The sequence below is a fragment of the Stenotrophomonas sp. YJH_SMC_6 genome (assembly GCF_059371335.1).
The window spans coordinates 111577-169247 of sequence record NZ_JCAFUM010000013.1 but is presented as its reverse complement, the minus strand read 5'-3'; the positions used below and the strand labels follow the sequence as shown (position 1 = coordinate 169247).

Annotated in this window: 49 protein-coding genes and 1 tRNA gene (2 of these 50 only partly in view); 23 read left to right on the top strand and 27 right to left on the bottom strand. The window is 67.3% G+C overall.

Translation table 11 applies throughout. The features are described 5' to 3' along the window. The 7 genes from metG to AC5P9N_RS16080 all read right to left on the bottom strand — a co-directional run. Window positions 1-1070, bottom strand: partial view of a methionine--tRNA ligase gene (gene metG / locus AC5P9N_RS16110; RefSeq protein WP_043035451.1) — the 5' portion only. Its footprint begins 997 nt before the window's first position; the window shows 1070 of its 2067 coding nt (coding positions 1-1070); its start codon is at window positions 1068-1070; its stop codon lies off the left edge, out of view. A 102-nt stretch (window positions 1071-1172) separates the two neighbouring features. Continuing rightward, window positions 1173-1616 (bottom strand): DUF2147 domain-containing protein, encoded by a 444-nt coding sequence (locus AC5P9N_RS16105; protein ID WP_043035452.1) that lies wholly within the window; start codon window positions 1614-1616, stop codon window positions 1173-1175. A gap of 541 nt (window positions 1617-2157) precedes the next feature. Beyond that, entirely contained in the window at window positions 2158-2562 is a 405-nt protein-coding gene (gene gloA2, locus AC5P9N_RS16100) for an SMU1112c/YaeR family gloxylase I-like metalloprotein (RefSeq protein ID WP_005410551.1), read from the bottom strand. After that, window positions 2559-3626, bottom strand: coding sequence for a serine hydrolase domain-containing protein (locus AC5P9N_RS16095; protein WP_043035453.1), 1068 nt, complete (start codon window positions 3624-3626; stop codon window positions 2559-2561). Before AC5P9N_RS16095 ends, gloA2 begins: the two co-directional genes overlap by 4 nt. 16 nt (window positions 3627-3642) lie before the next feature. After that, window positions 3643-5583: a DUF885 domain-containing protein gene (locus AC5P9N_RS16090; RefSeq protein ID WP_099484055.1), complete on the bottom strand. Its 1941-nt coding sequence runs from the start codon at window positions 5581-5583 to the stop codon at window positions 3643-3645. Window positions 5584-5678: 95 nt separating this feature from the next. After that, a complete protein-coding gene (locus tag AC5P9N_RS16085) occupies window positions 5679-6464 on the bottom strand; it encodes a queuosine precursor transporter (RefSeq protein ID WP_005414136.1) in 786 nt (261 codons plus the stop codon). Next, window positions 6461-7156 carry a DUF502 domain-containing protein gene (locus AC5P9N_RS16080; RefSeq protein ID WP_005414135.1) on the bottom strand — a complete coding sequence of 232 codons (696 nt, stop codon included), beginning with the start codon at window positions 7154-7156 and terminating at the stop codon, window positions 6461-6463. The genes AC5P9N_RS16085 and AC5P9N_RS16080 overlap by 4 nt, the downstream gene beginning before the upstream one ends. 76 nt (window positions 7157-7232) lie before the next feature. Between AC5P9N_RS16080 and AC5P9N_RS16075 the strand changes: the two genes are divergently transcribed. Beyond that, window positions 7233-8549 (top strand): hypothetical protein, encoded by a 1317-nt coding sequence (locus AC5P9N_RS16075; RefSeq protein WP_099484056.1) that lies wholly within the window; start codon window positions 7233-7235, stop codon window positions 8547-8549. A gap of 7 nt (window positions 8550-8556) precedes the next feature. On the opposite strand, the gene AC5P9N_RS16070 is transcribed toward AC5P9N_RS16075, so the two are convergent. The 4 genes from AC5P9N_RS16070 to trxA form a co-directional block, all read right to left on the bottom strand. After that, window positions 8557-9009, bottom strand: coding sequence for a DUF4442 domain-containing protein (locus AC5P9N_RS16070; RefSeq protein WP_010482929.1), 453 nt, complete (start codon window positions 9007-9009; stop codon window positions 8557-8559). Between the two features lie 74 nt (window positions 9010-9083). Continuing rightward, window positions 9084-10709 carry a CHASE2 domain-containing protein gene (locus tag AC5P9N_RS16065; RefSeq protein ID WP_065183442.1) on the bottom strand — a complete coding sequence of 542 codons (1626 nt, stop codon included), beginning with the start codon at window positions 10707-10709 and terminating at the stop codon, window positions 9084-9086. After that, entirely contained in the window at window positions 10706-12361 is a 1656-nt protein-coding gene (locus AC5P9N_RS16060; RefSeq protein WP_043034738.1) for a FecR family protein, read from the bottom strand. Before AC5P9N_RS16060 ends, AC5P9N_RS16065 begins: the two co-directional genes overlap by 4 nt. 153 nt (window positions 12362-12514) lie before the next feature. Then, window positions 12515-13372 carry a thioredoxin gene (gene trxA / locus AC5P9N_RS16055; RefSeq protein ID WP_005410542.1) on the bottom strand — a complete coding sequence of 286 codons (858 nt, stop codon included), beginning with the start codon at window positions 13370-13372 and terminating at the stop codon, window positions 12515-12517. A gap of 124 nt (window positions 13373-13496) precedes the next feature. Between trxA and AC5P9N_RS16050 the strand changes: the two genes are divergently transcribed. The 8 genes from AC5P9N_RS16050 (at window position 13497) to AC5P9N_RS16015 (ending at window position 20387) form a co-directional block, all read left to right on the top strand. Then, the gene (locus tag AC5P9N_RS16050; protein ID WP_043034739.1) at window positions 13497-14099 is read left to right on the top strand and encodes a DUF998 domain-containing protein; all 603 of its coding nucleotides are present in this window, start codon (window positions 13497-13499) and stop codon (window positions 14097-14099) included. Window positions 14100-14204: 105 nt separating this feature from the next. Next, entirely contained in the window at window positions 14205-16847 is a 2643-nt protein-coding gene (gene leuS / locus AC5P9N_RS16045; RefSeq protein ID WP_012480931.1) for a leucine--tRNA ligase, read from the top strand. A gap of 136 nt (window positions 16848-16983) precedes the next feature. Further along, entirely contained in the window at window positions 16984-17568 is a 585-nt protein-coding gene (locus tag AC5P9N_RS16040; RefSeq protein ID WP_005410539.1) for an LPS-assembly lipoprotein LptE, read from the top strand. Between the two features lie 9 nt (window positions 17569-17577). Further along, window positions 17578-18615, top strand: a complete 1038-nt coding sequence (gene holA / locus AC5P9N_RS16035; protein WP_012480930.1) for a DNA polymerase III subunit delta — start codon at window positions 17578-17580, stop codon at window positions 18613-18615. Then, complete coding sequence (gene nadD, locus AC5P9N_RS16030; protein ID WP_005410537.1) at window positions 18616-19284, top strand: nicotinate-nucleotide adenylyltransferase; 669 nt, start codon at window positions 18616-18618, stop codon at window positions 19282-19284. 58 nt (window positions 19285-19342) lie between these two features. Continuing rightward, on the top strand, window positions 19343-19753 hold the full coding sequence (gene rsfS, locus AC5P9N_RS16025) for a ribosome silencing factor (RefSeq protein WP_005410536.1): 411 nt from the start codon (window positions 19343-19345) through the stop codon (window positions 19751-19753). A gap of 64 nt (window positions 19754-19817) precedes the next feature. Further along, on the top strand, window positions 19818-20288 hold the full coding sequence (gene rlmH, locus AC5P9N_RS16020) for a 23S rRNA (pseudouridine(1915)-N(3))-methyltransferase RlmH (RefSeq protein WP_005410535.1): 471 nt from the start codon (window positions 19818-19820) through the stop codon (window positions 20286-20288). Between the two features lie 22 nt (window positions 20289-20310). After that, window positions 20311-20387: transfer RNA gene (locus AC5P9N_RS16015), tRNA-Asn, on the top strand. Between the two features lie 73 nt (window positions 20388-20460). Here AC5P9N_RS16015 and AC5P9N_RS16010 read toward each other — a convergent pair. The 4 genes from AC5P9N_RS16010 to AC5P9N_RS15995 all read right to left on the bottom strand — a co-directional run bounded on the left by AC5P9N_RS16010 (window position 20461) and on the right by AC5P9N_RS15995 (window position 26645). After that, on the bottom strand, window positions 20461-21882 hold the full coding sequence (locus tag AC5P9N_RS16010; RefSeq protein WP_012480928.1) for a basic amino acid/polyamine antiporter: 1422 nt from the start codon (window positions 21880-21882) through the stop codon (window positions 20461-20463). Window positions 21883-22012: 130 nt separating this feature from the next. Next, window positions 22013-24847 carry a TonB-dependent receptor gene (locus AC5P9N_RS16005; RefSeq protein WP_164212698.1) on the bottom strand — a complete coding sequence of 945 codons (2835 nt, stop codon included), beginning with the start codon at window positions 24845-24847 and terminating at the stop codon, window positions 22013-22015. Between the two features lie 196 nt (window positions 24848-25043). Further along, window positions 25044-25694: an energy transducer TonB gene (locus tag AC5P9N_RS16000; RefSeq protein ID WP_060380487.1), complete on the bottom strand. Its 651-nt coding sequence runs from the start codon at window positions 25692-25694 to the stop codon at window positions 25044-25046. Between the two features lie 213 nt (window positions 25695-25907). Then, the gene (locus AC5P9N_RS15995; RefSeq protein WP_005410531.1) at window positions 25908-26645 is read right to left on the bottom strand and encodes an SIMPL domain-containing protein; all 738 of its coding nucleotides are present in this window, start codon (window positions 26643-26645) and stop codon (window positions 25908-25910) included. Between the two features lie 131 nt (window positions 26646-26776). Between AC5P9N_RS15995 and AC5P9N_RS15990 the strand changes: the two genes are divergently transcribed. From AC5P9N_RS15990 to tldD, 4 genes are read left to right on the top strand one after another with little or no spacing between them, the layout of a single operon-like run. After that, window positions 26777-27385 carry a Maf family nucleotide pyrophosphatase gene (locus tag AC5P9N_RS15990; RefSeq protein ID WP_065183444.1) on the top strand — a complete coding sequence of 203 codons (609 nt, stop codon included), beginning with the start codon at window positions 26777-26779 and terminating at the stop codon, window positions 27383-27385. Continuing rightward, window positions 27378-28865, top strand: a complete 1488-nt coding sequence (gene rng / locus AC5P9N_RS15985; protein ID WP_005410529.1) for a ribonuclease G — start codon at window positions 27378-27380, stop codon at window positions 28863-28865. Before AC5P9N_RS15990 ends, rng begins: the two co-directional genes overlap by 8 nt. Before the next feature lie 30 nt (window positions 28866-28895). Continuing rightward, a complete protein-coding gene (locus AC5P9N_RS15980; protein WP_099484058.1) occupies window positions 28896-32750 on the top strand; it encodes a YhdP family protein in 3855 nt (1284 codons plus the stop codon). 60 nt (window positions 32751-32810) lie between these two features. Further along, a complete protein-coding gene (gene tldD, locus AC5P9N_RS15975; RefSeq protein WP_012480923.1) occupies window positions 32811-34256 on the top strand; it encodes a metalloprotease TldD in 1446 nt (481 codons plus the stop codon). A gap of 41 nt (window positions 34257-34297) precedes the next feature. Here the strand turns inward: tldD and yjgA are convergent, their stop codons facing one another. Beyond that, window positions 34298-34885: a ribosome biogenesis factor YjgA gene (yjgA, locus tag AC5P9N_RS15970; RefSeq protein WP_012480922.1), complete on the bottom strand. Its 588-nt coding sequence runs from the start codon at window positions 34883-34885 to the stop codon at window positions 34298-34300. 68 nt (window positions 34886-34953) lie between these two features. Between yjgA and pmbA the strand changes: the two genes are divergently transcribed. Both pmbA and AC5P9N_RS15960 read left to right on the top strand, forming a co-directional pair. Next, complete coding sequence (gene pmbA, locus AC5P9N_RS15965) at window positions 34954-36321, top strand: metalloprotease PmbA (RefSeq protein ID WP_164212700.1); 1368 nt, start codon at window positions 34954-34956, stop codon at window positions 36319-36321. An 87-nt stretch (window positions 36322-36408) separates the two neighbouring features. Then, window positions 36409-36783, top strand: coding sequence for a DUF4870 domain-containing protein (locus AC5P9N_RS15960; RefSeq protein ID WP_005410524.1), 375 nt, complete (start codon window positions 36409-36411; stop codon window positions 36781-36783). A gap of 81 nt (window positions 36784-36864) precedes the next feature. Here the strand turns inward: AC5P9N_RS15960 and AC5P9N_RS15955 are convergent, their stop codons facing one another. The 5 genes from AC5P9N_RS15955 to AC5P9N_RS15935 form a co-directional block, all read right to left on the bottom strand. Next, window positions 36865-37743 (bottom strand): polyprenyl synthetase family protein, encoded by an 879-nt coding sequence (locus AC5P9N_RS15955; RefSeq protein WP_099484060.1) that lies wholly within the window; start codon window positions 37741-37743, stop codon window positions 36865-36867. After that, window positions 37733-37993, bottom strand: a complete 261-nt coding sequence (locus tag AC5P9N_RS15950) for an exodeoxyribonuclease VII small subunit (protein WP_495223841.1) — start codon at window positions 37991-37993, stop codon at window positions 37733-37735. Before AC5P9N_RS15950 ends, AC5P9N_RS15955 begins: the two co-directional genes overlap by 11 nt. A 36-nt stretch (window positions 37994-38029) precedes the next feature. Next, entirely contained in the window at window positions 38030-39316 is a 1287-nt protein-coding gene (gene tilS / locus AC5P9N_RS15945) for a tRNA lysidine(34) synthetase TilS (RefSeq protein WP_180863549.1), read from the bottom strand. Between the two features lie 581 nt (window positions 39317-39897). Then, the gene (locus AC5P9N_RS15940) at window positions 39898-40443 is read right to left on the bottom strand and encodes a WG repeat-containing protein (protein ID WP_049433610.1); all 546 of its coding nucleotides are present in this window, start codon (window positions 40441-40443) and stop codon (window positions 39898-39900) included. Further along, window positions 40440-42146, bottom strand: coding sequence for an alkaline phosphatase (locus tag AC5P9N_RS15935; RefSeq protein WP_033835316.1), 1707 nt, complete (start codon window positions 42144-42146; stop codon window positions 40440-40442). The genes AC5P9N_RS15940 and AC5P9N_RS15935 overlap by 4 nt, the downstream gene beginning before the upstream one ends. Before the next feature lie 153 nt (window positions 42147-42299). On the opposite strand from AC5P9N_RS15935, the gene AC5P9N_RS15930 reads away from it, so the two are divergent. After that, window positions 42300-43634, top strand: coding sequence for a dicarboxylate/amino acid:cation symporter (locus AC5P9N_RS15930; RefSeq protein ID WP_076739792.1), 1335 nt, complete (start codon window positions 42300-42302; stop codon window positions 43632-43634). Between the two features lie 381 nt (window positions 43635-44015). Here the strand turns inward: AC5P9N_RS15930 and AC5P9N_RS15925 are convergent, their stop codons facing one another. Together AC5P9N_RS15925 and AC5P9N_RS15920 are read right to left on the bottom strand one after the other, a co-directional pair. Beyond that, the gene (locus tag AC5P9N_RS15925; RefSeq protein WP_005410517.1) at window positions 44016-44789 is read right to left on the bottom strand and encodes a C40 family peptidase; all 774 of its coding nucleotides are present in this window, start codon (window positions 44787-44789) and stop codon (window positions 44016-44018) included. Window positions 44790-44920: 131 nt separating this feature from the next. Continuing rightward, window positions 44921-45499, bottom strand: coding sequence for a C40 family peptidase (locus AC5P9N_RS15920; protein ID WP_012480916.1), 579 nt, complete (start codon window positions 45497-45499; stop codon window positions 44921-44923). A 73-nt stretch (window positions 45500-45572) separates the two neighbouring features. On the opposite strand from AC5P9N_RS15920, the gene AC5P9N_RS15915 reads away from it, so the two are divergent. From AC5P9N_RS15915 to AC5P9N_RS15885, 7 genes are all read left to right on the top strand, one after another. Further along, the gene (locus tag AC5P9N_RS15915; RefSeq protein ID WP_012480915.1) at window positions 45573-46055 is read left to right on the top strand and encodes an FKBP-type peptidyl-prolyl cis-trans isomerase; all 483 of its coding nucleotides are present in this window, start codon (window positions 45573-45575) and stop codon (window positions 46053-46055) included. Window positions 46056-46154: 99 nt separating this feature from the next. After that, entirely contained in the window at window positions 46155-47399 is a 1245-nt protein-coding gene (locus AC5P9N_RS15910; RefSeq protein ID WP_005410514.1) for a DUF418 domain-containing protein, read from the top strand. Between the two features lie 3 nt (window positions 47400-47402). Next, the gene (locus AC5P9N_RS15905) at window positions 47403-48653 is read left to right on the top strand and encodes an NAD(P)/FAD-dependent oxidoreductase (protein ID WP_005410513.1); all 1251 of its coding nucleotides are present in this window, start codon (window positions 47403-47405) and stop codon (window positions 48651-48653) included. Continuing rightward, complete coding sequence (gene gorA / locus AC5P9N_RS15900) at window positions 48650-50008, top strand: glutathione-disulfide reductase (protein ID WP_076739740.1); 1359 nt, start codon at window positions 48650-48652, stop codon at window positions 50006-50008. The genes AC5P9N_RS15905 and gorA overlap by 4 nt, the downstream gene beginning before the upstream one ends. Before the next feature lie 118 nt (window positions 50009-50126). Continuing rightward, window positions 50127-51047, top strand: a complete 921-nt coding sequence (locus AC5P9N_RS15895) for a DMT family transporter (RefSeq protein WP_076739739.1) — start codon at window positions 50127-50129, stop codon at window positions 51045-51047. Beyond that, a complete protein-coding gene (locus AC5P9N_RS15890) occupies window positions 51044-51382 on the top strand; it encodes an MGMT family protein (protein ID WP_223846496.1) in 339 nt (112 codons plus the stop codon). The genes AC5P9N_RS15895 and AC5P9N_RS15890 overlap by 4 nt, the downstream gene beginning before the upstream one ends. A gap of 93 nt (window positions 51383-51475) precedes the next feature. Continuing rightward, complete coding sequence (locus tag AC5P9N_RS15885; protein ID WP_005410509.1) at window positions 51476-52150, top strand: rhomboid family intramembrane serine protease; 675 nt, start codon at window positions 51476-51478, stop codon at window positions 52148-52150. A gap of 49 nt (window positions 52151-52199) precedes the next feature. Here the strand turns inward: AC5P9N_RS15885 and AC5P9N_RS15880 are convergent, their stop codons facing one another. The 4 genes from AC5P9N_RS15880 to AC5P9N_RS15865 all read right to left on the bottom strand — a co-directional run. Beyond that, window positions 52200-53783, bottom strand: a complete 1584-nt coding sequence (locus AC5P9N_RS15880) for a phytoene desaturase family protein (protein ID WP_043034752.1) — start codon at window positions 53781-53783, stop codon at window positions 52200-52202. Window positions 53784-53859: 76 nt separating this feature from the next. Beyond that, window positions 53860-54354: a VOC family protein gene (locus AC5P9N_RS15875; RefSeq protein WP_043034753.1), complete on the bottom strand. Its 495-nt coding sequence runs from the start codon at window positions 54352-54354 to the stop codon at window positions 53860-53862. A gap of 125 nt (window positions 54355-54479) precedes the next feature. Beyond that, on the bottom strand, window positions 54480-56489 hold the full coding sequence (locus AC5P9N_RS15870) for a M13 family metallopeptidase (protein ID WP_043034754.1): 2010 nt from the start codon (window positions 56487-56489) through the stop codon (window positions 54480-54482). 187 nt (window positions 56490-56676) lie between these two features. Continuing rightward, on the bottom strand, window positions 56677-57671 hold the 3' end of the coding sequence (locus tag AC5P9N_RS15865) for a TonB-dependent receptor (RefSeq protein ID WP_208180523.1). 2101 nt of this gene lie beyond the right edge of the window; only the last 995 of its 3096 coding nucleotides appear in the window; its start codon lies off the right edge, out of view; its stop codon occupies window positions 56677-56679.

Genomic DNA, 57671 nt, shown 5'->3' with positions numbered 1-57671 from the left:
TAGTAGCGCAGCGCTTCCGGCTCCAGGCCGACATCGAGGAAGGTACGCGCCATCACGAAGGTGCCGCGCGACTTGCTCATCTTGGCGCCGTCCACGGTCAGGTAGCCGTTGACGTGCAGGCGGGTCGGCGCGCGGTGACCGGTGCCGTGCAGCACCGCCGGCCAGAACAGGCCGTGGAAGTTGACGATGTCCTTGCCGATGAAGTGGTGCAGCTCGGTGCTGGTACCGGCGCGCAGGTGCGCTTCGAAGTCCTCGCCGATCCTGCCGCACAGGGTCTGGAAGCTGGACAGGTAGCCGATCGGTGCATCCAGCCAGACGTAGAAGTACTTGCCCGGCTGTCCGGGAATCTGGAAGCCGAAGTACGGCGCATCGCGCGAGATGTCCCACGCGCGCAGGCCACCTTCGGCATTGAGCCACTCACCCAGCTTGGCCTTCACGCCCGGCAGGGCGACGTCGCCGGCCAGCCATTCGCGCAGGAACGCGTCGAAGTGGCCCACCTCGAAGAAGAAGTGCTCCGAATCGCGCATTTCCGGCGTGGCACCGGAGATGACCGAACGCGGTTCCTTCAGATCGGTCGGCGCATAGGTAGCGCCGCACACTTCGCAGTTGTCGCCGTACTGGTCGGGGCTGCCGCAGTTCGGGCAGATGCCCTTGACGTAACGGTCGGGCAGGAACATGCCCTTGGCCGGGTCGTAGAACTGCGCCACCGAACGGCGGCTGATGTGGCCGGCCGCTTCCAGCTTCAGGTAGAACTGCTCGGTCAGCGCCTTGTTGGCCGCCGAATTGGTCGAGTCGTAGTGGTCGAAGGCCACGCCGAAGGCGGCGAAGTCACGTTCGTGGCTGGCCTGGATGTTGGCGATGAAGGTTTCCGGGGTGACCCCGGCCTTTTCCGCGGCCAGCATGATCGGCGTGCCATGGGTATCGTCGGCGCAGACGAACCAGGCCTTGCCGCCACTCATTCGCCGCGCACGCACCCAGATGTCGGCCTGGATGTAGCCGACCAGGTGGCCCAGGTGCAGCGGGCCGTTGGCGTAGGGCAGGGCGGTGGTGACGAGCGCGGTACGGGTCATGGTCGCGGGGTGAAGCCGAGGGGAACCGCAGAGTATCGCATGCCCGCAACGAGGTGACCCGGCCGGGGCCGGGTCACGGGGATGAAGCGGGGGCCGGAGCGCTTATTCGCGCTGCCAGGTCTGCGCGCGGCAGATGAAGGCGATGCAGCCGGACACGTCCAGCCGGGTGCCGCCGGGCTGCAGTTCCATCTTCGACTTGTAGGTCTTGCCGTTGGCCGGGTCGAGGATGGTGCCACCGGACCACTTGTTGGCGCCGTCGGCCTTCAGGTTCCAGAGGATGGTCATGCCCTTCACCGGCTTGTTCCTGTTGGCGCCTTCACAGCCGTCACAGATCGGGTTGGGGCCCTTGTCCGAGTGCAGGATGTCGACCACCTTGCCGGTCAGGGTGCCGTTGGCGGCCTGGGTGATCTCGACGATCGACTTCACCTTGCCGGTCTTGTCGTCGATGGTCTTCCAGCGGCCGGCGGCGCCGTCGGCGGCCTGCGCCGAGAGCGCGGCCAGGCACAGCGGCAGTGCCAGCAGCAGGGTCTTGAAGGTCTTGCGCATGGTCCCCTCCCAGGGTTCATTCCGGCACGATGCCGGTACGGGTCGACTGTATACCCATTCGGCGGGGTATGGGGAAGGGGGGCTTTGCAGGGCTGCGCCCTGCACCCGCGGTAGTGCCGGCCGCTGGCCGGCAACCTCAAAAGCAAAGGCGGCTATCCGTGGGATGGCGGGGTGGGTCCGGTTGCGGGGGGCGCTGCAAGTCCCCCTCCGGGGCCCGGCCCAGCCGCTGGCGGCTGTGCGTTCGGGCGCTTGCGAAGCAGTGCTTCGCAAGCAAAGCGCCCTCACCCATGTAAGCTCGGTCGCCGCTTGCTCGTGGGCGCAGTCCTGCGCACACGGCAAGACCGGGGTTGGGCGTCCTGCCCAACCCGCCCGAGGCATGCCTCGGGCCCATGCGGCTCACGCCCCGCAACCGGACCCACCCCGCCTTCGACAGGTCTCCGCGATCTGTTGGAATGCCACGGCCTGCTCTTGGTGGGTGTCGACCTTGGTCGACACGTAGATCCACGCCATGCGTGGATGGGCCTCCGCGATTGAAAATCGCTCACGCGATCTCGTACAGCTCCAGCGGCAGGTCGTCGGGGTCGGCGAAGAAGGTGAAGCGTCGGCCGGTGTATTCGTCCACGCGGATCGGTTCGCAGGCGACACCATGCGCGGCCAGGCGCTGGATGAAGGGTTCCAGTGCAGCCACCCGGAACGCGAGGTGGCGCAGACCCTGGGCCTCCGGGCGGCTGGGACGGGGCGGCGGCGAGGGAAAGGAGAACAGTTCCAGCTGGCCGCCGTCGGGCAGGGCGAGGTCCAGCTTCCAGGAATCGCGTGCGGCGCGGTGGTTCTCGGCCAGCACGCGCAGGCCGAGGATGCGCACGTAGAAGTCCTTCGAGCGTGCGTAGTCGCTGCAGATCAGTGCGGCGTGGTGGATGCCCAGCAGGGCGTCGGAACCGGGGGTCATTGCAGGGTGTCCAGCCAGCGCTGGGCGATCTTCTGCGCCAGCGGATAGGGTTCGGGGTCGTTGCGGTTGGTCAGCACGATCACGGTCAGGTGCTTCTCCGGGTGGCGCACGATCACGTTGCGGAAGCCGATGCTCTCGCCGCTGTGCCATTGCACCGGACCATTCAGCCGCCAGCCGAAGCCGTAATGCGGCACGTCCGGTTCCGATGTGGTCGTCGCCGGGCTGAACATCGCGCGGCGCGAAGCCTTCGACAGCAGGCGGTCGTCGTACAGCGCCGCATCCCAGCGGGCCAGGTCGTCCAGCGAGGAGTAGATCCCGCCGTCTCCCAGTACAGCGCTGGTAGTGCTCTGGTCGGTGCGCTGCCAGCGGCCATCGATCCTGCTGTAGCCATAGGCGCGTGTGGCGACCGTGTCCACGCCGTCCTGGTGGGCCACGGTATGCGCCATGCCCAGCGGGCGGAAGATGCGTTGTTGCAGGAAGGCGGCGAAATCCTGGCCGGATGCGCGGCCCACGATCAGTGCCAGCAGTGCATAGCCGCTGTTGCTGTAGCGGTACTGCGTGCCCGGCGCGAAGTTCAGCCGGTCCTGGCGCGACAGCAGGGCCAGCACATCGGCATCGTGTACCTGCCGCGTGTCTGCCGGGTCCATCAGGTCTTCGTAGTCGAGCAGGCCGCTGGTATGCGAGAGCAGGTGGCGGAGGGTGATGCCCGCTGCAGCCGGTGGCAGCTCGGGCAGCCACTGCCGGGCCGGCTGGTCCAGCCCGAGCCGGCCGTCTTCCACCAGCAGCACCGCCGCAGCGGTGAACTGCTTGCTGACCGAGGCCAGCCGGAAATTGCTGGCGGCTGTGACCGGGGTGCCGTCTTCGACCACCGCAAGGCCGTAGCCACGGCGGAACACTGGCTGCCCGTCATGCAGCACCAGCACTGCGGCGCCGGGCACCTGGCCATCGTAGGCCTGCATCAGGCCGTCGATACCGGCATCCGGTGGGGTCAGCACCGGTGCGGCGGCGCCCGCCAGAGGCAGCAGGCCCAGCACGGCGGCGAACAGGGCGACGGCAGGGCGCATGGTGGCTCCGGAAGCGTCAGGGCGAAGGTGTGGGCGCAGCGCTGGCCGGCTGTGCCATCCAGCGCTCCATCTTGCGGTCCAGCACGTCCAGAGGCATCGAGCCGTCTTTCAGCAGTTCTGCATGGAAGCGGCGCAGATCGAAGGCTGCGCCCTGGCGTGCCTTGGCCTTGTCGCGCAGGGCAACGATGGTGGTCAGGCCGGCGACGTTCGACAGTGCCTGGCCGGGCTGGGCCATGATCCGCTCGACTTCGGCGTTGGCGTCATCGCTGCTCATGTCCACCGTCTTCTGCAGGTAGGCCACGGCCTGCTGCTTGCTCCAGCCCTGTGCATTGACGCCGGTGTCGGCGACGACGCGCGCGGCGCGCAGCAGGCGTGAGTACAGGTAGCCGATACGGTCGTAGGGATCGGTGTAGACGCCGAGGTCTTCACCCAGTGTTTCGGCGTACAGGCCCCAGCCTTCGACGAACGCAAGATCGCCACCGAGGCGACGGAAGCGCGGCAGCTTGGCCAGCTCCTGCTGCAGGCCCAGTTGCACGTGATGGCCGGGAATCGCTTCATGCAGGTACTGCACCGGCACGCTCCAGCGCTTGCGGCTGGGCAGGTCGCGGGTGTTGATGTACAGCACGGCGGGCTGCCCGGGCGGCGACGGCTGGTAGGCGGCAGCGGCGGCGGTCAGCGCCCGTTCCGGTTCCACTGCGCGTACTTCCAGCGCGGACTTCGGCAGCGTATCGAGCACCTGCGGCAGGCGCGCGTTGACCTGCTGCTGCACCTGGCGGTAGCGGCTGATCAGTGCATTGGCATCGCTGTACTGGAACTGGCGATCGTTGCGCATGCTGCGCAGCAGCTTTGCCGGCGTGCCACGCAGCTTGGCGTCCTTCATCACCGTGGCGATCTGTGCCTGCAGTTCCTGCACGCGTTGCTCGCCCAGCGCGTGCAGCTGCGCGGCGGTCTGGTCGCTGGCGGTGGTCTGCACGATCAGGTTGGCGTACCAGGCCTGGCCGTCGGGCAGCGCGCCCATGCCGCTGCTGGCGCGCGTGGCCGGCAGGTACTCGGTGGCGATGAAGCCGCGCAGGGCGCGGTAGGCGGGCATGATGCGCAGTTCGATCATGCGCTTGTACTCGGCACTGATGCGCGCCTTGTCTTCGGCCGCAATCGTGTTCGGCATGGTGCGGATCGGCGACCAGAAGATGCTCTCTTCAGCGGTCGGCTTGATCACCGCATCCAGCTGCGGCAGCACCTTCTCCATCAGGTCGCGCGGCTGCACCACGCCGGCCTTCATGCCCTGGCGCATGTTGTCGATGGCCTGGTCGAACAGTTCGGGAATGCCGAGCGAGCGGCGCGACCAGGTGTCATAGTCCTGCACGGTGTTGAACGGCTGCGCGCCCGCGCCGGAGCCGAGGATCGCCATGATGCTGCCGATGTTGTAGTACTGGCTGATCGGCATCATCCAGCTCGGGTAGCGCTCGGCAGCCAGCGAGGCGCGCGCGTCACGGACGAAGATCTCGTAACTGAGCAGGTCCTGGCCCTGCAGGCCATCGCTGCCGAGTTTTTCGACCTTGCCCAGCCATTGCGTGGTGAAGTCGTGCGACTGCTGGCGCCAGGCGGCGGACAGGATGTTGGGCAGCTGGTCGTTGTAGCGCGGTTCGCCCTGGAACGTGGCCTGCAGCGGGTTCAACCGCATCGAGGCATCCCAGTACTCGTCGTACAGCCGTTCCAGCTGCACCTGCTTGGGCACGGCACGGGCCGGTGCGACCGGACGCGGCGCAGCGCGGCGCGCCGAACTGCCACGGGCCGGTGCGGTGGCACGGGCGGGCCTGGCCTTGGGCTTGGCGGCCTGGCGGGTCTGCGCAGCGGCAGGGCGGCTGGCCTTCTTCTTCGCTGCTTCGGCCGACGGCACGGCACTGAACAGGAACAACGCGGCAATGGCAGCGGCCAGGACGCGGGGGGAATACGGCATCAAGAAGCTTCCGTGGAACACAGATCGTGGAGCTTGCACGATCCGCGCGCGTACGGCCAGCGTGAAGACGCAGTCAGCTTGGTGGCGCTGGGGCTTCAGTCAGCCGCAGCGGCGGCGCGCAGTGCCGCCGCGCGATCGGCGCCCAGATAGCGGGTGATGGCACGCCGCATCAGGTAGAGCAACGGAATCAGGGCAATCGCAAAGCCCATCTTGTACACGTAGTTGACGCTGGCGACCGCAAGGAACAGCGAGGTCGGCCAGTGCTGCGGGCCCAGCACGAAGGCGATCCAGATCACCACGAAGCTGTCCACCACCTGCGAGATCGCAGTCGATCCGGTCGCACGCAGCCACACGTGGCGTTCGCCGGTGGCCTGGCGGATGCGGTGGAACACCGCCACGTCGATCAGCTGGCCGAGCAGGAAGGCCACCAGCGAACCGGCGATGGTCCACATGCCCTGGCCGAACACGGCTGCGAACGCGGCCTGGTAGTCGGGCACACCGTGGCCATCCATCGACGTGACCCACCAGCTGGCCGGCGCCAGCGAAATGGCCGCGAAGGCGAACAGGAAACCGTAGCCGATCAGCACCACCGCCAGCCACGAGATGAAGCGCACGCCGCGCTTGCCGAAAAACTCGTTGATGGTGTCGGTCATGATGAACACCACCGGCCACAGCAGGGTACCGGCGGTGAAGCTGAGCGAGCCGGTCTGGCCGAACAGGTTCCAGTTCAGCGGGGCGATGCCCAGCGTGTCTTCCAGCGCGAAGATCTTCACCCCGATCAGCTCGGCCAGCACCGCATTGCCGCAGAAGAACGCGGCCAGCACGATGAACAGCAGGACCGCGCGGTCCTGCAGCGGGCGCTCGATCGGCGCCGGGGTCATTCGGTGCGTTCGCCGGTGCGTTCGCCGGCGCGGGTGAACGGCACGCTGGACGGTGCGACGGCGCCGCCGGAAATGATGAAGCTCATGGCCTGGTCGACGGTCCAGTCAGTCGGGGTCAGCAGTTCCACCGGCACGATTTCCAGGTAGCCCGAGGTCGGGTTCGGCGTGGTCGGTACATACACCGCGGCCAGCTCACGGTCGGTGCCGTGTTCCTTGATCACGCGGGTGACCAGTCCGACCGATTTCATGTCGCGGTGCGGGAAGTCGATCAGCACCACGCGCTGGGTGCTGCCCGGTTCGGTCTGCAGCATGTCCAGCAGCTTCTTTGCGCTGTCGTAGATGATGCTGGCCAGCGGAATGCGCTTGATGACCGCGCCCACCCAGCGCAGCAGGCGCTGGCCGAGCACGCGGCGGCTGGCCACGCCCACCGCCAGGATCACCAGCAGGGTGGCCAGCAGGGCGATGGTGTCCTGGATCCATTCGGCGCGGACCCAGCCGAGGTAGTGCGGAAAGCTTGTCGCGATCTGCTCGGACAGCGGTACCACCAGCGGGCTGGAAATGCCCGACAGCAACACGAACACGAACTTGACCACGACCCAGGTCAGCCAGATCGGCAGCAGGGTCAGCAGGCCGGTCAGGAACAGGCGCTGCAGGGAGGGGCGGGGGACCAGGGCGGGGGCTTCGAGCGACATGTGCGCATTGTAGCGGTCACTGCCGGTCGATTACGCTGGTGGATCGACTGCGGCAACGAGCCATGGAAGGGAAGCTGTGTTGAAGATTCTGCGTGGACTGGGCTGGACCCTGGCGGGCCTGCTGCTGTTGACCATCGTGGTGTGGTGCGCCTCACGCATGTGGCCGGTGCCGGAATCGCGGTTGCAGGCGCAGCAACGGCTGGAAGCGCGGCTGCCGGCGAGCGGGCGCAACGGTTATGCCCTGTTGTGGACGCTGCCGTTCGACGATCTGGATGCCCGCCAGCGCGAGCAGGCGTTGGCCGAGGACGTGCGCCGTTGGGAGGCCGACCTGCGGGGCAGCAGCGGCGGCCAGACACACCTGGTGGCCAACCATGCCGAGCTGCGCTCGCGGCCCGGTGCCAGTTGCGGGCCGGCCGCCCGCGGCTGCCTCGCCCAGGTCCGCGCGGACCCGCAACGCTTCGTGGAGGCCCATGCCGGGCACCAGCAGTTGCACGCGCGGCTGGATCAGCTCGCCGAAGCAGACTACTTCGTATCGCCGTTCCAGCCGAAGGGCGAGGGCATCCTGGTGCCGATGCCGACCTACGGGCTGGTGGTCGATGCCACCAGCGCACGCGCGCTGGCGTTCGTACAGGGTGACATCGACGGTGCCCTGCGCGGCAGCTGCCGGGGAGTGCAGCTGGGCCGGCGGCTGGTGCCCGGTGGCAGCTATCTGGTCGAAAGCATCATCGGCGCCAGCCTGGTACAGGCCAACGCGCAGCTGCTGGCCGACATGCTGGTCGAACTGCCTGCCGATCACCCGCTGCCGGCCGAATGCGAACAGGCCATGCAGCCGATGCGGGCCGACGAGCAGAGCCTGTGCCGTGCGATGCAGGGCGAGTATGCGATGAACCGGGTGGCGATCGAGACCTCGGCGCGGGAATTCGGCGGCGCGCTGGTACTGGACCGCAGCAGCACCCTGGCCCGTGCGGCCGGCAATCTCGGTTGGGCCTGTGGCGCGACGGCGACCGCTGCGCTGGAGGCGGACCGTCCGTTGCCGGCACCGGCGCCGCCGCAGCGTGACTTTGGTTGCCTGTCGAACGTCATGGGTTGCCTGTTGACCGACATTGCGGGTCCGGTCTATCCGGCCTATTCGTCGCGCACCCAGGACGCCGCGGCGATGCTGCGCCTGCTGGGTGCACAGCGCTGGCTGCGGCAGCAGCCGGGGGATCCGGTGGATGCCCTGCAGCGGTTGCCGGCACAGTTCGCCTCGCCGGTGCGGGCGCCGCAGGTGTCGGCGGATGGCCGCCATCTGCAGGTGCCACGCCGCTCGCCGTCCCGCAGCAACGACGAAAGCCCATGGCTGTCGGTGCCGTTGCAGGCGGAGCCAGCTTCGACTGCGTTGGCGCGCGATTGAGGCGCGCTCAGCGTGCGTGTGGCTTCAACCGCAGGTAGACCTGCTTGCGGACCTGTGCGACCACCTCGCCGCTTTCATCGATCACGTCGTTGCTGAACCAGCGCAGCACCTTCTCGCCACTGGCCGCTTCGGCGCGCAGTTCGTCCAGCAGCGCGTCGTCGATGCGGAACGACGTCCGCACGATGCCACGGCCCGGCTTGAGGAAGTCGATGGCGCCGGCGCGGTCCCACACGTAGTAGTCGCGGCCGAGGATGTGCAGCAGGCCGAGCATCCAGAACGGATCGGTCATCGCGAACAGGCTGCCGCCGAAGTGGGTGCCGACGTAGTTGCGGTTCCATGGCCGCAGGCGCAGCTCGACATCAATCTGCCGGTAGTCGGGGGTGATGCGGGTGACGTGGATGCCGGTGAACAGGAAGGGCGGCCAGAGGTTGATGCCGAAGCGGAACAGACGGGCGTTCATGCGGATCCGGGGGCGCTGGGCGAGGTGTCCAGTCTAACCATTCGCATGCGTATGTTGCACCCTGGTGGCACCGGTCACGCGTCGCCGTCGATCACATACCCGTCGCGCCCGTTGGCTTTGGCCTGGTACAGCGCGGTGTCGGCCCCTTCGACGAAATGATGCGGTTGCAGCCCGCCTTCCGGTACCCGGGTAAACACGCCGATGGTGAGCGTCACCCGATCGTCGCTGCCGTCACCGTGTACCGGCAATGCACGTACGCAGTCGATCAGGTCCTGGATGACAAGCCGCGCGCCTTCGGCCGGGGTATCGGGCAATACCAGCGCGAATTCATCGCCACCGTAACGCGCGGCCATGTCGCGCGGACGCCGCGCATGCGCGCCGATCAACCGGGCGACGTCCCGCAGCACGCGGTCGCCGACCTGGTGGCCATGGCGGTCGTTGTGGCGCTTGAAGTGGTCGACATCGATCAGCGCCAGGCTCAGTGGCTTGCCGTTGCGTCGTGCGGCGTCGCATTCCTGCTGCAGCGCCTGTTCGAAACGCAGGCGATTGCCAAGGCCGGTCAGTGCGTCGCGGTTGGCCTGCCGGTGCCAGGCCGAAATCCGCCAGATCGCCCAGGCCAGCAGGACCAGCAGGATGCCCAGCAGGGCGGTGGCTGGCGCCCACCAGAGGTTGCTGGTGCGCAACAGCAACCAGCTCAACAGAGGAGCAAGCGGCAGCGAACACAGCGCCGCCAGCCACGGCAGGCGCAGGCCGAGCAGGATCACGCACAGCGCCACCAGCACCGCGCTGATGGTGTGCTGCCAGAAGCGGGGCAGCACCTCGATCTGCTTGTGCTGCAGCAGCATCGAGGCGATGTTGGCCTGGTACTCGCTGCCGCTCATCCAGAACTCGCGGGTGGTCGGGGTCAGCAGGCGCGGTGCGATGCCGCTGGCGGTCATGCCTACGATGATGCGGCGGCCATGCAGCATCGCCATGTCCACGTGGCCATCGAGTACGTCTGCGTAGGAAACCTGCGGCAACTGCTCGGGAGGTCCGGCATAGCGCACCCGCACGTAGTCGTTGCGCCGCCATTGATAAGGCGAGCCCACCTCGGGATCAGGGTCGGGCAGTCCGCGCACCGCGCCCGCGGGCAGGCCGGTCAGGGCCAGCCCTAGCGCCGGCCAATGCGCCTTGCCGATGCCCGCATGCAGGTAGATGCCGCGGGCGACGCCGTCGCTGTCCACCTCAACGTCGGTGTGGCCGATGGCGGCGGCACTGGCCGCGATCTGCGGAACTGGCAGCATTTCCTCGGCCATGCGATCACCGGCTGCCGGTGCGGCCAGCACCGGCAGCACCACCCGGCCATTGCGACGGATGGCCGCGGCCAGCGCCTCGTCCTGGCGGCTGTCGCGGCGGTCCGGCTCGGACAGCATCAGATCCAGCGCGACCCGTTCGGCACCGGCATCGGTCAGGCGATCCAGCAACCGGGCGTGGACCGAGCGCGGCCACGGCCATTGGCCGATGCGTTGCAGGCTGCCTTCGTCGATGGCCACGATCAGCACGCTCGGGTCGGGTCGATAGTCCCAGTTGCCGACCATCGCGTCGTAGGTGGCCTCGTCCTGCCGCCACAGCCATTGGCCCTGGCTGGCGACGATGGTCAGTATCCCGGCCAGCATGGCCAGCAGGATCCGCTTCGACCACGGCAGCGGCGAACGCCTCACAACAGCAGCCACAGCAGCAGGGCACCGCCGCCGGTGCCATAGCAGAGGCGACACGGCAGGGCGATCTTCTGGGCAGGCGAGAACTCGCCAGCATGGCCGTCATCGTCGATGTACTGCACGCGCACATGCAGGGTGCCGCGCCACGGACGCTTGAAGCTGACCTGCGGTTCGGCCACGGTTTCGTCGACCAGGGGTGCCTTGAAGTCGCCGCGGCGGTCGACCTGCACGCGATAGCGCTGGCCTTCGCTGCCGGCCTGCCAGCGCAGGGTCAGTTCACCGTGCGCGGCCTCGGGCGGTTGCAGCGCAGGATCGACCGGCTCGTTGCTCAGCTGCAGTGGCAGGGCCTGGCCATAGCGCCCCTGGTGCCCATCGGCACTGCGGGAGGCGATCCGCCAGAAGTAGTGACCCGGCGGCAATGGCTGCGCCAGGCGCAGGTCGGTGCCGGTGCTGGTCTGTTCCTGCAGTGGCTGTACGAAGCTGGAATCAGCCGCGATCTGCAGCACGCTGCTGCGCGCACCGGGGGCCTGGCTCCAGCGGAAACGCGGGCGGTCGCTGTTGATTGTCTGTCCATGCAGCGGGGCCAGGGTCAGCGGCGGTGGAGGCTGGTCGCTGAGTTCGAAGTCGGCACTGGCGTCGATGCCTTCCACACCCTGCGCATCGACCGCGCGCAGCAGGATGCGCAGCTGGCCCGGCGGCAGATCGCCGATGGCCAGGCGGGTATCGGGGGTGGTGGCAGCGAACAGCAGGATCTCCGGCGTGGCTGCCTCCACCACTTCAACGCGGTAATGCGCGGCGCCGGCGACCGGAGTCCATGCCAGCAGCGTCGGCAACGGGGCCAGGCGCAGTTCATCGTTGCGCAGCTGCGGTGCCGGCAGCAGTGCGGAGACTGCGTCCGGTGCGGCGTCTGCGCTGGCGCTGCGGGTGGCCTGTCCGGGCTGGACCATGCGCTGGCCATGGGTGTTGCCGACCTGCACCTTGCCCTGCAGGACCTCGGTGGCCGCGACATCACGACCGTCGCCGGCACTGACCCGGAAGACGGTGCCGCGCACGCTGCTGGTGGCGGTGGGCGCATCGATGATGTAACGCGATGCCGGGCCGCGCGCGGGCGTCACCCGATTGCTGGCGCGGCCCTGCTGCAGGCGCAGGCGGGTGTCGACCATGCCGGTGTGGCCGTAGCGGCTGAGCTGGTCCAGGCGCAGGCGCGAGTACTCACGCAGCTGCAGGCGCGACGCATCGGCAAATTCCAGCGTGACGCTGGATTCGCCCTCGGTCTGTACGGTGTCTCCGATATGCAGTTGCTCGCCGGCCTGGATGGCGCGGCTGGCGCTGCCGTCTCCACTGGACAGTTCGACCTTGCCGCGGACCGAGAGCACCCGCGCCGGTGCCGGTTCGATGCGCAGCCAGCTGATGGGGAAACGCAGCAGCTGGCCGGGCGGCAGCCGGTAGGGGTTGTCGATTCGGTTGTGCTGCTGGAGCTGCTGCCAGCGCACCGAGGGTTTCAGATACACGCCACCCAGATCCCACAGGGTGTCGCCGGGGCGGACCCGGTAGTTCCAGTCCTGCGCGGCGGCGATGGCCGGCAGCAGAAGCAGGGCACAGAGCAGGGCGCCCTGGAAGCGCATGGCAAACAACAGCGAGCGGACGAAGGTCACAGTTTTGCAATCCCGGCAATGCGGGGGTGCAGCTGCAAGACCCCATGGCCCCGACCTCATCCCCCCGAACGGATCGTGGCGGCCGTACGGCCGCCATCGTGCGCATTATTGCCCGCGTCCAGTGCAGGGATTCTGAACGAACCCGGCTTCCGTTCAGAACAGCAGGGAGGCCATCCTGCGGCGGTACTGGCCGACCAGGTCCTCGTCGGAGATCACATTGAAGGCATCGATCAGCGCCTTGCGCGGCAGGCCTTCCTCGAAACTCCGGTCGATCCGCAGCATTTCCAGGAACTGCGCCAGCGCGGCCTCGTCATGGCCGCCGAGCAGCAGCTGCACGCCGCGCAGGTGGCGGGCCTTGAGGTCATTGCCGTTGGCGGCGATGCGCGCGTCCAGCACCTCGGCGGCCGGGGCGTCCTTCAGGGCGGCGGCAAAGGACAGCCGGGCGCGGGCGCGCACGGCGCGGTCGTCGGTGGCCAGGTTGGCGGGCAGGCCGTCGATCAGCGTGCCGGCTTCGTCCACGCCGCCGATCTGCAGCAGGGCCAGGGCCAGGTCGAGCTTCAGCTCGTCCTTGTCCGGCTCGGCGGCGATCTGCGCACGCAGTACATCCACCTGTGCCTGCGGATCCAACGGCGCTTCGTCCTCGGCGGCAGTGTCGCCGACGTCGGCCGGCACGATGCCGTGCTGGGCCAGGAACTCACGCAGCTGGCCTTCCGGGATGGCGCCGGGGAAACCGTCCACCAGCTGGCCGCCCTTGACCAGGAACACGGTCGGCACCGAGCGGATCTGGAAGGCGGCGGCGATCTGCTGTTCCTTGTCGACATCGACCTTGGCCAGCTCGAAGGCGCCGTTGTATTCGGCGGCCAGTTTTTCCAGCATCGGCCCCAGGGTCTTGCAGGGGCCGCACCACGTGGCCCAGAAGTCGACCAGCACCGGCGTCTGCAGCGACTTCTGCAGGACTTCGGCCTCGAAGGTCGCAGTGGTGGCGTCGAATACGTAGGTCGTCTCGGTCATGGGGGAGGCATCGATTGGCATCTGGAGACCGATTCTATGGTGACGATCGATGCCAGTCTCAACCCGGACTGCGGCAAATGCCCGACAATGCGTCGTTCCCGCCGCCGTTGCTCCTGGAGCCCGCATGACCTCCCCGTCTTCCCTGTTGCGTCTGTCCGGCCCCGCCGCCGCACTGCTGTTCGTGCTGGCGGTGCTGGGCTTCGGCGCCGGCCTGGAAGGTTATGCACAGGCGCGGCACCCGGTGGCCCTGCTGGGCGCACATGGCGTGCCGCACGCGTTGGCCTTCAATCTGCTGGGCTTCGTACTGCCGGGCCTGTTGGCGGTGGTCGTGGCCGAGTGCCTGCGCCGACAGCTGCCGCCCGGTGCTGGCTGGGCGCCGCGGGTGGGCAGCCAGATGCTGTTGCTGGGCGGACTGGCCTTCACCGCGATGGGCTTGATGCCGCTGGATGTGGACGATCTGCACGGGCCGGCCAGCCAGCTGCACGCCAGTGCCTGGATGATCTGGGTGCTGGGCTTCGTCGCCGGCACCCTGTTGCTGGGCATCTCCCAGCTGCGCCAGACGCACGGCCGCGCCCTGGGCGGGGTGGCGCTCGCCTGTGGCGTGCTGGCGGCGCTGGCTGCCTTTGCGCTGCAGGGCGTGCTGCCGGCGCCGCTGGCACAACGGCTTGCATTCGCCTGCTGGGCGGTCTGGCTGGCGCTGGCCCTGCCTCTGTCGCGACCGCGCTGAGACCGGCTCCGGGCGCTGGCGGGGCCGGCGGTCGGCGGGCAGGATTGGAGACGTTTGCCGCACTGCGGTACGCTGTACCGCTTTGCCGCCGCATCCGCGTGTTCCATGACCAGCGCTGAAACCAACGCCTACGACCCGCAGCAGGTTGAATCCGCCGCCCAGAAGTACTGGGACGCCACCCGTGCCTTCGAAGTCGACGAGACTTCGGACAAGCCGAAGTACTACTGCCTGTCGATGCTTCCGTACCCGTCCGGTGCGCTGCACATGGGCCACGTGCGCAATTACACCATCGGCGACGTGATCAGCCGCTACAAGCGCATGACCGGCCACAACGTGCTGCAGCCGATGGGCTGGGACGCGTTCGGCCTGCCGGCGGAGAACGCGGCAATCAAGAACAAGACCGCACCGGCGGCCTGGACCTACAAGAACATCGAGCACATGCGTGGCCAGTTCAAGGCCATGGGCTATGCGGTGGACTGGTCGCGCGAATTCGCCACCTGCCGCCCGGACTACTATGTACACGAACAGCGCATGTTCACGCGCCTGATGCGCAAGGGCCTGGCCTACCGCCGCAATGCGGTGGTGAACTGGGATCCGGTCGACCAGACCGTGCTGGCCAACGAGCAGGTCATCGATGGCCGTGGTTGGCGTTCCGGTGCGCTGGTCGAGAAGCGCGAGATCCCGCAGTGGTTCCTGCGCATCACCGATTACGCCCAGGAACTGCTGGACGGCCTGGATGAACTGGACGGCTGGCCGGATTCGGTCAAGACCATGCAGCGCAACTGGATCGGCCGCTCCGAAGGCCTGGAAATCCAGTTCGACGTGCGTGATGTCGACGGCACTGCGCTGGATCCGCTGCGCGTGTTCACCACCCGTCCGGATACCGTGATGGGCGTGACCTTCGTGTCGATCGCCGCCGAACATCCGCTGGCCCTGCATGCGGCGAAGAACAACCCGGAACTGGCTGCGCTGCTGTCGGAAATGAAGCAGGGTGGCGTGTCCGAGGCCGAGCTGGAAACCCAGGAAAAGCGCGGCATGGACACCGGCCTGCGTGCCATCCATCCGGTCACCGGCGAAAAGGTGCCGGTGTGGGTCGCCAACTTCGTGCTGATGGGCTACGGCACCGGTGCGGTGATGGCTGTTCCGGGCCACGACCAGCGCGACAATGAAGTGGCCAACAAGTACGGCCTGCCGATCAAGCAGGTGATCGCGCTGAAGGATCCGCGCAACGACGACGAGCGCACCTGGGATGGTGCCCGCTGGCAGGACTGGTACAGCGACAAGAACCGTGCCTTCGAGCTGGTCAACTCGGCCGAATTCGATGGGCTGGATTTCCAGGGCGCCTTCGAAGCCCTGGCCGAACGCTTCGAGCGCAAGGCCCAGGGCCAGCGCCGCGTCAACTATCGCCTGCGCGACTGGGGCGTGAGCCGCCAGCGCTACTGGGGTTGCCCGATTCCGGTGATCTACTGCGACAAGTGCGGTGCGGTGCCGGTGCCGGAAGAGCAGCTGCCGGTGGTGCTGCCGGAGGACGTGGCGTTCTCGGGGACTGGTTCGCCGATCAAGACTGATCCGGAATGGCGCAAGACCACCTGCCCGGAATGCGGCGGCGCGGCCGAGCGCGAGACCGACACCTTCGACACCTTCATGGAGTCGAGCTGGTACTACGCCCGCTACACCTCGCCGGGTGCCCGAGATGCGGTCGACAAGCGCGGCAATTACTGGTTGCCGGTCGACCAGTACATCGGCGGCATCGAGCACGCGATCCTGCACCTGATGTATTTCCGCTTCTACCACAAGCTGCTGCGCGACGCGCGGATGGTGGACAGCAACGAACCGGCACGCAACCTGCTGTGCCAGGGCATGGTGATCGCCGAGACCTACTACCGCCCGAACCCGGACGGCTCGAAGGACTGGATCAATCCGGCCGATGTAGAAGTGCAGCGCGACGAGCGCGGCCGCATCACTGGCGCCACGCTGATCGCCGACGGCCAGCCGGTGGTGGTCGGTGGCACTGAAAAGATGTCCAAGTCGAAGAACAACGGCGTGGACCCGCAGGCGATGGTCGACAAGTACGGTGCCGACACCGTGCGCCTGTTCTCGATGTTCGCCGCCCCGCCGGAACAGTCGCTGGAGTGGAACGAAGCCGGCGTGGACGGTATGGCGCGCTTCCTGCGCCGCCTGTGGGCCCAGGTGCAGAAGCACGCCGCCGACGGTGCCGCCCCGGCGCTGGACGTGGCCGCGCTGGACGCCAACCAGAAGGCACTGCGTCGCAAGACCCACGAGACCATCGGCAAGGTCGGTGACGACTATGGCCGTCGCCACAGCTTCAATACCGCCATCGCGGCGGTGATGGAACTGATGAACGCGCTGGCCAAGTTCGAGGACGGCAGCGAGCAGGGCCGTGCGGTGCGCCAGGAAGCGCTGCAGGCCATCGTGCTGCTGCTGAACCCGATCACCCCGCATGCCAGCCACGCCCTGTGGCAGGTGCTGGGCCATGGCGAGACGCTGCTGGAAGACCAGCCGTTCCCGCAGGCCGACGCCGGTGCGCTGGTGCGCGACGCGCTGACCCTGGCCGTGCAGGTCAACGGCAAGCTGCGTGGCACCATCGAGGTGGCCGCCGATGCTGCACGCGAGCAGGTCGAAGCACTGGCTCTGGCCGAGCCGAATGCGGCCAAGTTCATGGAAGGCCTGACCGTGCGCAAGATCATCATCGTGCCGGGCAAGATCGTGAACATCGTCGCTGCCTGATGCATCCTGGGCCGGTCACCCACGCGGTGGCCGGTACCTTCCCGGTGCGGGGCCATGCACTTGATGGCCCTGCATTCACGCGGCTTCGGGCAGGCTGTGTGTTGCCGTGATCGCCCGGCTCCGCCAGACTGTCTCCATGACCCGAATACTGCTTGCCCTCGTTCTTGTCCTCGGCCTTGCCGGCTGCGGTTTCCATCTGCGCAACAAGCTGATGCTGCCGACCGACACGGCGCCGGTGAAGGTGGTCTCCACCGCGCCATACAGCGAACTGGTCAAGCTGCTCAATCGCAGCCTGCTGGCTTCCGGTGCCAAGCTGGCCGACGAGGACAGCAAGGGGCCCAGTACCCAGCTCCAGGTGCTGTCCGAACGCTGGGGCGACCTGCCGATCGCCATCGACTCGCAGGGCCGTGCGCAGGAGTACAGCCTGCGCTATGCGGTGATCTTCATCTTCCGTCGCGAGGATGGCAGCGAGCTGGTGCCGCAGCAGGTGATCGAACTGTCGCGCGACTACGTGTCGCCGCCGACCGACGCCACCGGTACCACCACCGAACGCGAAATCCTGGCCGATGAGCTGCGACGGGAAATGTCCGCGTCGATCATCCGCCGCATCGACAGCGTGGTGCGCGCCGAGATCGAGAAGGGCGGCAGCCTGACGGCGCCGAAGGCCAAGCCGATCGAAGGGGCGGAGCCGGCCGAGCCGGTTCCCGCAGCCAAGCACTGAGTCGCGACGATGGAACTGCGTCCGGAGCAGCTGGCCAGCCAGGGCGCTGACACCCCGCTGGCGCCGGTCTACCTGATTGCCGGCCCGGAAACCCTGCGCGTGCTTGAGGCGGCCGACGCCATCCGTGCACGCGCACGCGCCGCCGGCATCGCCGAGCGGGAAGTGTTCGACGCCGATGGGCGTGATTTCGACTGGAACCAGCTCGACGCCAGCTTCAACGCGCCCAGCCTGTTCAGTGCCCGCCGCCTGGTCGAGGTGCGCCTGCCCAGCGGCAAGCCGGGCAAGGACGGGGCCGAGGTGATCAGCCAGTTCTGCGCCAACCCGGCGCCGGACGTGGTGCTGATGATTACCGCCAGCGAATGGAGCAAGGCCCACCAGGGCAAGTGGGCCGAGGCAGTCAATCGCATCGGCGTGCTGTCGGTGGCGTGGGCGATCAAGCCGCACGAACTGCCGGACTGGATCGAGCGCCGCCTGCGTGGCAAGGGCCTGCGTGCCGATCCGGCCGCCGTGCAGCGCCTGGCCGAGCGGGTCGAGGGCAACCTGCTGGCCGCTGCGCAGGAAATCGACAAGCTGGCGTTGCTGGCCGACGGCCAGCCGCTGGACGTGGAACGGATGGAATCGCTGGTGGCCGACGCCGCCCGCTATGACGTTTTCCGGCTGCTGGAAGCCACGTTCTCCGGCCAGCCGCCGGCGGTGCTGCGCATGCTGGCGGGCCTGCGCGGCGAAGGCGAGGCGGTGGCCGCACTGATGCCAATGGTGATCCGCGAGCTGTTGGCTGGTGCCGGCCTGGCCCGGGTACAGGCGCGTGGCGGCAATCTGGCCGCCGAAATGAAATCGCGCGGCATCTGGGAATCGCGGCAAGCGCCCTACAAGCGTGCGCTGCAGCGGCACCCCGAGGGCAAGCGCTGGGAGCGTTTCGTGGCCGAGGCCGGACTGGTCGACCGCATCGCCAAGGGGCGCGCCGACGGTGATGCCTGGCTGGCGCTGGAGCGCCTGCTGGTGGCCGTGGCCGAACCGCGTGCCGTGCGCCTGCTGGCGCGGGCCTGAGTGATGAGCCTGCGGATCTATTACGGGGGCACCTTCGATCCGGTGCACCTCGGGCACCTCGCCATCGCGCGTGCTGCCCGTGACGAACTGCAGGTCGCTGTGCGCATGCTGCCAGCGGCTGATCCGCCGCATCGCGCGGTGCCGGGCGCAACCGCTGACCAGCGCTTCACCATGCTCTCGCTGGCCATCGGCGATGAGCCAGGCCTGCTGCTGGACCATCGTGAACTGGACCGCGCCATACGCTTTCCCGGCCGCCCGTCCTATACCGTCGACACCCTGCGCGAACTGCGCGGCGAGTTGGGCCCCAGCCGGCCATTGGCCTGGCTGGTCGGGGCCGACAGCCTGCTGGGCCTGACCCGCTGGCATGAATGGGAGGCACTGTTCGGGCTGGCCCATTTCGTGGTGGCCGAGCGCCCGGGCAGTCCCCTTCAGGCCTCGGTGGATGGCGAACTTGGCCGCGCCCTGGAAGGGCGCTGGGCCGACAACGAGCAGGCCCTGTTCGCCAGTCCGGCCGGGCGCATCCTGCGCCTGCATCATCCGCTGCGCGAGGAATCGGCCAGTGCCGTGCGTGCGCAGATCGCCGCCGGCGGCCCCTGGCGGGCGTTGCTGCCGCCGGCCGTGGCCGACTATGTGGCCGCCCATGGCCTGTACCGCTCCCCTACGCCGTGAATGCCGCCGCCCCGGCTTGCCCGTATAATCGCCCCCACGTTTATCGAGTCGATCCACTTTGAGCAACCAGACCCAGCCCCAGACCATCAAGGTCGATCTGCCCAGCCCGCCGCCGTCCGTGCCGGAACTGCTGGCCAGCGTCCGCCAAGCCACCGAAGACCTGAAGGCCAAGGACCTGGTCGAGATCGATGTGCGCGGCCGGTCCAGCGTTGCCGACTACATGATCGTCGTTTCGGGCACCTCGACCCGCCACGTCAAGTCGATCGCCGATGAAGTCGTGCGCTTTGCCAAGAATCTCGACGTGATGCCGCTGGGTGTTGAAGGCGAGCGCGAAGCCGAGTGGGTGCTGGTCGACCTGGGCGACGTGATCGTGCATGTGATGCTGCCGCGCGTGCGTGAGTTCTATGCCCTGGAGCGCCTGTGGACCGTTGGCGACCAGCCGCCGTCCAGCGACGACGAAGTGGCCTGAGCCGCACGTTGATGCATCCCTTCGACGGCGCCGATGGCGCCGTCGACGTTTTGGAGGACCGTTGATGAAAGCCCGCCTGATTGCTACCGGCGAACGCGCACCCAGCTGGGTTGCGCAGGGCTTCGCCGAGTACCAGAAGCGGCTGTCGCACTGGCTGCCGTTCGAGCTGGTGGAAATCGAGCCCGGCCTGCGCGGCAAGGGCCGCGATGCGCGCCGCGCCACCGAAGACGAAGGCAGGCGCGTGATCGCCGCACTGCCGAAGAATGCCTATGTGGTGGCGCTGGATGTGCCGGGCCGCCAGCTCAGTTCCGAACAGCTGGCGCAGCGGCTGGAGCATTGGCGTGGGCAGGGCAGGGACCTTGCCTTCCTGATCGGTGGCCCGGAAGGGCATTCGCCGGAAGTTTCCGCGCTGGCCGACGAAAAGTGGTCGATTGGACCATTGACGCTGCCGCACATGCTGGTACGCCTGGTGGTGGCCGAGCAGTTGTACCGGGCCGCCGCAATGATTGCGAATCACCCCTACCATCGCGCGTGAAGAGTGGTTATACTAGTCGTCTGCCCGAATAGCTCAGCCGGTTAGAGCACTTGACTGTTAATCAGGGGGTCGTTGGTTCGAGTCCAACTTCGGGCGCCACCTTGAAGAGACCTGCATCGCAAGATGCAGGTCTTTTTTTTGCGTTGTTGTAGAGCCGAGCCCGCGCTCGACTCTACAGTGCCAGCTCACCTCTGGAGAACGCCACCAGCGTAGCGATGGCCACCACCAGAATGGCGCCGAACAACACCCATTCCCAACGCGTGAATACCTGCTCACCGCGTTGCAGCCGGGTCAGTGCGAACACCACCACGCCGGGCACATACAGCAGCACCGACAGCAGCAGGTTGTCGAGGCCTCCTGCATACACCAGCCACAACGCGTAGGCACTGGCCAGCAGCGCCACCGCGAAATCACGCCAGCGCACGCCCGGTTCACCCGCATAGGCGTCCCCGCGCCACGCCAGCTGCACGCCGAACGCGGTGGACAGGAAGTAGGGCACCAGGCTCATCGAGGCCGCCAGCAGCACCAGGCCCGTGTAGCTGCCGGAGTTGACCAGCACCAGCAGCAGGAACAGCTGGATCAAGCCATTGCTCAGCCACAGCGCGTTGGCGGGCACGCCGCGCGCATTCTCGCGTCCCAGGAAGGCCGGCATGGTGCCGTCGCCTGCAGCGGCGTACAGCACTTCGGCACACAGCAGCACCCAGGCCAGCAGCGCGCCGAGTACCGAAATGATCGAGCCGACGATGATCACCGTCGCGCCCCACTCGCCGACGATGGCGCGCAGCACGTAAGCCATCGACGGATTGGGCAACCCCGCCAGTTCGGCCTGCGACAGCACGCCCATCGACAGCAGGCTGACCAGCACCAGCAGCAGCCAGACGCCGAGGAAGCCGATCACCGTGGCGCGGCCGACATCGGCGCGACGGGCCGCACGCCGCGAGTAGATGCTGGCACCTTCGATGCCGATGAATACCCACACGGTCACCAGCATCATGCCGCGCAGCTGCTGGCCGAGATCGCCGAGTGCGGGCGCGCCCAGGAAATCGGCGCGGAACACATCCATGCGGAAGGCACCGGCGGCCAGGATCAGGAACAACGTGATAGGCAGCAGCTTGGCCACCGTTACCAGGCCGTTGACGATGGCGGCGGTGCGCAGGCCGCGCAGCACCAGCAGGTGCACGGTCCAGAGAAGTAGCGACGAAGCGGCCACGGCGGCCGGGGTATTGCCTTCACCGAAGACCGGCATGAAGTGGCCGAGGCCACTGAAGATCAGCACGAAGAAGCTGGCGTTGCCGAGCACCGAGGCAACCCAGTAGCCCCACGCGGCGGAGAAGCCGATGTAGTTGCCGAAGCCTTCGCGCGCGTATGCGTAGATGCCGGTATCGAGATCCGGCCGGCGGTTGGCCAGGGCCTGGAACACGAAGGCCAGCATCAGCATGCCGGCGCCGCTGACCGCCCAGCCGAGCAGCGCCGCCGCCGGACCGGCGCTGCGCGCCACGTTCTGCGGCAATGAAAAGATGCCGGCACCGACCATCGAGCCGACCACCAGTGCGGTCAACGCGGGCAGCCCGAGGCGTTGTGATGTCGCGGCCATGATGTCCCCTGCGGCGCTGATGCCGCTGACCCACGGTAGCGGTGGGCCCGTGAACATGCCTGCAAGGGGCGCACAACGACGAAGGCCCGGGCAGGTGCCCGGGCCTTCGACGGTGGTGCGTTGAGCGGTATTACTTGAAGGTGTACTTGGCGCCGACAGTGAAGTAACGGCCGATGGCGCCGCTGAAGTGCAGCGGGTTGTAATTGACACCGCCGTAGGTGGACGGATCCAGCGGCGCGATGCGATCGAACACGTTCTGCACCGAGGCGTTCAGCTCGAAGGCTTCAGTGATGTTCCAGCGGCCCGACAGGTCGAAGGTGGTGAACGAGGAGATCTTCTTGACGTCCGTACCGTCTGCATACGCGAAGAGGTAGGAGCCGTTCGGACCACGGAAGTCCTTGTTGTCCATCTTCGAGATGTAGTTGGCAACGCCGCTGACGCTCCACGGACCCTGCCTCCAGGTGGTGCCGAAGTTGATGCGGTCCTTTGGCGTGCCGATGCAGTTGGTCACGTCGCAGTTGCCGTGGGTACCGGCGTAGTCGACAGTCACGTCGGCATCGGTGCGCTCGAACTTGAGCACATGGCTCCACTGCAGGTCCATCTCCAGCTGACCTGGGCCGATATCGAAGGTCTGGCGGATATCGGTATCGATACCCCGGACCCGGGTCGATGCGGCATTGATGTACTGCGTGTTGACCGCCAGGATGCTGCCGGTACCGGGTACGCCATTTAGCAGGTTGTTGTCACGCAACACGTTGCCGGCGGCAATGGCTTCGGAGGTGCTGCCCTGGGCGATTTCGTTGGTGCGCTTGATCTGCCAGGCATCGATGGTCAGCGAAGTCGTGGACGTGGGCTGCAGGACGATACCCACCGAATAGCTCTTGGACTCTTCCGGTTTCAGGTCCTTGTTCGGGCGGGTGATGATGGCGACCGGCAGAGCGCCACAGTCGTCGTCGTTTGCACCTGGTGCCGGATTGCCGCCCGGGCAACGCACGGGGTCGGACGCATTGGAGAATGCTGCCAGACCACCATCGCCGTTCTCGGCGGGGTTCGGTGCACGGAAGCCTTCCGCATAACTGCCGCGCAGTGCGATCCAATCGTCCGGCGTCCACTTGATGCCGATCTTCGGCGTGGCCTTGCCTTCACCGCTCTCGTACTTGTCGTAGCGCACCGCACCGGACAGTTCCAGGGTTTCCAGCACCGGTGCGGACAGCTCGACGTAACCGGCGTACACGTTCTGGGTGCCGTCGTAGGCCGAGTAGCCCAGGCCGATGATCTGGCCCTGGTCGGTGTAGGTCTGCGGGGTCAGGCTGTTGCTGGTCTTGCGCCATTCAGTACCCAGCGCCAGGCCCAGCGGGCCACCCTTCAGGTCCATCAGGCTGCGCGACACGGTGAAGTCGAACATGTCCAGGCTCGACTTCGCACGTGCGCTGATATCCGGCGAAATGAAGTCGTACAAGGCCTGCGAGTTCATACCGGCATTGTCACCGATGCGCCAAACACCACCAGCGCAGTTTGGGTTGGCCAGTGCACAACGTACATTGTCGTAGTTGAGGAAGCCGGTGCGCTTGTTGACCAGGTCGGTGCCGGAGTGCAGATACGCGGTGTCGTAGCTCCAGTCGCCCCAGTTGCCCTTGACGCCGACCAGGAAGCGGGTGAACTCGTTGGTGTTGTTGGTTACACGCGGACCGACATCCCAGGCCGAATAGCGCAGGCGCGAGGCCTGGCCCGGAATCGGATTATCTGGATGGTTCGGTCCCAGCACCGTAGCGCCGTCGCCACTGTTGGCGTTGACCGGGCCACCCGGATAGCCCCAGCCGCCTGAAACGCCAGACGGGGTGTTGCTGAAGGTGGTTTCCTTCTTTGAGTAGCCGATTTCGGTGTAGATCTCACCACCTTCACCAAAGGCGAAGCTGGCACGTCCAAACACGTTGACGTACTTCTCTTCCGGGGTGAGATCGCGATACAGCTGGTTCGGATCCCACAAGCAGCCCTGCGCCTGCGCGGATGCCTCTGTCTGGCCCGGAATCGTGGTAAGACCAGCACAACCGGGCAAAGCGACCAGGAAGGCCGGATTCTCTTCGGTCACATTGCGATCGTCGTACACCGAACCGTTCGGACCAACACCGCCGCGGGTCTTTCCACTGAGGAAAGCGCCGCCGAGGAACTGGGCGTTGTTGCCATAGCCCCACGGGCGGGTATCGCCGGTACCGATCCACTTGCGGTTCTTGCGATCGCTGATCTTGATCGCGTCGGTCTTTGCGACATCCAGGCTGAAGAAGGCATTCCAGCCGTCGGTGGCCAGATCGCCGGTACCGGCGGTCAGGGTCGCCTTCTTCGCGTCGCCATCGCTGTCGCCGGACAGGCCGTAGGAACCGCGAAGGATCGCGCCCTGGAAATCACTGCGCAGGATGATGTTGACCACGCCGGCGATGGCATCGGAGCCATAGATCGCCGAGGCGCCGTCCTTCAGCACTTCCACGCGTTCAACGGCGTCGAGGGGGATGGTGCTCAGGTCGGTGAAGACCTTCTGGCCGTCATCGGCCAGGCCGTAGGTGGCCATGCGGCGGCCGTTCAACAGGACCAGGGTCGAGCCCGCGCCCAGGCCGCGCAGGGAGATGCCGGCGCCACCGCCGGCAAAGCCGTTGCCGAAGGTCTTCGGGATCGAGCCGGAACCATCGGCGGTCAGTGTCTGCAGGTATTCGGCGACCGTGGTCTTGCCGGTGCGGTCGATTTCCTGGCGGGTCACCACCTGCACCGGGGACGGTGTTTCGGTGTTGGTGCGCGGAATGTTCGAACCGGTAACCGTGATGCGGTCCAGGTTGGTGGCCTTCTCCTGCGCGAAGGCGGAGGTGGAAGCCACGGCGCCAACCAGCAGCAATGTGCCGCCGGTAAGGATGTGGGTGATGGACGATGCCAGGGTGCAGCGGCGGCGGCTGGCGGGCCGTTGGATCAGGTGTTTCACAGCTTCTCTCCTAACTGGAAAACCGTAGCGTTGAGGGCTGTCTCCGGAGTGTCCGGGACGGGCCAATCTAGGTTTCCGACGGGTGACGAAGTCGTGAAATTTTGCTTAATCCGTAACGTTTGAACTGGAACTTTGCCGAGTTTGGCAGTTCGGTCCCGAAGGCCGGTCCGACAGGCGGTCGGACCGGCCCGGGTCGTCAGTCCGGCAACGAGAACTGCACCGGCACCAAACCGATGGCCGGTACCGCTACACCATCACGCTGGGCCGGTTCAAAGCGCCAGCGCTTGAGCACCTGTTGGCGTGCAGCCTGGTCCAGGTGGCGGGAGCCACTGCTGCGCTCGATGCTGACCGCGACCGGCTGGCCGCCGCTGTCGACCTCCACCCGCAGCAGCACCGTGCCCTGCTCATGGTTGCGCAGTGCGGCGACCGGATAGGCCGGTGGCGGGGCACTGCGGTATTGCAGCTGGGCGCCGGCCAGCGGTGCATGGGTGTCGATGCGCGGCGCGAGTTGCGGCGGGGCCGGTTCGGCGGCCGGCAGCGTGATGCCCTGCGTTTCCTCCACGGTCGCGGTTGGGGCCGGCAGTGGCGGTGTCGCCGGCTGTGCCTGCGGTTTCGGCACGACCCGGGCAACTTCCTTCGGTTCCTGCAGCACCGGTGGGGGCGGCGTTGGCGGGATCTTCTCGATCAGCCTGACCGTGGTCTTGTCACGCGGGACCTGCACGGCCTGGTAGGTCGCCGGGATCAGCAGCAGCAGGAACGCGAGCAGGTGCAGGGCGATGGCCGCGCTCCAGGCGGCAACGCGGGCGGGGTCGAAGTGCGGGGATGCAACGGGATACGTACGAACCATGGTCCACCTCCATGCCAGTGACGAAGTCCTCAACGCACCAGGGCCCGTGGCGGGGTTGCCGCACGCGGCTGGCAGCCAATCATTAACGCCAGGCCCCGGCCACTGCCTAGAGGCAGGGGCAGGATCGTTGGGCTGGCCTTCAGCCAGCCGCCCCGGCCCATGAAAAAGGCGGGCCCCTGCGGGACCCGCCTCCGTCTACCGGAACGGATGGGATCAGCGACCCAGCTCGAACACCACGTCCAGGTTGACCGAGACAGTGGATTCGCCCGGGGCGACCGGCGTGGCCTTGTCCATCGCCGCGCCGGCGGCCATGGTCCGCATCATCGGCATCGGGCGGTAACCACCCCCGGCATTCTCGGAGATGCTGACGATGCGGCGCACCTGAAGGCCGAGCGACTTGGCATAGGTCTGGGCGCGGGCCTGGGCCTTCTTCAGCGCGGCCAGGCGCGCTTCGTCATAGACCGGTTCCGGCTGGTCGATCTCGAAGCTGGGGCCGTTGATCTGGTTGGCGCCCTGAGCGGCCAGCGCGTCCAGCACCTTGCCGAGCTTGGCGATGTCACGGACCTTCAGGCTGACCGTGTTGCTGGCCTGGTAGCCGGTGATCTTCGGCGCTTCGTTGTCGGCATAGCGGTACTGCGGGTTGAGGCTGACGCCGCTAGTCTGCACGTCGCGCTCGGCGATGCCGGCGGCCTTGATCGCGGCCAGTACCTTGTCCATCTGCTGGGCGTTCTGGCGCATGGCGCTGTTGCCATCGGCGGCCTGGGTGACCACGCCGGCCGACAGGGTGGCCACGTCCGGTACGCGGGTGGCTTCGGCATTGGCCGAGATGTTCAGCAGCGTGCCTTCGGCCGCGGCGGCGATCGACGGCGACGACGGGGCGGCATGGGCAGTCATCGAGGTTCCAAGGGCGAGGGACAGGGCAAGCAGCAGCGGGGTGGCGGTCAGGCGCATGGAGAACTCCTTGTTGTGCCGTTGAGGGTGGTGTCGTAGCGATGAACGCGCTGTGAGCCCGTTCGGGGTTGAACGCGTTCCGGGACGGGTTGCCGACGATTCAGGTGGCGGCCTCAGGTTATGCTGTGCCGATGCTCTATCTTGCTTCCCGCTCCCCCCGACGCAACCAGTTGCTGGCCCGACTCGGACGCCCCTTCCAGGCCCTGGACCTGGAGGTCGTCGAGCAGCGCGCGCCCGCTGAAAGCGCCGAACAGTATGTGTGCCGGGTCGCCGCCGACAAGGCGCGCGCCGGCCTGGCCCGGATGCTGGCCGATGATCCGCAGGCGCGGGTGCTCGGCTCGGACACCGAGGTGGTGCTGGACGGTGAAGTGTTCGGCAAGCCGGCCGACGCCGCCGGCGCCCGCGCGATGCTGGCGCGCCTGGCCGGGCGCACCCACCAGGTGATGACTGCGGTGGTGGTGGTCGGCGCCGACGGGCTGGACAGCGAACTGGTCATTTCCGAAGTGACCTTCGCCCCGATCGCCGCCGCCGACATCGCCGCCTATGTCGCCACCGGCGAGCCGTTGGACAAGGCCGGGGCCTACGCCATCCAGGGCGGGGCCGAGCGCTGGATCGAACATCTTTCCGGCAGCTACTCCGGCGTCATGGGGCTGCCATTGCTGCATACCGATCGTCTGCTGGCGCGCTGTGGCGTGCTGGCCCCCACTGCCGATGCCGCCAGGGAGGCTGCCGATGTCTGAGGAAATCCTGGTCAATGTGACCCCGCGCGAGACCCGGGTCGCGGTGATCGAGAACGGCATGCTGCAGGAACTGCACATCGAGCGCGGTTGGCGCCGGGGTGTGGTCGGCAACATCTACAAGGGCAAGGTGCAGCGGGTCATGCCCGGCATGCAGGCCGCGTTCGTCGAGGTAGGCCTGGAGCGCGCCGCGTTCCTGCACGCCAACGACGTGGTGCGCCCGGCCCCGGTGGCCAGTGCAGACACCGAGAACACGACCCTGCCGCCGCCGGCCAGCGTGCCCATTGTCGAGCTGCTGCGTGACGGCCAGGACATCGTGGTGCAGGTGGTGAAGGACCCGATCGGCACCAAGGGCGCACGCCTGACCACCCAGATCAGCATTCCGTCGCGCTACATGGTGCTGCTGCCGCAATCCAAGGTGGTGGGGGTGTCCGCGCGCATCGAGGATGAAGCCGAGCGCGCCCGCCTGAAGGCCCTGGTGACCGAGCTGTCTGCGCAGCATGGCGGCTACGGCTACATCGTGCGTACCAATGCCGAGGGCCAGCCGGCCGAGGCCATCGCCGAGGACATCGCTTACCTGTCGCGGGTCTGGAACGTGGTCGAGCGCCGCGGCCGCGAAGCGGCCTCGTGCAGCAACATCTATGAAGACCTGAGCCTGCCGCTGCGTTCGGTGCGCGACCTGATCCGCAAGGACGTGGACAAGGTGAAGGTGGACTCGAAGGAAACCTTCGCGCAGCTGCAGGCGTTCGTCGCCAAGTACATGCCGGTGCTGGCCGAGAAGCTGGAACTGTATTCAGGCGATCGCCCGATCTTCGACATGTTCGGGGTGGAGGACGAGATCGGCCGTGCGCTGGACAAGCAGGTGCCGCTGAAATCCGGTGGTTACCTGGTGATCGACCAGACCGAGGCGATGACCACCATCGACGTCAATACCGGTTCGTTCCTCGGCCAGCGCAACCTGGAAGAGACGGTGTTCCGCACCAACCTGGAAGCGGCACAGGCGGTGGCCCGCCAGCTGCGCCTGCGCAACCTGGGCGGCATCATCATCATCGACTTCATCGACATGGACGATGCCGAGCATCGCCGCCAGGTGCTGCGCACCCTGGAAAAGGCGCTGGCCCGCGACCATGCCAAGACCACGGTGTACGACTTCTCGCCGCTGGGGCTGGTGGAGATGACGCGCAAGCGCACGGTGGAAAGCCTGGAGCGCCAGCTGTCGGAAACGTGCCCGCAGTGCAGTGGCCGTGGCAGCATCAAGACCACCGAAACGGTGACCTACGAGATCTTCCGCGAGATCACCCGTGCCGTGCGCCAGTTCGATGCCGCACGCCTGCTGGTGATCGCCTCGACCAAGGTGGTCGCGCGCATCACCGACGAGGAATCCTCGGCGGTGGCCGAGCTGGAGGAATTCCTCGGCAAGAGCATCCGCTTCCAGGCGGACGAGCAGTACCTGCAGGAGCAATTCGATGTCGTTCTGCTCTGATCCTCGCCGGCCGCAGGCCGGCGGTGGCCGATGAGCGCGCCGCCGCGCCTGCGACTGCGAAGGATCCGCCGTCATTTCATTGCCGCCTGCGCGGTAGGCCTGGTCGGGCTGGCACTGCTGGTGGGTACCCTCAGCCAGCTGCTGCCGCTGGCCGAGCGTCACCCCGACAGGATTGCCGCCTGGCTGAGTGAACGTGCCGGCCAGCCGGTGCATTTCGACCAGCTGCAGACGGCCTGGACCCGGCGTGGTCCGCTGCTGCAGCTGAAGGGCCTGCGCATCGGTGCCGGTCAGGGCCTGGCCATCGGCGAGGCCGAAGTGCTGGTGTCGATGTACAGCGGGATGCTGCCTGGTCGCTCGCTGACCGAGCTGCGCCTGCGTGGCCTGGCACTGGACCTGCAGCAGGGCAAGGACGGCCGCTGGTCGGTGCGTGGCCTGCCGAAGTCAGACACGGGCGGTGACCCGCTGGACGCGCTGCGCCGGCTGGGCGAGCTGCAGGTGATCGATGGCCGCTTGGGTGTGCATGCACCGGGACTGGGTATCGATACCACCCTGCCGCGTATCGATCTGCGCCTGCGCGTCAATGGCGACCGCCTGCGTGTGGGCGTGCGTGCCTGGGCGCAGACCGATGCCCTGCCGCTGACCGCAGTGCTGGACGTGGACCGCGCGCGCGGCAACGGGCAGGCCTGGCTGGGTGCCGATCCTGTTGATTTCCACGCCTGGTCGCCGCTGCTGGCAGCTGGTGGCGTGCGCCTGCGCGAAGGCAAGGGTGAGCTGAACCTGTGGCTGACCCTGCGCGACTTCGCGCCGGTGGCGCTGACCACCGATTCGGACCTGCGTGACGTGCGCGTCGACGGTGCACCGATGCCCGACGTGGCAACGCCGCGGTTGCAGCTGCAGCGCTTGCAGGCGCGCCTGCGCTGGCAGCGCCAGGCCGACGGTTGGGCGCTGCAGGTACCGCGCCTTCGTTTGAAGACCGAAGACGGCGAACAACAGCTCGATGGCCTGCAGTTGCAGGTTGGCAGGCAGCTGCGGGTGAGTTCCGGCGAAGTACAGGCCGGTACGGCGCTGCGTGCGCTGGCGCTGAGTGATCGCCTCGAGCCAGGCCTGCGCCATTGGTTGTTCCTGTCCAAACCGCAGCTGGATGTGCGAGAGCTGCAACTGGCCGGCGAACGTGATGGCCCGTTGCGGGCACAGGGCGAGCTGCAGTCGCTGGGCTTTGCCAGCGTTGGCAATTCTCCGGGTCTGCGCGGCCTGGGGGGACATTTCGAGGGCGACGCCGATGGCTTCAGCCTGCAGCTGCAACCGCAACGGCAGCTGCAGTTCGACTGGCCCACCGGCTTCGGCGTGCGGCATGACCTGCACCTGGCGGGCCAGATCGTGGGCTGGCGTGACGAGGCCGGTGGCTGGCGTATCGGCACTGCGGCGATGCGCGTGGAAGGCACCGACTACGCGGCCGATGTGCGCGGTGGTGTCTGGTTCCAGGGCGACGGCACGCGGCCCTGGCTGCAGTTGGCGGCCAAGCTGGACGATGTGCCGATGACGGCGGCCAAGCGCTTCTGGATCCACTCCAAGATGAGCAAGGGCGCCACCGACTGGCTGGACATGGCGCTGGCCGGCGGCCAGGTGCGCAATGGCATCGGCCTGGTCAGCGGTGACCTGGACGACTGGCCGTTCGACAACAACGATGGCCGCTTCGAGGCCACCGGCCATATCGCCAACGGCGACATCCGCTTCCAGCACGACTGGCCGCTGATGCGCCAGGTCGACGCCGATATCGCCTTCATCGGCCCCGGCTTCGACATGCATGGGCGCGGGGACCTGGCCGGTGTAGCGGTGCAGAAATTCGAGGCGGGCATCCAGGACTTCGGGCAGCAGCCGCTGTACGTGCGTGCCGATGCGCAGAGCGAGGCCGGCAGACTGCTGGCAATGCTGCGGCAGAGCCCATTGCACAAGGACTATGGCGACACCCTGGACAACCTCACGGCTGCGGGCCCGGCGCATGTGACCTTCGACCTGCTGCAGCCGCTGCACCACGATGAAGGCGGCGGTCACCTGCAGGGCACGGTCGACCTCAATGGTGTGAAGCTGGTGGACAAGCGCTTCCAGCTGGCCTTCGACAACATGCATGGGCAGGCGCGCTACAGCAATGGTGGCTTCGGTGCCGAGGAACTGGCGGTGCGCCACCTCGGTCAGGACGGCCGCTTGAGCCTGCGTGCCGGCGGCTACGTGCACGACAGCAGGCTGGCGTTCGAGTCCCAGCTGACGGCCAACCTCGACGCCGGTGTGCTGATTGACCGCGCCCCGGAAATGGCGTGGCTCAAGCCCTATATCGCGGGTAACTCGCCCTGGACCATCGCGGTCAACCTGCCCAAAGTCGCACCGGGAGCGCCCGCACCGCCCAGCGAACTGCGCCTGAGTTCGGATCTGGTGGGAACCCGCCTGGACTTGCCGGCACCGCTGGACAAGCCGGCCACCGAGCCGCTGGCGACCACGGTGGCCGCGCAGCTGCCGATGGGCGCTGGTCGCATCGATGTGGCCTTTGGCCAGCGTCTGGCCCTGGCCGCGCGCAGCCACAACAACCGCACCGGTGTGCAGGTCACCCTGGGCAGCGACCATGCCGATCGCGAGCCGCCGCCCAGCGGACTGTCCGTCAATGGCCGCAGCCCGACTCTGGATGCGCTGGAGTGGATCAGTCTGGCCCGTGGTGGCAACGACGATGACGGCATGCCGCTGCGTGCAGTGGACGTGCAGGTCGGCAAGCTGATGCTGATCGGCGGCGTCTTCGAGCAGACCCGGTTGCAGCTGCAGCCGGGACCGCAGGCGCTGGACGTGCGCCTGGATGGACCTTCGCTGGCCGGTCGCCTGACCGTACCCAACGCCGAAGGAGGCACCATCAGTGGCCGACTCGACCGTGTGCACTGGCAGTCGCTGCCGCCGGCGCCGGGCGCGGCCGCGCCAGCCCGGGTGCAGGCCGGCGCCAACGACATGGACCCGGCCAAGCTGCCGCCGTTCGCGCTGGACATTGCCGACCTGAAGTTCGGCAAGGTGGTGCTGGGCCAGGCGGTGCTGCGTACGCGGCCGCTGGCCAATGGCCTGAACGTGGACGAGCTGCGCTTCCGCGCGCCCGATCAGGAGATCGACATCAGCGGTCGCTGGCTGGGTCGCACCGGTGGTGCCCGCACCGAGCTGACCGCGCAGGTGCGCAGCGAGGACTTGGGCGCCCTGATGCAGAACCTCGACTACGGCGGCCAGCTGCGTGGCGGCTCTGGCCAGGCGCAGCTGCAGGCCTCCTGGAGCGGGGGGCCGTCGGACTTCCAGCTGGCCAATCTGCAGGGCAGCCTTGATCTGCACGCGCGTAATGGCCAGCTGCTGGAGCTGGAGCCGGGCGCTGGCCGTGTGCTGGGCCTGCTCAGCGTGACCCAGCTGCCGCGGCGCCTGATGTTCGACTTCCGCGACTTCTTCTCCAAGGGCTTCGCGTTCAACCAGGTCGACGGCAGCGTGCAGTTCGGGCAGGGCATGGCCCGCACCGACAAGGTACTGATCGAGGGCCCGGCGGCGAACATCACCATCCGCGGCCAGGCCGACCTGCGCAACCAGCGGTTCGACCAGACCATCGATGTCAACCCGCGCGCCGGCAACCTGCTGACGGTGGTCGGCGCGGTGGCCGGTGGCCCGGTGGGCGCGGCGCTCGGCGCGGCCACCAATGCGGTACTGTCCAAACCGCTCGGCGAGATCGGCGCCCGCACCTACAAGGTGACCGGTCCATGGAAGGAGCCGAAGGTGGAAGTGATCGAACGCAGCCGCGACAAGACCCCGCCAGCGCCCGCGCCGCGCCCGGCCCCGGCCGTTCTGCCGCCCGTTACCGACCTGCCACGCTCACGCTGAGCGTGGACCTCCTGTTCACGGGGCTTGCCTGAGCGCCCCAGCACCCCCAGATCGAGAACCATGACTGATATCGCCCTGACGCTTGCCCAAGATCGCCTGCTGCGCCCCGGCGGGCTGGATACCGCTGGCCTGGAGCGCACCTTCGGCCAGCTGCTCGGCCCCGGTGTGGACTTCGGCGACCTCTATTTCCAGCACGCCCGCCGCGAGAGCTGGAGCGTGGAAGACGGCATCGTCAAGGACGGCGCCCATTCCATCGAGCAAGGCGTGGGCGTACGGGCGATGTCCGGCGAGAAGACCGGATTCGCCTACTCCGACGACATCCATGCCGACGCGCTGCTGGCCGCGGCGCAGTCGGCGCGTGCGATTTCGCGCGAGGGTGGCGCGCAGTCCGGGCGCTCGCTGCTGCGCGGTAATTCACGCGCGCTGTATCCGGCGCTGGATCCCATCGATGGCGTCGGCAACGAGGCAAAGGTCGAGGTGCTGAAGCGCCTGGACGGCTACCTGCGTGCCGCCGACCCGCGCGTGAAGCAGGTGATGGTGAGCCTGTCCGGCGGCGTGGACACGGTGCTCATCGCGCGCAGCGACGGCGTGCTGGGCGCTGACGTGCGCCCGCTGGTGCGCCTGAACGTGCAGGTGATCGTCGAACACAACGGCCGCCGCGAGTCCGGCTATGCCGGTGGCGGTGGCCGCTATGGCTACGGGGAACTGTTCGCTGATGGCCGCCCGGAAGCGTTTGCGCGCGAGGCCCTGCGCCAGGCGCTGGTGAACCTGGACGCCGTGCCGGCGCCGGCCGGCGTGATGCCGGTGGTACTGGGACCTGGCTGGCCCGGCGTGCTGCTGCATGAAGCGGTCGGCCACGGCCTGGAAGGCGACTTCAACCGCAAAGGCACCAGCGTGTACGCCGGCCGCATCGGCGAACGCGTGGCGGCACCGGGCGTGACCATCGTCGACGATGGAACCCTGGACGGGCGTCGCGGTTCGCTCAACATCGACGACGAAGGCCACCCGAGCCAGTGCACCACGCTGATCGAGGACGGCATCCTGGTCGGCTACATGCAGGACAGCCTCAACGCACGCCTGATGGGCATGGCACCGACCGGCAACGGGCGTCGCGAATCGTTCGCGCACCTGACCATGCCGCGCATGACCAATACCTACATGCGCGCCGGCCAGCACGACCCGCAGGAAATGATCCGCTCGGTGAAGAAGGGCCTGTATGCAGTGAACTTCGGCGGCGGCCAGGTCGACATCACCAGCGGCAAGTACGTGTTCTCGGCCACCGAGGCCTACCTGATAGAGGATGGCCGCATCACCGCGCCGGTGAAGGGGGCGACCCTGATCGGCAACGGTCCGGAAACCATGCAGAAGGTGCGGATGGTCGGCAACGACCTGGCCCTGGACGAGGGCGTGGGTATCTGTGGCAAGGACGGGCAGAGCGTGCCGGTGGGTGTCGGCCAGCCGTCGCTGTTGATCGAGGGCATCACCGTCGGCGGTACCCAGGCCTGAGCCGGGCGATGGCCAGCGCCACCGCCCCGGCCGGCGTGGACTCAGTCCTCGTCGGCTTCGTCGCTCTCGACGGGGTCGGCGTCTTCGGCGCTGGCCTTCAGGCCCAGCGCGGCCGGCAGCATCAGGGCACGCAGCACCTGGAAGATCTCGCGGTAGGCGCGCGGCGGCTTGTTCTTGGCCTTCTCGGCCTGCGCATTGCGCACCAGCGTGCGCAGCTGCTGGCGGTCGGCCTGCGGGTAGTCGTCCAGCAGTGCAGCCAGCGCCTTGTCACCCTCGGCCAGCAGACGCTCGCGCCAGTCTTCCACGCGGTGCATCATCGCCACTTCGCGGCGGCCGGTTTCGCTGTTGGCATCCAGCGCATCGCGGATCGCATCCAGCGTGGCTTCTTCTTCGCGGCGCATGTGCTTGGCCAGGAACGCCAGCTGGCGCTTGTGGGCGATGTGCGCGGTGATGCGCTTGCACTCGGCGATGTGCGGCAGCAGGTCTTCCGGGATCGGCAGGCGCGCCAGCTGGGCCGGTGTCAGCGACACCAGTTTTTCGCCCAGGGCCAGGACGTCGAGCGCGTCGCGCCGGTTCTGGCTGCGGCTCTTGTCGTGGAATTCACCGGTTTCTTCGTCGCGTCCGCGCATCGTCCATACCTGATTTCAAAAAAAGTCGCCCGGCGTGATGCCGGGCCCAACCCGTACAGGATAAAGCATTGAACGTGATCGCCCCTGAAGCCGCCGTCGGCGACGACAGCCCGGCCCGGCTGGAACGGCTGGCCGACCTCTCCCAGCAGCTGCTCGACCGCGCCCGCGCGCTGGGCGCCAGCCAGGCTGAAGTCAGCTGCAGCGAAGACCGTGGACTGGAGGTGAATGTCCGCCTCGGCGAGGTCGAAACCGTGCAGTCCACCCGCGACCGCGGCATCGCCGTCACTGTGTATTTCGGCCAACGCAAGGGCAGCGCCAGCACCGGCGACCTGAACGAGGCCAGCCTGGCGGCCACGGTCGAGCAGGCCTGTGCCATCGCCCGGCCTACCGAAGATGACGCGGCCGCCGGCCTGGCCGAAGCGGCCCTGATGGCCACCCACTTCCCGGACCTGGACGGCTGGCACCCGTGGGCGCTGCAGGCCGACGAGGCGGTGGACCTGGCCCTGGCTTGCGAAGCCGCAGGCCGTGAGGCCGATGCGCAGATCCGCAATTCCGACGGCGCCTCGGTGTCGAGCATGCAGAGCCTGTCGGTCTATGCCAATTCGCATGGTTTCATCGGCCGTGAGCGCGGCACCCACCATTCGGTCGGTTGTGCGCTGATCGCCGGGCAGGGCGATGGCATGCAGCGTGACGGCTGGTACACCAGTGCGCTGGCTCGCGAGGACCTGGAGGACGTCGGCCTGGTCGGACGTCGTGCCGCCGAGCGTACTGTCGCCCGCCTGCAGCCACGATCGCTGGCCACCGGCAGCATGCCGGTGCTGTTCGCCCCGGAAGTGGCGCGCAGCCTGGTCGGGCACCTGCTGTCGGCGGTGTCCGGCGGTGCTCTGTATCGCCAGGCAAGCTTCCTGCTGGACAGCGTTGGCCAACGCCTGTTCCCGGACTGGATGCAGATCGAGGAGCTGCCGCACCTGCGCCGTGGCCTGCGCTCGGCAGCCTTCGATGGCGACGGCGTGGCCACCCGGGCCTCGGCTCTGGTCCGGGACGGCGTGCTGCAGCGCTATGTGCTTGGCAGCTACTCGGCACGCAAGCTGGGCCTGCAGACCACCGCCAACGCCGGTGGCGTGCACAACCTGCAGTTGGCGGCCAATGCCGGCCCGCTGCAGGACATCGCGCGGCAGATGGGCGATGGCCTGCTGGTGACCGAGCTGATGGGGCAGGGCGTGAACGGCGTGACCGGCGACTATTCGCGTGGCGCGGGTGGCTTCCGGGTCGAGAACGGCGAGATCCAGTACCCGGTGGACGGCATCACCATCGCCGGCAACCTGCGCGAGATGTTCAGCAGCATCGAGGCGGTCGGCAGCGACGTCGATCCCCGCTCGCACATCCGGACCGGTTCGATCCTGTTGGGGCGGATGACCATCGCAGGTAATGATTGATGCCGTCGATGGCGTAAGCTATGCCCGCCTGACGCAATCAGCTGGGTGCTGGTTGGTCAAGACCACCCAATGAAAAGGAGTTTTGTCGTGAGTGAATTCGATAACGTCCCGCCGCCGCCACCGGCCACCGCCGACGTTCCGGCCGACCAGCGCACCATGGCCCTGGCCGCGCACCTGCTGGGCATCTTCACCGGCTTCATCGGCGCGCTGATCATCTGGCTGATCAACAAGGACGATGCTGGCAAGGCCTTCGTGACCGACCAGGCCAAGGAAGCCCTGAACTTCCAGATCACCGTGACCATCGCCATGGTCATCAGCATGATCCTCACCATCGTGATCATCGGCGTGTTCCTGGCCCCGATCGTCGGCATCATCAGCCTGGTGTTCAGCATCATCGCTGCGGTCAAGGCCAACAACGGCGAAGCCTATCGCTACCCGTTCGCGCTGCGCCTGATCAAGTAAGATCGTCTGCACGCGGAACTGAAAACGCCCGGCACTGCCGGGCGTTTTCGTGTGCGGGGAATGCCGGGCCGCGTGCAGCGATCAGTGATCGCGTTCCACCGCCAGCGTCGCCAGCGCGCGCAGCGCGTCGGCTTCCTCGCCATACCTGGCCAGGATCGACTGCATGCGCGCTGCGAGCTCGTGCAGCTGGGCCTTTGCGCCGTCCATGCCAAGCAGGGCGGGGAAGGTGCTCTTGTCCTGCGCCTGGTCCTTGCCGGCAGTCTTGCCCAGCTGTTCGGAACTGGCTTCGACATCGAGGATGTCATCGCGGACCTGGAAGGCCAGGCCGAGTGCATCGGCGAAACTGTCGAGCTGGGCCAGCTGCGGTTCGTGGGCCTGGCCGCACAGCGCGCCCATGCGCACTGCCGCGCGGATCAGCGCGCCGGTCTTCAGCGCGTGCATGCGGGTCAGCGCCGCCAGCGTCTGCTGCTGGCCGGTGGCATCGATGTCCAGCGCCTGGCCGCCACACATGCCGGACGCGCCGGAGGCGTGGGCCAGGGTCTGCAGACAGGCGACGCGCAGGGTAGCCGGCAGCGGCGCATCGGCCAGCAGGCCGAAGGCGCGGGTCTGCAGGGCGTCGCCAGCAAGGATCGCGGTGGCTTCGTCGAAGGCTACGTGGGTGGTGGGCTTGCCGCGACGCAGGGCGTCGTCATCCATCGCCGGAAGGTCGTCATGCACCAGCGAATAGGCATGGATCAGCTCGACGGACATGGCCGCCGCATCCAGGCTTTCCGGCTGCGCACCGAACAGGTGACCACTGGCGTAGACCAGCAGGGGCCGCACGCGCTTGCCGCCACCAAGCACCGAATAGCGCATGGCCTGATGCAGGCGCTGCGGTGCCTCGGCAGGCGAGGGCAGGGCGGCATCGAGCTGGCTTTCGATACGGTCGCGCCAGCGCGCGAACAGAACCTCAGCCGTCATGGCTGGGCGGGTCGAAGGGCTCGGAGGCTTCCGGCTGCGCCGGATCACTGAGCAGGCGCACGCGCAGTTCGGCCTGCTCCAGCGCCTGCTGGCACTGGCGGTACAGGCCGACACCACGCTCGTAAGCACTGAGCGAAGCTTCCAGGCTCAGCTCGCCGGCTTCCATCTGCTCCACCAGCTGCTCCAGCGATTCGAGCGACTGCTCGAACTGGGCGACGGGGGAGGCGTTTTCGGGGGACTTCTTGGCCATGCGGCAAGTGTGGACGGGCCGCGCGCGGGGGTCAATTCACCAGCCGCCCGGGCGCCACTGCAACTGCGCGTCATGCGCCTGCAACCAGGCCTGCAGCGGTGCGGCGATGACCAGGTCGGCGGCGGCCAGCAACTGCGGGCCATCAAAGATCAGCGGCAGCTGCGCGCGTCGCCAGGGGGCGAGGTGCTCGCGTTGCAGGCAGTCCTTCAGCGCGTGCGAATGCTGGCGACCCGGCAGCAGGATGCGCTCGCCGCCCACGCGTGCACGGACCTGCAGTGGCTGTTCGAAAGCGCCGGCGCCCAGCAGGCTCAGCTGGCCGCCGTCGGGCAATGGCAGCGGTGCACGGCCGTCCCACACGGCCTGCCAGTCGAGGGGCAGCGAGGGCAGCCGGGCCGGCAGCAGATAGGCGTGGTCGCGCCATTGCTGGATCACGTGCTGCTGCCAGCGCACACGCGCCTGGCGGTCGGTGTCGGCTGGCAACAGCTCCTCCAGCGCCTGCTGCAACACCGAGGCCGGCAACGGTGCCGCATCATGGCCCAGCACCCACGCGCGCAGCACGCGTGCCGCGCGGCGCGGCGACATCTGGCGCAGCAGTTCCAGTGACAGCACGCGCGGTGCCACTTCCAGATGCGCGATCAGCTCGGCATCTTCCTCGTCCAGCAGTTCGCGGGTCTGCCGGCAATGCGTCGCGCTGCCCGCCAATGCTGCAGCCGCATGCGGCCAGCGCTGGCGCAGCAACGGCAACACCTGCAGGCGCAGGAAGTTGCGATCGGCGTGGTCTTCCGCGTTGCTGGGGTCTTCGATCCAGCGCAGCGCGTGCTGGCGCGCGTAGTCGAGCAGTGCACTGCGTGGTACCGCCAGCAGCGGGCGCCACAAGGGATGTTCGCCAAGGCGGCTGTGCGTGGACATCGCCGCCAGGCCATCGACGCCAGAAGCGCGCAGGGCGCGCAACAGGAAGGTCTCGGCCTGGTCGTCCTGGTGCTGCGCCAGTGCCAGCGTTTCGCCTTCGCGCAGCTCAGCCGCGAACGCGGCACGTCGTGCCTGTCGCGCGGCACCTTCGGTGCCCAGGCCTGTGCCGTTCTCGACCTGCACGCGGTGCACGGCCAGCTCAATGCCCCAGGCGTCGCATTGCTGCTGGCAGTGCAGCACCCAGTCATCCGCATCGGGTTGCAGGCCGTGATGCACGTGCGCCGCGCGCAGGGCGGTGCCGGAAGTCTGCGCGCAGCGCCACAGCCAGTGCAGCAGCACGGTGGAGTCGACGCCACCGCTGTAGCCCACCAGCAGCGGCGCATCCAGCGGAACGAGGGCAGGGAAGGCAGTCACGGTGGCAAGTATAGGGTTGCTCGGCAGGGCTGCGCCCTGCACCCGCTACGATCCAGAGCAACAGCAACAGCAACAGCAACAGCAACAGCAACAGCAACAGCAACAGCAACAGCAACAGCAGAAGCTGGTTTCCTGAGGGTAGGCGCGGTGGGTCCGGTTGCGGGGGCCGCTGCAAGTACGTCCATGTAAGCTCGGTCGCCGCATCCATGCGGCTCACGCCCCCGCAACCGGACCCACCCCGCCTTCGACAGTTTCCTGCGAACTGTCGGAATTGCTCTTGGGGTCAGATCCGTTTTCCTGCGGAAAACGGATCTGACCCCGATTTATTTCGATATTTGACAGATTTCATCCACGCAGGGCGTGGATGGTCCAACCGTCATCGGAAATCTGTCGGGGTGGGGCGGTGTGGGTGGGCAGGACCGTTGGCGCCATGGATGGCGCCATCGAGCCCCCATGGACGGGTTTACGGCGTGTCCTGACCACCCATACCGCCCCGCCCAACTCACAGAAAACCAGAGCCGCTTTTGATCTTGATTTGGCTTCGGCTTCGGCAGGTGCAGGGCGCAGCCCTGCCGAAAACCCTACTTCACCCGACGACCCGAACGGTCGATGCGGAACCACTCTCCGCCTTCCATCGGCGTGTGGCCATCGGCATCCGGCGTACCACGACGGCAACCATTGCAGACCTCGGCCACGCCGTCCTGGAACGGCCATGCGAAATCGAAGGTGCCGGGCACCACCTGGCGGAACGTCAGGTCGAAGTAGCCCACGCGGTTGCCGACGCGGGCGCGCAGCAGGCCTTCCTGCGGCGTTTCCGGGCCGTTGTCCCAGGTCAGCACCGGCAGGCTGCGGCCCTTGCGGTCGACGTAGTGGAAACCCTGGTCGGCGTACACCACTGCCAGGCCGTGGTCGTCGTAATTCAGGTCCTTCAGCGTGTCGGCGCTGATCTTCGGCCGGTGATCGATCACCTCGCAGTTGGGCAGCGGCCACAACCCGTGTTCGTCGGTCAGCAGCTTGCATGCCGGTGCCTGTGCCGCTGCAGTGGCGCTGACCAGCATGCCAAGCAGGGCCAGCGACCGCGCGAAGCGGCCGCTGGCAGCGTCAGGGCGGGCCTGCCGTGCGATCACTTGGCCTCGGCCTTGCGCTCGAACGCGGTCGGTGCCGGCAGCTGCACCGGCACGCCCTTGTCATCGCAAGTGCCAGCCTGGCACAGGCGCTCGCGCAGGGCCGGGGTGGCCTGCACGATCATGTGATAGATCGCGTTCTGTTCCAGCGTGCCGCGGATCGCCTTGCTGCCCGGGCCGCGTGCCCAGATGCCGACGTCCTCGCCACCGTGCGATTCGGACTTCATCGGCACCAGTGCTTCCTGCATGTAGTCCGGATGCTCGGTGTCGACCTCGCGCAGGTTCGGGCGGCCGTTGGCCGGTTCGAAGCTGCTCGGGTTGTGCGGGTAACGCTTCGGGCCGGCCGGCTGCTGGTTGCTGCTGCCGGTGTGGCCCGGGCCGTTGGCGTAGCTCAGCGTGGTGTACGGCTGGCCGGTGCCGTCCAGCGCGTAGTCCAGCTTGCCGGCGCCGTCTTCGCCGCCCTTGTCCTTCACCTTGCCCAGGATCGGGTTGCCACGTGCCGGGTAGCCGACGAAGTTCAGCGTGTGCGAGTGGTCGGCGGTGACGATGATCAGGGTGTCGTCGGCGGAGGTCAGTTCGTTGGCCACGCGCACTGCGTCGGACAGGGCCACGGTCTCGGTCAGTGCACGGTAGGCATTGCCGCTGTGGTTGGCGTGATCGATGCGCGCGCCTTCGATCATCAGCACGTAGCCTTCCTGGTGCTTCGACAGATTCTTGATCGCTGCGGCAGTCAGTTCGGCCAGGCTCGGCTCGCCGCCCGGATCCTGCGGGCGCTCGTACTCGTAGCGCATGTGGTCCGGCTCGAACAGGCCGAGGATGGCCGGTGCGTTGGCGGCGGCGGCCAGCTGCTTGCTGTTCCACACGTAGGCACCCTGCGGGTGCGCCTGCTGCCATTCCTGCACCAGGCTGCGGCCATCCAGCCGCTGGCCGACCTTGTCGTCGTATTCCGGATCGCGCTCTTCCACGGTGGTGAATTCACCGCGGCCGCCACCGAGGGCGACCAGGGGGCCGCGGCCATAGCGTGAGGTCGACAGCAGCTGCTGGGCGATGTCCTTGCAGCCGGCCGCCTTGGCCGCTTCGGTCAGGTCGGTGTCGTTTTCCCAGTTGCGCTCGGGCGAGTGCGCGTAGGTGGCGGCCGGGGTGGCATGGGTCAGGCGCGCGGTGGAGACCACGCCGGTAGCCAGACCGGCGCTGTCGGCCAGCTGCAGCCAGGTCAGCAGGCCCTTGGACAGGCTGTCGGCACAGTCGGTGCGGCTGCCGGCGCTGACGCCGATCGCACCCATGTGGGTCTTCACGCCGGTGGTGATGGCGGTCATGGTGCCGGCCGAATCGGGCGTCTGCGAATCGGTGTTGTAGGTCTTGCTGAATGCCGTGGCCGGGAAGCGCTCCCAGGACAACAGGTTCTCTTCACCGGAGCCACCCTTCTGCTGGCCCTCGTAGATGCGCGAGGCGGCCACGGTGGTCAGGCTCATGCCGTCGCCGAGGAACAGGATGACGTTCTTGGCCTTGCCGGACATCGCACCGTTGGCGGCGGCCTGGGCGGCGCCACTGCGGTACCACCACTGCGGGGTCTCGCCGGCCGGGTGGGCGACGGGGTCGACGGCGACCTTGAGGCTGGCCGGGGCAGTGGCGGGGGTGGTGCTGGCGCAGGCGCCCAGCAGCAGGGTGGTGGCGCAGGCGGCCAACAGGGAGACGGAACGGCGCATGGACGCGGGGATCTCACAAACTGTAACGGGACGTTCATTATGCCCGCCCTCGCAAGGCACGCCGATGACACACTGATTTGCCGGTCGGGCGGTCGTTCCCCAGCCGTTGATGGGCTATCGTGCCAGCATCCCTTCCTTCCCTCTGGATTGCCTATGAAGCTGGTCTCTGCCTGGCTGCGGATTCCATTCTGGCAGCGCGTGGTCGGTGGCTTCGTGCTCGGCGCGCTGGCCGGCTGGGCGCTCGGCCCGGCCGCGGAAACGTGGTTCGGCCCGCTTGGCGAGCTGTACGTCACCCTGATCAAGATGATCGCCGTGCCGCTGGTGTTCTTCGCGGTCATCAATGCGATCTCCTCGCTGCACGGCCAGAAGTCGGTTGCCGCGCTCAGTGGCCGCACCTTCCTGTGGTTCGTGATCACTGCTGCGTTGGCGGTGTGCGTCGGCCTGGGTGTGGGCGCCGTGCTGCAGCCCGGCGCCGGTGGCCTGCAACTGACGATGGCCAGCAATTACGTGCCGCGCGAAGTGCCCAGCGTGGTGCAGGTGCTGCTGGACGTGGTACCGGCCAATATCTTCTATGCGCTGTCCGGTATCGGCACCAAGGTCAACGCGGCCGGCGAAACCGTGCTGGCCGCCGGCCGTGGCTCGATCCTGCCGGTGATCTTCTTCGCCGGCCTGGTCGGCTTCGCCATCGTCAAGCTCGGCGAGAAGGTGACCGAGGCGCGCAAGCTGGTCGGCCAGATGAGCGACATCATGATCCAGGTGACCCGCTTCGTGCTGGAAGTCACCCCGATCGGCACCTTTGGCCTGATCGCCGGTCTGGTCGGCAGCTACGGGTTCGAGAAGCTGCTGCCGCTGGGGCATTTCGTGCTGGCCCTGTACGTGGCCTGCGCCCTGCACATCGTGGTGGTGTACAGCGCACTGCTGCTGGCGCACGGACTGAACCCGCTGAAGTTCTTCCGTGGTGCGGCGCCGGGCATGCAGGTTGCGTTCGTCAGCTCTTCCAGCTTCGCGGCGATGCCGGTGGCACTGCGTTCGATCACCCACAACCTGGGCGTGAACAAGGATTACGGTTCGTTTGCGGTGCCGCTGGGCGCCAGCATCAAGATGGACGGCTGCGGTGCCATCTACCCGGCGCTGTGCGCGGTGTTCATCGCGCAGTACAGCGGTGTGCCGCTGACCCCTGAACAGTACGTGGTGGTGCTGATCGCTTCGGTGCTGGGCAGCTTCGGTACGGCCGGTGTTCCGGGTACCGCGGTGATCATGGCTACGGTGGTGCTGAGCGCGGCCAACCTGCCGTTGGAGACGATCGGCTACCTGTATGCCATCGACCGCATCCTCGACATGATGCGCACGATGACGAACGTGACCGGCCAGATGCTGGTGCCGGTGATCGTGGCCAAGGAAACCGGGCTGCTCGACCAGGCGGTGTATGACAATCCGTCCAGCAATGTGGGTGTGGACGACCCCGATCCGACGCCGCCACGCGGCTGAGGGTGTGTGGAGACGAAAGGCCCGCCCTGAACGGCGGGCTTTTTGTTTGGGAGCTGGCTGGCGCGGTGGCGGTCATGCCGGGTCTGGTAGAACCACGCCATGCGTGGATGGAGGCGGTGCCGACCAACGGTCGGCACCCACCAAAGGTCAGTACCCACCAAAGGTCAGTACCCACCAAAGGTCAGTACCCACCAAAGGTCAGTACCCACCAAAGGTCAGTACCCACCAAAGGTCAGTACCCACCAGAGGTCGGTAGATCCACGCCATGCGTGGATGAAGGCGGTGCCGACCAAGATCGGCAGCTACCCACCATTGCGCGGGCCTAACAAAAAAGCCGCTGCAGGGCAGCGGCTTTCTCGTGTCAGGCGGCGTGGTGTCAGATCAGAGATCGACCCGGCGGGCCTGCATGAACTTGTTGCCCCAGTAGCCGCTGAGCAGGGTGTCCACGCGCACGTCCTTGCCCGAGCTCGGTGCGTGCAGGAAGCGGCCATCACCCACATAGATGCCGACGTGATCGACGCGGCCCTTGCGGCCGAAGAACACCAGGTCACCGGCGGCCAGCGCGGTGCGGTCGTTGATCAGTTCGGCGTTGTCGTCGTGTGCCATTTCGCGCGAGACGCGCGGCAGCTCAATGCCCAGGGCCGAGCGGAACACGTAGCCGACCAGACCACTGCAGTCGAAGCCGCTGTCCGGGTTGCTGCCGCCCCAACGGTATGGGGTGCCCAGCAGGGTCATCGCGCGACGCAGCAGCGACTGCACCTTGCCATTGTCGGCCGCGGTGCCGACAACGCTGCCATTGGCAGCGCTGCTGGTGTCGTAGTTGGCGAGGAGGCGGCTGAGGTCACCGGCCACCACGGCCGAGCGGTCCATCAGCGGAATGGTGTCGTTGGCGGCCAGGTGAGGCAGCAGGGCGGCCAGGGTAGCGCTGGCGGCGGCGTCGACGCGGCTGCGTTGCGGAGCGGCAGCCTCGGCCTTGGCGGCCGGTCGGGCGGTGCTCTCGGCCACCGGGGCCGGGCTCACATCGGAACGGTTCGGAGCAGTCTGCGACCAGGCCGGAAGGCTGGTCAGACACAGTGCCAGGCCAAGCAACAGCGGGCGGGCACTACGTGAAGATACGGAAGTCTGGCCTTCGCTTTTCAGGTCGTCAGTCGTCACGCGTCGGTCACAGGAAAAAAACGATGGGGCATCATGCCCTGTAAAAGCGCGGATAAGTTAAAAATTCCGTTAGTAATTCGTTAGTTGCATGGTGATGTTTGTCACAGTTTTGAACATATCGCCTGTTCATTTTAGCGAAGGACGCGTTTCGCCCCTGTGTAGTGGTCCTTCCAGTAGGGACCGCTGATCGAGTCGAGGCGCACGGTGCCGCCGGTGCTCGGCGCATGCACGAAACGCCCTTCACCGACATAGATACCGACATGGGTGACGCTGCCGCGGCTGCCGAAGAACACCAGGTCGCCGGTGGCCAGGCGCTGCGGATCGATCTTCGGACCCTGTACCGCCGCCAGGTCGCGCGAGGTGCGCGGCAGTTTCAGGTCCAGCATCTCGCGATAGACATAGGCCACCAGGCCGCTGCAGTCGAAGCCGGAATCCGGGGTGTTGCCGCCATAGCGGTAGGGGGTGCCGACCAGGCTGATGGCACGCATCAGCACCGAGTTGGCCGCCTCGGGGTTGTCCGGCACGGTCTTCGGCCAGTTCGCGGTCGGCGGGGGCGGAGCGGGGCGGGTGGCCTTGCCGCCGCCGCAGGCGGTCATTAGCACGGGCAGGGCCAGCAGCAGGGCCGGGGCGAGGAGCCGGCGCAGGCCGGACGAAACTGGCGTGATGTGCATGTTCTCCGGATAATGCGCCACCTTGGGATTGGCCGTCATGATGGCGGCGTCCCCGCCGGGCGACAACCCGCCCCAACCCGCCTGCCTCCGGCAGATCCAGACAGAGTTGCGCATGAAGATCGAAAAAGACCGCGTTGTCCGCTTCCACTACACCGTTTCCGAAGTCGGCCAGGAGCCGATCGAATCGTCCAAGGACCGAGGCGAGCCGCTGGCGATCCTGATCGGCCACGGCAACATCATCCCGGGCCTGGAAAACGCCATGATGGACAAGGAAGCCGGCGCGACCTTCAGCGTTGACGTCAACGCAGCCGATGCCTACGGCGAGCGCCGCGAGGGCCTGTCCCAGCGCGTGCCGAAGAAGCATTTCGGCAACACCAAGCTGGCTCCGGGCCAGCAGGTCGTGCTGCAGACCAACTTCGGCCCGCGTGCGGTGACCGTGCAGAAGGTCGGCATGAGCGTCGTCGACGTCGACCTGAACCATCCGATGGCCGGCAAGGACCTGCACTTCGACGTGGAAATCGTCGATGTGCGCGAAGCCGGCAAGGAAGAGATCGACCACGGCCACGTCCACGGCGACGGCGGTCACCACCACTGATCGCAGCGCGATCATGATGGCAGCAACGGCCCGCTTCGGCGGGCCATTGCGTTTCTGGAACACGGCGCGGCCATCCATGGCACGCGGGCCGGCGGCATAATGGCGGACCTGCCCGACGGACGCCCCGTGAACGCCGCTTCTCCTTCCCTGCAGCCGGTGGCTTCCGGCGAACGCATCGCCGTGCTGGACGTGCTGCGCGGTGCTGCGCTGCTGGGCATCCTGCTGATGAACATCGAGGCCTTCAGCGGACCGCTGGACCTGGCCTTCACCGGCATCGACGTGCATTGGCAGGGTATTGACTACTGGGCCGATGCCTTTGTCTACGTGTTCGTGCAGGGCAAGTTCTTCACCCTGTTCTCGTTGCTGTTCGGCGCCGGCTTCGCGGTGATGGCGCAGCGCGCCGAGGCGGCCGGGCGTGACTTCACCCCGTTCTACCTGCGCCGCAGCGCTGGCTTGCTGCTGATCGGTCTGTGCCACGCGCTGCTGGTCTGGTCCGGCGACATCCTGGTGATGTACGCGTTGGTCTCGTTGCCGTTGCTGGCCTGCCGCGAGGCGCCGCGCAGCTGGCTGCCGTGGATGGGTGTAACGGTCTATCTCGGCGGTGTGGCGATGATGCTGCTGGTCGGCGCGATGGTGTCGATGGCTTCGGCGGAGGACGTGCGGAAGATGCTCACCGACGCGCAGCAGAGCATCGATCTGCAGCGCCTGGTGTACGGGCAGGGCAGCTGGATGCAGGCCAATGCGCAGCGGCTGAGCGAGTTCGGCACGTCGATGGGGGCGATGCTGATCACCGGCCCGGAAGTGCTGGGCATGTTCCTGATCGGCAGCTGGTTTGCCGGCAGCGGCGCGCTGGCCACGCCGGATCGCTTCCCGCGGCTGTATGCGGTGTTGCGTTGGGGGGCGCTGCCCTTCGGCCTGCTGGTCACGCTGCTGGGTGTTGCCTGGAAGCCGTATCTGGCGCCGGGCGCTTACGATCTGCCGGTTACGGCGGCGATGGCGCTGGTGACGATCGGCGGTCTGCCGATGTGCCTGGGTTACCTGGCTTGGATCGTACACTGGCGCGCGCGGCTGGGCTGGCTGGCGCCGGTCGGGCGCATGGCGTTGACCCATTACCTCGGCCAGTCGCTGCTGTGCACCTGGCTGTTCTACCACTACGGCCTGGGCGCGTTCGAAACGATGCCACGCAGCGTGCAGTTGATGTTCGCGCTGCTGCTGTTCACCGTGCAGGTGGGCATCTCGCACGTATGGCTGCGCCGCTTCCGCTTTGGGCCGATGGAATGGCTGTGGCGCGCGATGACCTATCGGCAGTGGCCGCCGATGCGGCGCGAGGCCGGCCAGGGCTGATCGATGCAGGGCGCGCGCGAGGATGTGATCGTGGTCGGCGCCGGTGCCATTGGACTGGCTGCCGCACTCGCGCTGCGCGCACAGGGCCGGCAGGTACGCGTGATCGACCGTGGGCGTGTCGGCGGCGCGACCTCGCATGGCAACTGCGGCACCATCACCCCCAGCCACGCGCCACCGCTGGCAGCGCCCGGCGTGCCGTTGCGCGCGCTGCGCTGGATGCTCGATCCGCGTGCGCCGCTGTACGTGCGTACACGCCTGGACCCAGCATTGTGGCGCTGGCTGCTGCAGTTCGGGGCGCGCTGCAACGCACGCGACTGGCTGCACGCCACGCGGGCACGCGGCGCATTGTTGAATGATTCACGGCTGCGCCTGGCGCAGTGGGTGCAGACGCATGCGCTGGACTGCGAGTTCGAGGCGCGCGGTCTGGACTATGTGTTCGGTGACGCCCGCAATTTCGATCACCACGCTGCCGAGTGTGAGGCGCTGAACGCACAGGGCATTGCCTCGGCGCGCATTGATGGCACCGACTACGCGCGTGACAATCCGGCGTTCCATGATCGCCTTGCCGGTGCGATCCACTTCCCCGGCGATGCCCAGCTGCGTCCGGACCGCTACACCGCCGAACTGGCGCGCGTGCTGCGGGCACAGGGCGTGGTGATCGAAGAGCAGTCGGACGTGGAGGATTTCAGCGCCGATGCGCAGGGTGTGCGCGTGCGTGTCGGTGAACGCATGCTGCTGGCGCGCGAGCTGGTGCTGGCGACCGGGCCGTGGTCACCGCGCTGGGCGCGGCAACTGGATCTGCGCGTGCCGATCCAACCCGGCAAGGGCTACTCGCTGACCTGGTCACGACCGGCGCAGGTGCCGCAGCGTCCAGTCGTGCTGAAGGACCATTCCGTGTTCGTGATCGCCTGGCGCGAAGCGCTGCGGCTGGGCGGCACCATGGAATTCGCCGGTGCCGATCCGCAGCTGCGCACGACCCGCCTGCAGGCCTTGCAGCAGGCCGCCGACCACTACCTGCGCGCGCCACGTGGTGTGCAGCTGCAGGAGCAGTGGTGCGGGTGGCGCCCCATGAGCGTGGACGACGTGCCGTTGATCGGCCGCGCGCCCGCGCATCCTCACGTCTGGCTTGCAGCGGGGCATGGCATGCTCGGCATCAGCATGAGCGCCGGCACCGGCCAGCTGATCGCCGATCTCGTCTGCGGCCGCACGCCGGCGATCGATCCTGCCCCTTACCGACCCGAGCGATTCCGATGAGCACTGCACCCTATGATTACGACCTGATCGTCCTTGGCGGTGGTTCCGCCGGCCTGGCTGGCGCGATCCGCGCCGCGCAGCACGGCAAGCGCGTGGCGCTGCTGGAGCCTGGTGAACTGGGCGGGACCTGCGTCAACGTCGGCTGCGTGCCGAAGAAGGCCATGTGGCTGGCGGCCGACCTGCACGAGCGCATCGGCCTGGCCAGTGCCATGGGTTTCGATGTCAAGGCACGCCCGGCATTGTCGTGGAAGGAGCTGGTGATCCATCGCCAGGCCTACATCAGCAACATCCACACCAGCTACCACAAGCGCCTGGACGAAACCGGCGTGGTGCGCATTCCGGCGCGCGGTCATCTGCTAGATGCGCATACCGTGGCCTGCAGCGATGGCGTGCGTTACAGCGCTGAACACATCCTGATCGCCACCGGCGCGCACCCGCTGCGGCCTGACATCCCCGGTGCCGAACTGGGCCTGGTTTCCGATGATTTCTTCGATCTGCGCGCGGCACCGGCCGAGGTGGCGATCATCGGTGGCGGTTACATCGCGGTGGAGCTGGCCGGCCTGCTGCAGGCACTGGGCAGCAAGGTGAGCCTGCTGGTGCGTGGCCAGCGGCTGCTGGATCGCTTCGATTACGAGCTGACCGATCAGCTGGCCGAGAACCTGAAGCAGCAGGGCGTGCGCATCCATTTCGGCTATCGCCTGCGCGAACTGCAGCGCGATGGCGAACGCGTACGTGCATTCGGCCATGATGGCCCGCTCGACAGCGTGTTCGACGCGGTGTTCTTTGCCACCGGCCGCCGTGGCAACAGCCGCGATCTGGGCCTGGAAGCGCTCGGCATCGGTATCGGCGAACACCAGCAGGTGCAGGTGGACGAATGGCAGACCACGTGTGTGCCGAGCGTGCACGCGGTGGGCGACATCGCTGGCAAGGTCGGCCTGACCCCGGTGGCGGTGGCCGCTTCGCGGCGGCTGATGGACCGCCTGTTCGGTGGCCGCCCGCAGTCGAAGATGGATTACGAGAACGTGGCCAGCGTGGTGTTCTCGCATCCACCGCTGGGCGCGGTGGGCATGAGCGAAGAAGAGGCGCGCGCGCGGTTCGATCAGGTGAGCGTCTACCACAGCCGTTTCCGTCCGATGCTGCAGGCGCTGGCCAACGGCACCCAGCGCAGCCTGTTCAAGATGGTCTGTGCCGGTCCGGAAGAACGGGTGGTGGGCATCCACCTGCTGGGCGAAGCGGCCGACGAGATCCTGCAGGGCTTTGCGGTGGCGGTGAAGATGGGCGCGACCAAGGCCCAGTTCGACGACACCGTGGCGATCCACCCGACCTCGGCCGAGGAAGTGGTGCTGATGCGCTGAGCTGGACGGTTTTAGAGCCGAGCGCAGGCTCGGCTCTCCAGGTCACCAGGCGCACCCATGCGACAATGGACGCCCTTACGCCTTCCCTGGCCGCCCCGTGCGGCCCGCCGTCGTCCTGATGTCCAGCCCCGCTTCCCGTATCGCCACCGCTTCCCCACGCATCGCGCTGGGAGGCATCGGCCTGGCCGCGATCGGCGCCATCGCCGCCTCCGGCAAGGCCATCATCGTCAAGCTCGGCCTGCGTCACGGCGTGGATGCCACCACGCTGCTCGCCCTGCGCATGCTGATGGCGCTACCGCTGTTCGTGCTGATGGCACTGTGGGCCGCGCGCCGGACCGAGCCGCTGTCCTGGGCCGACCGCGCCCGCGTGTTGTGGCTGGGCTTCACCGGCTACTACCTGTCCAGTCTGCTCGACTTCCAGGGCCTGCAGTACATCAGCGTGACCCTTGAGCGCCTGATTCTTTACTTGAACCCGACCCTGGTGCTGCTGATCAACGTGCTGCTGGCGCGCCAGCGGCCCGGTCGGTGGCAGATCGGCGCGCTGGTGCTGAGCTATCTGGGCGTGCTGCTCGCCTTCGGCCACGATCTGCAGCGCGAGGGCGGGCAGATCATCGTCGGCAGCCTGCTGGTACTGGGCAGTGCGCTCAGCTACGCGCTGTACCTGTTCGGCAGTGGGCAGGTGGTCGCACGCATCGGCGCGGTGCGGTTGACCGCCTATGCCAGCTGCGTGGCCAGCGTGCTGGTGCTGCTGCATTTCGCGGTGACCCATTCGCTGCCGTTGCTGTGGCAGGCACCGGCGCCAGTGCAATGGCTGTCGCTGGTCAATGCCACCGTGTGCACGGTGCTGCCGGTGCTGGCGATCATGCTGGCGGTGCAGCGCGTGGGTTCGTCGCTGGCCGCGCAGGTCGGTATGCTGGGCCCTGTTTCCACCATCGTGATGAGCCTATGGCTGCTCGACGAACCGATGGGGCCGGCGCAGATCGCCGGCACCGTGCTGGTACTGATCGGCGTACTGTTGGTGACCCGCCTGCGGCGCTGACACCGGAGCAGGCGCGTGCGCGCATCCTGGCGGTGATCCGCGCGATCCCCGCAGGGCAGGTGATGGGCTACGGCCAGGTGGCGATGCGCGCGGGCCTGCCCGGGCGTGCACGCCTGACCGCGCGCATCCTGGGCCAGAACGACGACCCGGACCTGCCCTGGCACCGCGTGCTGCGCTCGGATGGGCGAATTGCCATGGAAGAAGGGTCGGCCGGATGGCGCGAGCAGTCACAGCGGTTGCGCGCGGAGGGCGTAGTGGTGGAGAACGGCCGGGTGCGGATGCCGGCGGCTGATCCGGCAGCGGCACTGGATGCCGCTGTGTGGGGCCCGGGATGAGCACCGCTGGCGACTGAACAGGCCGGACCTGAGGGCCGCCAACAAGACACGGTGCTGCGGCTATGATGGAGGCCGTTCCATGCCGGTACTCCCATGTTCCCGCGACTGCCAACCGTCACCAAGGCCCTGCTGATCGCCAATGCGATCCTGTTCCTGCTGCAGCAGCCGTTCCTGCTCGGCATGCAGACCTTCGAGCCGTTCATGCTGCAACCGCTGCAGCAGGGCTTCGATGCGTTCTCGCCGGGCGGCAACTTCCAGCCGTGGCAGCTGCTGACCTATGGCTTCCTGCATGGCAGCTTCGGCCACCTGTTCTTCAACATGCTGGCGGTCTTCATGTTCGGCGCGCCGCTGGAGCAGACCTGGGGCGAGAAACGCTTCCTGCTGTATTACCTGGTGTGCGTGGCTGGTGCAGGCGTCTGCCAGCTGCTGGTGGGCACGCTGCTGGAAAACCCGGCGACGGTGCTGGGCGCCTCCGGTGGCGTGTTTGGCCTGCTGCTGGCCTACGGCATGCTGTTCCCCAACCAGCGGGTGATGCTGCTGTTCCCGCCGATCCCGATGAAGGCGCGGACCTTCGTGATCCTGTTCGGCGTGGGCGAACTGGTGCTGGGCATGACCGGCTGGCAGCCGGGCGTGGCCCATTTCGCGCACCTGGGCGGCATGCTGTTCGGCTGGTTGCTGATCCGTTACTGGCGCGGGCAGCCGCCGTTCAACAAGCGCCGCCCGCCCGGCCCCCCGAAGCGCCCGAACCATCTGCGCAGCGTCAAATGATCCGAAGGATCACTTGACGCCCAGGTGCCGACCGTTGGTCGGCACACCGCTACAGGTCCCGCAGCACCACCTGCGCCGCATTGTGCCCCGGTGCACCGGTAACACCACCGCCGGGATGGGTACCCGACCCGCACAGATACAGGCCGGGAAGGGCGCCGCGATAGCCGGCCTGGCCGACCATCGGCCGCGCCGAGAACAACTGGTTGGCGCTCAGTGCGCCGTGGAAGATGTCGCCGCCGACCAGGCCGAAGGTGCGTTCCAGATCGAGCGGGGACAGCACCTGACGACCGAGCACGCTGTCAGCGAAGCCGGGCGCATAGCGTTCAACGGTAGCGATCATCAGGTCGGCTACCGTGTCGCGGTGGTCATCCCAGTGACGCCCATCAGGAAGTACCGGCGCCACGTGCTGGCAGAACAGGCTGGCCACATGCTGCCCGGGCGGTGCGAGTGAATCGTCCAGCGTACTGGGTATCAGCATTTCCACGATCGGTTCGCGCGACCAACCGTCGCGGCGCGCATCCAGCCAGGCGCGATCCATGTAGTCCAGGCTGGGTGCCATGATGATGCCGGCGCTGAGGTGATCGCCCGGACCGGGCAGGGCGCGGAACTCCGGCAGCCGCGACAGCGCCACGTTCATCCGGAAGGTGCCGGAACCGCAGCGCCAGTTCGTCATGCGTTCGCGTGTGGCAGCCGGTACCTGCGCCGGCTCCAGCAGCTGTTCGTACAGCAGCTTCGGATTGACGTTGGCGACCACCGCGCGTGCACGCAGGGTTTCGCCGTTGGCCAGTTCCACCCCCACGGTGCGGCCCTGTTCGGTCAGTACCCGTCGCACGCCGGCATCCACGCGCAGCTCGGCCCCGGCCTCGCGCGCCGCGCTGGCGATGGCCTGGCTGATCGCGCCCATGCCACCCATCGCATGGCCCCATGCACCCTTCACGCCATTGCACTGGCCGAACACGTGATGCAGCAACACGTAGGCGCTGCCCGGTGTGTATGGACTGGCATAGTTGCCGACGATGCCATCGAAGCCGAACAGCGCCTTGATCGGCTCGCTCTCGAACCAGCGGTCCAGGTATTCCGCCGCCGACAGAGTGAACAGGTCCAGCAGCTCCTGCCGCAGCGGTGCATCCAGCGCCGCCAGTTCGCGGCCGAGCTTCCCCATCTGCCAAAGTGCGGGCAGGCCGCGCCAGCCGCCGGCGACGCCGATGTCCGGTGGCGCGCGGAGAGCCCACGCGCGCAGTACATCGGCGAAGATCTCCAGGCGTGCTTCGTACGCTGGCAGGCGCTGTGCATCCCGAGCGGAGAATCCAGCGACTTCGGCCTGGGTGCGGCCAGGTGCCGACAACAGGTAGCGGTCGTCGGGCAATGGCAGGAAGTTGTTGGCCGGGCGCGTGACAATGCGCAGCCCATGCGCATGCAGTTGCAGGTCTTCGATCACCTTCGGTTGCAACAGCGACACCGTGTACGACGCCACCGAGTTGCGGAAGCCGGGATGGAACTCCTCGGTGACCGCCGCTCCGCCGAGCACGCCGCGCCGTTCAAGGACCAGCACCTTCTTTCCGGCCTTCGCCAGATAGGCCGCACAGACCAGGCCGTTGTGGCCACCCCCGATGATGATTGCATCCCAGGACATCAGCACCTCAAAAAAAGGGGACGGAGGGGATCAAGTCGCAATTCGCACTGGGTCGGCAGCGGTGGGCAGAAACGACTTAATCCCCTCCGTCCCCTTTTTTTATCGCCGCTTCGATGGTGGCGATGTCGATCTTCTTCATCGGCATCATCGCGTTGAAGGCGCGCTTGGCCAGTGCCCTGTCCTTGCTGGTCACCGCTTCGATGAGCATGCGCGGGCTGATCTGCCAGGAGATGCCCCAGCGATCCTTGCACCAGCCGCATTGGCTCTCCTGGCCACCGTTGCCGACGATCGCATTCCACAGGCGGTCGGTCTCGGCCTGGTCCTCGGTCTGGATCTGGAAGGAGAACGCTTCGCTGTGCTTGAACGCGCTGCCGCCGTTGAGGCCGACGCAGGGAATGCCGCAGACGGTGAATTCGACGGTCAGCACGTTGCCTTCCTTGCCATCCGGGTAGTCGCCCGGCGCGTGATGCACGGCGGTGACCGCGCTGTCGGGCAGGAGGCTGGCATAGAAGGTGGCGGCCTCGAGCGCGCCGTTGTCGTACCAGACACAGATGGTGTTCTTGTGTGCCATGTCGGGGCTCCGCGATGGACGAGGCCGCAGCGATAGCACGCCGGGTGTTAAGCCGGGATCGTGCTGCACCTGCAAAAAAAGGGCGCCCGAAGGCGCCCTCTGCATTGCCAGTTGCAGCAGTTCACTCAGCGCCAGACCTTGATCTGCTCGGCTTCGCTGCGCTGCATCGGCTGGCCGGCCTTGCAGCTGAAGGTGGCACCGAACGCCGGCAGGTTGGCCAGCGTGCCGTTGCTGCGCCATAGGCCCGGTGCACGGATGTCGGCGGTCAGGCGACGCACGGCCTCGTTCGGCGACAGCTGCTGCGCCCACAACGCCGACCACGCGCGGAAGAAGCCCTGTTGCTGTGCCGGCTTGGCCTTCGGCTCCTGCGCGGTGTACGCGGCCCACGCCAGTTCCAGGCCGGCGATGTCGGCCAGGTTCTCTTCCTGGGTGAGCGTGCCGTTGACCTTGGCACCCTTCACGCCCGGGAAGTCGTACGCGCTGTACTGCGCGGCCACGCGATTGCCGAGCAGGGTCCAGGCGGTCTTGTCGGCCGGGGTCCACCAGCTGCGCAGTTCGCCCTTGGCATCGACCAGTGCGCCCTTGGCATCGATCGCACGGGTCAGCTCGTGGCCGACCAGGCCACCGAAGCTGCCGAACTTGTCGGCAGCGTCGGCCTTGGCGTTGAACACCGGCCCCTGCAGGATCGCAGCGGTGACGATCAGGCGGTTCTGCGCCAGATCGTAGGCCAGCGACGGCTGCTGCGGCAGCACGTCCCAGCGGCGGTCGGCGTTGCCCTTGCCGATGCGCTTCATTTCCTCGCGATGGCGCCAGGTCGACGCGATCAGCATGTTGCCGCCGAACGAGCCGCGGCCCATCGGCTGCACGCTGTAGTCGAGGTCGCGCAACGGGGTGCCGATCTCGATCTTCAGCGCGGCCAGCTTGGCCTGCGCTTCGGTCTTGGCTTCGGCACTCATCCAGCTGCTGTTCTTGACGGCTTCGATCTGTACTTCGCGCACCTTGTCGACGATCCACGCCGCCTGGCGACGATCTTCGGCGGACAGGTAACGGGCGGCGTATTCGCGACCGAGCATCGGGCCGGCGGCCACGTTGATCGCCTCCAGCACGTCTTCCCAGCGCTGCGGCGGCAGGGTTTCGCCACGCAGCACGCGGCCGCGGAACTCGAATTCGGCGTCGCGGTAGGCCTTGGACAGGTAGGGCGCCATCGAGTCGCCCACGCGCCAGCGCAGGTAGGCCTTCCACTGGTCCGGCTTGAGCTTGGTGACCATGCCATCGAGCTGCTTGAACAGGCCCGGGTCGGCCAGCGAGACCAGGTCGTCGTCCACGCCCTGGGCCTTCAGGAACGCATCCAGCTGCAGGTTGCGGTAGCGGCTGTTGAGCTCCTTGGTGGAGATCGGCGCGTAGTTGTTGAATGGGTTGTTGATGCCGGCCAGCGACTGCGCGTTGCGCGCCAGTTCGGTTTCCAGTGCGATCACCGATTGCGCCTCGGCATCCAGCTTGGCGGCCGGAGTGCCGGTCAGTGCCAGGATCTGCTTGACGTAATTGCGGTAGCGGCCCATCAGCGCCACGGTGTCGGCGTCGGTGCGGGTATAGAACGCCGGGTCCGGCAGGCCCATGCCGCCCTGCATGAAGTAACCGATGTGGCGGTCCAGCGCCTTCAGGTCCACGTCCGGGCCGAAGTTGAAGGCCACCGGGATGCCGACCTGGTGCAGCGCGGCGATCGAGGCCGGCACATCCTTGGCCTTCTTGATCGCGTTGATGCGGGTCAGCAGCGGGGCGATCGGATTGGATCCGTCGGCTTCCACGGCGGCTTCGTCCAGGCCGCTGGCCCAGAAGTCGCCCAGCAGTTTCTGCACGTTGCCCTGCGGCGCCTTCATGGCTGCGTCGAGCAGTTCACGCTGCTGCTGACGGCTGCGGTCGACCAGCTGGCCCAGCGCGGTGGTGGCACCGGTCTGTGGCACCGGGTTGGCCTTCAGCCAGCCTGCGTTGGTGGCGTCATAGAAGTCGCTGCACTGGGCGCTGACGGCCGGGGCGCGCGCGGCCTTCTTCTTGGCGGCGGCGAACGCATCATGGGTCGGGACCAGGGTCGCCAGGCTGATGCCCAGGGCGATGGCAAGCGGACGGAAATTGGGCATGTGGAACGAATCCGTGATGGATTGAGGGCGCGCGCACTATAGCAAGCCGGGAAGCTGCCCGGGATGAGGGACCGGGAATGCAACCTTCCGGATAAAAAAATCCCCCTGCCGAAGCAGGGGGAGGAGAGATGGCTGGGGGCCGTGCAGACGACCCCACACCCAAGAGTGGAACATTCGCTCGACTTGCTTAGAAGTCGTAACGAGCCGACAGGCGAACCTGACGCGGTGCGGTGTAGCCCAGAGGCTGGTTGTAGCGCTGATCCGGCGTCACGCGATCGGTTGCGTAATTGCTGTAGTAGAACGTCGGCTCCTGGCGATTCAGCACGTTGAGTACGTCGGCCTGGAGGGTCAGCTTCTTGTCAGCCCACAGCGGGGTGTAAGCCAGCGACAGGTTCAGGGTGTAGTTCCACGGCGTGTCACCCTTGCTGCCACGTGCCGAGAAAGCGTAGTCGCTGGACGGCGGGATGTAGCCTGCCGAGCCCGGAGCGGTACCGCTGCCTGCCAGGCCGCAGAAGTGATAGTAGGCGCCGTTGTACAGGCCCTGGTCTGCAGTCGGGTAGAAGCTGGTGCAGGAACGCGGACGACCCGAATCGATCAGCAACGAACCACCCACGCGCCATTCTTCGCTGATCTGGTACGCGCCGAATGCCTTGATCTGGTGTGCACGGTGGTTCGGCAGTCGGCCGTTTGCACCGACCATCAGCTGCGGCAGGTCCCAGTCCTGCGTGGCCGACACGTCGGTCTGGCCACCGGTACCGGTGTCGAGGTCGGAAGCCAGCTGACCTTCAGTGTTGCCGTAGTTGCGCGAGAAGGTGTAGTTGATCTTGCCGTTGAACTTCTCGCCGATCGAGCCTTCCAGGAACAGGTCCAGTGCGTAGTAGCGACGCTTCAGCTTGGGCAGGTTCAGCTCTGCTGCTGAATAGGTCACCTGCTCGAAGCTGCCGTCTGCCTGCTCCTGCCAGAAGGTGTTGGATTCACCCGGATTGAAGATGAAGCAGCCACCGCCCAGCGCCGGTGTGCAGGTATCGTCGATTGCGCTCTTCAGGTCACGGTAGGTGAACTTCGCACCCCAGGTCAGGTTGCTGTTGAGCACCTGCTCCATGCCGATGATGTACTCGTCCTGATAGTGGGACTTCAGGTTCACGGCTGCCACGGTGCGCGGATCCGGAGCGTCACCGCATT

Bases quoted from the DNA above. Each gene is read 5' to 3' on its own strand.
- AC5P9N_RS16105 (WP_043035452.1), bottom strand. From the start codon at position 1,616: ATGCGCAAGACCTTCAAGACCCTGCTGCTGGCACTGCCGCTGTGCCTG.
- gloA2 (WP_005410551.1), bottom strand. From the start codon at position 2,562: ATGACCCCCGGTTCCGACGCCCTGCTGGGCATCCACCACGCCGCACTG.
- AC5P9N_RS16095 (WP_043035453.1), bottom strand. From the start codon at position 3,626: ATGCGCCCTGCCGTCGCCCTGTTCGCCGCCGTGCTGGGCCTGCTGCCT.
- AC5P9N_RS16090 (WP_099484055.1), bottom strand. From the start codon at position 5,583: ATGCCGTATTCCCCCCGCGTCCTGGCCGCTGCCATTGCCGCGTTGTTC.
- AC5P9N_RS16085 (WP_005414136.1), bottom strand. From the start codon at position 6,464: ATGACCCCGGCGCCGATCGAGCGCCCGCTGCAGGACCGCGCGGTCCTG.
- AC5P9N_RS16080 (WP_005414135.1), bottom strand. From the start codon at position 7,156: ATGTCGCTCGAAGCCCCCGCCCTGGTCCCCCGCCCCTCCCTGCAGCGC.
- AC5P9N_RS16070 (WP_010482929.1), bottom strand. From the start codon at position 9,009: ATGAACGCCCGTCTGTTCCGCTTCGGCATCAACCTCTGGCCGCCCTTC.
- trxA (WP_005410542.1), bottom strand. From the start codon at position 13,372: ATGACCGAGACGACCTACGTATTCGACGCCACCACTGCGACCTTCGAG.
- AC5P9N_RS16050 (WP_043034739.1), top strand. From the start codon at position 13,497: ATGACCTCCCCGTCTTCCCTGTTGCGTCTGTCCGGCCCCGCCGCCGCA.
- leuS (WP_012480931.1), top strand. From the start codon at position 14,205: ATGACCAGCGCTGAAACCAACGCCTACGACCCGCAGCAGGTTGAATCC.
- AC5P9N_RS16040 (WP_005410539.1), top strand. From the start codon at position 16,984: ATGACCCGAATACTGCTTGCCCTCGTTCTTGTCCTCGGCCTTGCCGGC.
- holA (WP_012480930.1), top strand. From the start codon at position 17,578: ATGGAACTGCGTCCGGAGCAGCTGGCCAGCCAGGGCGCTGACACCCCG.
- rlmH (WP_005410535.1), top strand. From the start codon at position 19,818: ATGAAAGCCCGCCTGATTGCTACCGGCGAACGCGCACCCAGCTGGGTT.
- AC5P9N_RS16010 (WP_012480928.1), bottom strand. From the start codon at position 21,882: ATGGCCGCGACATCACAACGCCTCGGGCTGCCCGCGTTGACCGCACTG.
- AC5P9N_RS16000 (WP_060380487.1), bottom strand. From the start codon at position 25,694: ATGGTTCGTACGTATCCCGTTGCATCCCCGCACTTCGACCCCGCCCGC.
- AC5P9N_RS15995 (WP_005410531.1), bottom strand. From the start codon at position 26,645: ATGCGCCTGACCGCCACCCCGCTGCTGCTTGCCCTGTCCCTCGCCCTT.
- AC5P9N_RS15990 (WP_065183444.1), top strand. From the start codon at position 26,777: ATGCTCTATCTTGCTTCCCGCTCCCCCCGACGCAACCAGTTGCTGGCC.
- rng (WP_005410529.1), top strand. From the start codon at position 27,378: ATGTCTGAGGAAATCCTGGTCAATGTGACCCCGCGCGAGACCCGGGTC.
- AC5P9N_RS15980 (WP_099484058.1), top strand. From the start codon at position 28,896: ATGAGCGCGCCGCCGCGCCTGCGACTGCGAAGGATCCGCCGTCATTTC.
- tldD (WP_012480923.1), top strand. From the start codon at position 32,811: ATGACTGATATCGCCCTGACGCTTGCCCAAGATCGCCTGCTGCGCCCC.
- yjgA (WP_012480922.1), bottom strand. From the start codon at position 34,885: ATGCGCGGACGCGACGAAGAAACCGGTGAATTCCACGACAAGAGCCGC.
- AC5P9N_RS15955 (WP_099484060.1), bottom strand. From the start codon at position 37,743: ATGACGGCTGAGGTTCTGTTCGCGCGCTGGCGCGACCGTATCGAAAGC.
- AC5P9N_RS15950 (WP_495223841.1), bottom strand. From the start codon at position 37,993: ATGGCCAAGAAGTCCCCCGAAAACGCCTCCCCCGTCGCCCAGTTCGAG.
- AC5P9N_RS15935 (WP_033835316.1), bottom strand. From the start codon at position 42,146: ATGCGCCGTTCCGTCTCCCTGTTGGCCGCCTGCGCCACCACCCTGCTG.
- AC5P9N_RS15930 (WP_076739792.1), top strand. From the start codon at position 42,300: ATGAAGCTGGTCTCTGCCTGGCTGCGGATTCCATTCTGGCAGCGCGTG.
- AC5P9N_RS15920 (WP_012480916.1), bottom strand. From the start codon at position 45,499: ATGACGGCCAATCCCAAGGTGGCGCATTATCCGGAGAACATGCACATC.
- AC5P9N_RS15915 (WP_012480915.1), top strand. From the start codon at position 45,573: ATGAAGATCGAAAAAGACCGCGTTGTCCGCTTCCACTACACCGTTTCC.
- AC5P9N_RS15910 (WP_005410514.1), top strand. From the start codon at position 46,155: ATGGCGGACCTGCCCGACGGACGCCCCGTGAACGCCGCTTCTCCTTCC.
- AC5P9N_RS15905 (WP_005410513.1), top strand. From the start codon at position 47,403: ATGCAGGGCGCGCGCGAGGATGTGATCGTGGTCGGCGCCGGTGCCATT.
- gorA (WP_076739740.1), top strand. From the start codon at position 48,650: ATGAGCACTGCACCCTATGATTACGACCTGATCGTCCTTGGCGGTGGT.
- AC5P9N_RS15895 (WP_076739739.1), top strand. From the start codon at position 50,127: ATGTCCAGCCCCGCTTCCCGTATCGCCACCGCTTCCCCACGCATCGCG.
- AC5P9N_RS15885 (WP_005410509.1), top strand. From the start codon at position 51,476: ATGTTCCCGCGACTGCCAACCGTCACCAAGGCCCTGCTGATCGCCAAT.
- AC5P9N_RS15880 (WP_043034752.1), bottom strand. From the start codon at position 53,783: ATGTCCTGGGATGCAATCATCATCGGGGGTGGCCACAACGGCCTGGTC.
- AC5P9N_RS15875 (WP_043034753.1), bottom strand. From the start codon at position 54,354: ATGGCACACAAGAACACCATCTGTGTCTGGTACGACAACGGCGCGCTC.
- AC5P9N_RS15870 (WP_043034754.1), bottom strand. From the start codon at position 56,489: ATGCCCAATTTCCGTCCGCTTGCCATCGCCCTGGGCATCAGCCTGGCG.